This window comes from Variovorax sp. Soil_C_19 (assembly GCF_057657255.1).
This window is the reverse complement of sequence record NZ_JBDGIV010000017.1, coordinates 1-56,829: the sequence shown is the minus strand read 5'-3', so window position 1 is coordinate 56,829 and position 56,829 is coordinate 1. Positions and strand designations below refer to the sequence as shown.

Here is a 56,829-nt window from a genome sequence, read left to right as displayed (position 1 = left end):
AGGCCGCGCGCTCCGCGTCCTGGCGAACCGTCTGCAGCGTGCGGCCGAAGCGGCTGTGCAGCAGCCACCAGAGAAAGGCGGTGATCAGCACCGTGGCCACCAACAGGAACCAGTAGTAGGCGTTCGAGCTCGACAGATCGATGCGCCACAGGCCGAAGTCGAGGGCCGGGCGCGGAATATCGGTGATGCCGTCCTCGCGCCCGAGGAAGGTAGAGAAGCCGATCACCAGCCGCAACGCCTCGGCCAGCGCCACGGTCAGCACCGCCAGGAACACGCCGCTCATGCGTCGCAGCGCCAGCACACCGATGACCCAGGCGGCCACCGCACCGAGCAGCGCCGCGCCCAGCAGCACGCCGAGGAACGGCACGCCCGCGATGTGGCGCAGCGCCAGCGCGGCCAGGTAGGCGCCGAGCGCGAAGAAGCCCGCATGGCCGAACGACACCAGCCCCGTGTAGCCGAAGAGGATGTTCCACGACAGCGCGAACACCACCTGCACCAGCACCGTGCCCACCACGTAGAGCGGGCCGGCGTTCACCCACAGCGGCAGCGTGGCAAGCACGCCGACCACCGCGACGCCCAGCACCTGCCACACGGCACGCGGAATGCGCGGGCGGTGCAGCCCGCCCGATCCGTGCGCGCCCGCGTGGCTTTCTTCCTGCGCGCCGGCGGCCGGGAACAGGCCGCTCGGCTTCCACAGCAGGAAGCCCGCGAGCACCACGTAGATCGCGAGGCCCGGCACCGAAGGCAGCAGCACCGTGTTGAGGCTCTGCACCAGCCCCAGCACCAGCGAGCCGATGAACGCGCCGCGGATGTTGCCCAGCCCGCCGATGATCACCGCGAAGAACGCGAACATCAGGTACGAGTCGCCGAGCCCCGTCGACAGGCTCTGGTTCGGCAGCAGCAGCCCGCCCGCGAGGCCGGCGAGGAAGAAGCTCGCCATCACGCTCAGCGCGATGCCGAACGACACGTTGAGCCCGAGCACGCCCGACATCCACGGGTCGGCCGCGAGCGCCTGCATCAGCTTGCCGAACCACATGCGGTGGATCGCCACCTCGAGCACGATGTAGACCACCACGCCCGCCGCGATCACGAACAGCTGGTAGGCCGAGAAGAACATGCCGAAGGGGTTGAGCGGCTGGTCCAGGCCGGGCGGTGGATTGACCGAGAAGAAGTCGACGCCCCAGATCAGCTTGGTCACGCCAGTGCACACCATCATGAGCGCGAAGGTGGCGATCAGCACGTAATGCGGATCGACGTTGCGCAGCCGCCGCAGCACCAGCCGGTCGGTGACGAGGCCGAGCAGTGCCACCACCACGCCGCCCGCGAGTGCGGCCAGGAGGAACATCCACAGCGACTGCACGTCGCGTCCCATCACCGAATACGCGGTATAGGCACCGATCATGAAGAAGCCGCCCTGCGCCATGTTGAGCAGGCGCATCAGCCCGAAGATCAACGTGAGCCCGGCCGCGACCACGAAGATCGCCATGCCGAACGCGGCGGCATTGAACACCGCGAACATGAGTTCGTTGACCACGCTCAGCCCTCGTACTTCTTGCCGGGCGACGGCGGCTCGACGATCTCGTTCTCGTCCAGGCGGTACACCTGCTCCAGGCCGTAGCCGGGCGCCGCATCACGCGCGCCGATCTTGGCGAAGTAGAACGAGCCGATGCCCTGGTGGTCTTCCTTGCGCACGCGGTAGGGGCCGGCCGCCGTGTCGAACTGCAGGCCCTCGAGCGCTGCGATCACCGCGTCGGTCTCGGTCGACCCGGCCTTCTTCACCGCGTGGAAGATGCCCAGCGCCGAGCGGTGGGAGGCCTGCACGATGCCCGGCACCCAGGGCGTGCCCGCCACCTTCAGGATGTACTCGGAGAGTTGCCTGCTGACCGGGAACTCGCTCTTGAACGGCTCCAGTTCGGGCGCCCAGAAGGTCACGCCCCACAGGTTCTTCGGCGTCGACTTCTGCATCGCCTTGGCGATCATCAGCTCGGTGCCGGCCTCGCCGATGACCTTGAACTTGCGGTCGAGCCCCACCGCGCGGCCCTGCTGCAGCAGGCTCACGCAGGGCGCGGCCGTGAGCCCGATGAACAGGCCCTCGGCGCCCGAGTTCATCAGGTTGTTGATCTCGATCTTGTAGTCGGACTTGTTGAGGCTCGCGAACACCGGCTCGGCCACCTTGACCGGGCGCCCGGCCTTGGCTGCGGCCGCCATCGCGCCGGCCTTGAAGTAGCGCGCCACGTCGCGGCCGTTCTCGCTGTCGGGCGCGATCACGGCCCAGGTCTTCACATCGGCGAAGCGCGTGGTCATCAGGTTGCCGATGCCGCCGTAGAGCATCAGCGCATTCGACGACAGCCGGAAGAAGTTGCGGCTGAAGTTCTCGTGCGTGACCGACATCACCGTGGGCGCCGGCGCCACCACCATGCTCTTGAGCTCGGCCAGGATCGGCGCGATCGCCAGCGCCATCGGCGACTGACCCGCACCGATCGACAGGTTGACACCCTCGCCCGCGAGCTCGCGCGCGGCGTTGACCGCGCCCGCGCTCGTGAACTTGTCGTCGCGCACCACGATCTCGATCTGGCGGCCGAGCAGCCCGCCGCTCTCGTTCCATTGCATCTGCGCCGCCTTGATGCCGTGCAGCCAGGCGGTGCCGGCCTCGGCGCCGATGCCGCTCATCGGCAGCATCGCACCGACGCGGATGGGCGCGCCCTGTGCGCGCAGCGGCCGCGCGCCGGCGGCGCCCAGCACGGCGGCCGCGCTCGCGGCCTGGAGAAGGGTTCTGCGTGGAATGGTCATGGTGATGCTCGGGTCCTCACAGCGCAATGGCTTTGCCCGGCGTCGGCGGCTCCGCCACGTCGGCCTCGTTGTAGGCCATGGCATCGACGATGCCGTAGCCCGGATCGGCGTCGCGCGCGCCCACCTTGGCGATGTAGGCCGTTCCCAGGCCCTGGTGGTCTTCCTTGCGCACGTGGTAGCTGCCCACCGCGGTGTCGAAGGTCAGGCCTTCGAGCGCGGCAATGACCGCATCGGTCTCTGTGTTGCCCGCTTTCTGCACCGCGTTGAACAGCGCGAGCGCGCAGCGGTGGCTCGACTGCACGATGCTTGGCGGGTTCCTGTCGCCGGTGAGCTTCACGTAGCCGTCGTAGAGCGGCGTGCTCAGCGGGTTGCGCTTGCCGGCCTCGGTGCCCGGCACCCAGTAGCTGATGCTCCAGAGGTTGGCCGGCGTCGACTTCTGCATCGCCTTGGCGATCATCAGTTCGGTGCCTGCATCGCCGATCACCTTGAACTTCTTGTCCATGCCCACCGAGCGCCCCTGCTGCAGCAGGCTGATGCAGGGCGCGGCCGTGAGGCCGACGAACAGGCCTTGCGACGGCGCGTTCATGAGGCTGTTGATCTCGACCTTGTAGTCGGCCTTGTTGAGGCTCGCGAACACCGGCTCGAGCACTTTCACCTGGCGCCCTGCCTTGGCGGCCGCGCGCTGCACGCCGAGCGTGAAGAAGCGCGCCATGTCCCGGCCGTTCTCGCTGTCGGGCACGATGCACGACCAGGTCTTCACTTCCGCGAAGCGCTCGGTCAGCATGTTGCCGATGCCGGCGAACGCGATGTAGGCGTTCCACGAGAGGCGGAAGAAGTTGCGCTGGAAGCTCTCGTGCGTGAGCGACATCACCGTGGGGCACGGCGCGACCATCATCGCCTTGAGCTCGGGCAGGATCGGCGCGGTGGCCAGCGCCATTGGCGACTGCGAGCCGCCGATCAGCAGGTTGACGCCGCTGCCGGCCAGCTCGCGCGCCGCGGCCACGGCGCCGGCGCTGGTGAACTTGTCGTCGCGCACCACCAGCTCCACCGGCCGCTTGAGCACGCCGCCCGTCGCGTTCCACTGCTCGGCCGCTACCTTGGCCCCGGCGAGCCAGGCCGCGCCGGCCTCGGCGCCGATGCCGCTCATCGGCAGCATCACGCCGATGCGCACCGGCCCGGCCTGCGCACGCGCCAGCCGCGAAACAGGCCCGCCGAGCACAGCCGCTGCGGCGGCCGTGGCCTGGATGAATCGACGCCTTTGCATAGTCATCTTCGTCTCCTGAGTCACGCGCCGGGCCGATCGGTTGGGATCGGCTCAAGGCGGTATTTGTTATAACAGATGACAGATTACGACTGAGCGAAGGAAGATGCACTGGCGTAAACCCGGATGAGCCGCAGGAGGTACCGAACAGCGCTGCGGTTGCCAGAACCCGAAACCATTTGTATCCTCCCGGCCGAGGAACAAGGGTCCGGCTCGCGCTTCGCGGTTTCGAAGAGGTCGACGCAGGCGCGACGCGCCCTTCGTCCGCAACACGTCAATGCCGCAATCCACGCACCAGAAAATCGTCCTGGCCGATCGCTACTTCCGAGCTGGACAGATCCGGCTTTGCGAGGATCTGCTGCGTCAGGTCATCAGGCGGAGCAAGGCGGTCTCGAAGGCCTACGAGCTGCTGGCCTACATCTGCGGCAACCGCGGCCAACTGGAGGAATGCGAAGAACTCCTGCTCGAGGCATCGCGCTTGCCGGGATGTTCGCCAGAGGCGCTCTTCTATCTCGGAAAGGTGCAGTTGCAGCGCGGCCAGGTGCGTGGTGCCTTGAAGTCGTTCCGGCGTGCCATTGCGTGGGGCGACTTCTTCGAGGCATGGCACGAAACGGGCGTCGCCTACGGCGCGCTCGGCGACCATGAGCGGGCGCTGGCTGCCTTCGGCCGCGCGCAGGACATCGACGGCGACTCCCCCGTGCTCCACGCCAACATCGCGCGCACGCTGGTCGAGCTGGCCCGCTTCGACGAGGCGCTTCGCCACTGCGACCGCGCACTCGCGGCGGATCCGCAACTGGTGCGCGCGTGGGCGGAGCGCGGGCTCGCACTGGCCGAACTCGGAGACGGGCCGCAGGCGCTGCAAAGCGTCGACCGGGCGCTGGCGCTGGCGCCGCGGGACGGCGGTGCGCTCATGGCCCGCGCCACCGTGCTCGCATGCCTAGGCCGGCATGCCGAAGCGCTCGCCGCGCACGCCGATATCGCGAAGCTTCCGCCCGATACCGGCTACGAGCGCGGCCACTGGCTCTACAACGCGACGTTGATGTGCCGCTGGGCGGCATGGGGCCCGATGGTGGCCGACACGCTCGAGCGCGTGCGTGCCGGCGAGAAGGCCGCCGTTCCCTTCTCGCTGCTTGCGACACCCGCGTGCCCAGCCACGCTGCTGGCGTGCGCGCGCACCTACGCGCAAGACCAGTGCCCCACGCGCGAAGGTGCCGCCCACACCGCGCCACGTGCGTCCAGCCGGAAAAAGCTGCGCGTCGGCTATTTCTCGTCCGACTTCCGCAACCACGCCACCTCGCAGCTGATGGTGCGACTGTTCGAATGCCACGACCGCGAGCGCTTCGAGTGGTTCGGCTTCAGCGTCGGGCCGACAGCGCCGGACCCGATGACGCAGCGGGTCGCGGCCGCATTCGACCGCTTCGTCGAATGCGCCGACCGAAGCGATGCGCAGATCGCGCAACTGGCGCAGACCGAGGGGATCGACATCGCGGTCGACCTCAACGGCTTCACCGAGGGCGCGCGGCCCTGCATCTTTGCGCACCGCGCAGCGCCCGTACAGGTCAACTATCTCGGTTTTCCAGCGTCGATGGGCTGCGACTTCATCGACTACATCGTTGCCGACGCGACGTTGATCCGTCCCGACGAATATGGTCACTACGCGGAGAAGGTGGTGACGCTGCCCGGCTGCTACCAGGCCAACGACCACACCAAGGCGATTGCCGACGCGGCACCGAACCGCGAGGAGATGGGCCTGCCGCCGCAGGGCCTTGTCTTCGCCTGCTTCAACAACATCTACAAGATCACGCCCGACGTCTTCGAAGTCTGGATGCGGCTGCTTCGACGCGTGCCCGGCAGCGTGCTGTGGCTGCTGAGAGGCAGCGATGCCGCAGCAGCCGGCATCGAGGCCGAGGCCGTTGCGCGCGGCGTCGAAGCCAGCCGCATCGTCTGGGCCGAGCGCCTTCCGCTCGCCAAGCATCTTGCGCGCCACGCCCACGCCGACCTGTTTCTGGACACCTTCCACTACAACGCGCACACCACCTGCAGCGATGCGCTGTGGGCCGGCCTTCCGGTGCTGACGCTTGCTGGCCGCACCTTCGCATCCCGGGTGGCGGCGAGCCTGCTGAATACCATGGGCCTTCCTGAACTCGTGACGCGCAGCGTGAGCGCCTACGAGGCGGCAGCGCTGTCCCTCGCAAGCTCACCGGAGACGCTCGCCGGGCTGCGCCGGCGTCTCTCTTGCGGCCGCACCGAGACGCCGCTGTTCGATACGCCGCTGTTCGCAAGGCGAATCGAAGCCGCCTTCGCGGCGATGGGCGAACGCCATCGGCTCGGCTTGCCACCGGACCACATCCAGCTTGCAGCCGGATCACATGCTGATCCGGCCAGCGAAAAGCCCTGTTCTCACGGCCCTGTGCGCGCCTGCGCTACTCGGCCCTGATCTGCCCCTTGGCAACGACCGCACCGAACTTGGCCTGTTCTTGCTGCAGAAAGCGCGCGAACTCTGCTGGGCCCGACCCGATCACCGCCACGCCGCCCTCCGCGAAGTTCTTGCGCACGCCGGGCTCCTGCAGCACGGCGCGCAATGCATCGTCCAGGCGGTCGACGATGCCGGCGGGCGTTCCCTTCGGCACGAAGATTCCCTGCCACACGGTGACGTTCGCGCCGCGCAGGGCGGCTTCGCTGTCGCCCAGCATCCGCGCTTCGGGCATCGCGGCCGAGGGCTTGTCGTCCATCAGGCCGTAGATTCGCACCTGCCCTGCGCGTGCCTGCTGCATCACCATCGACAGCGGGAGCACAGCCAGGTCGAGCTGGTTGCCGCTGAGGTCCGTGACGATCTGCGGGCCGTTCCGATAAGGCACGTGCACCATGTCCACGGCGGCCATCTGCTTGAGCATCTCGCCACCGAGATGCAACGAGGTGCCGACGCCCGAGGTGGCGTAGCTGTATTTGCCGGGATGGTCCTTCATGTCCTTGAACAGCTCGCCGGCCGTTCTGGCGGGCAATCCCGGCCGGCCGACCAGGGCCAGCGGCTGGGCGCCGAGCAGCGTGACGGGCTGAAGGTCGCGCAGGCCGTCGTAACGTACCGTGGCGGGTGTCACCATCTTTGCGATGACCACGGCACTTTCCACCGACATCAACAGGGTGTAGCCATCCGGCTTGGCGCGCACGACCTTCTCGGTGCCGATGATGCCGCCGGCACCGGTCAGGTTCTCGATGACGACCGGCTGGCCCAGGCGCCTGGACAGTTCGGGCACGATCCAGCGGGCGAGTACATCCACGTTGCCGCCCGCGGAATAGGGTACGACGATGGTCACGGGCTGCGCAGGCCATGCCGGACCCGCCGCCGTTGCACCGGTTGCTGCCAGTGCCGACAGCGTACCCAGCAGACAGGCGCCGAGCCAACCGCGGCGGGAGAGGAAGGTGAGAGTTTTCATGAAGGCTCCTGCGTGATGGGTCATTGAATGGCGGGCGCACCGTCGCCGGGCGCATCGGCGAGCGCGGCGATCTCGCGCTCGAAGCGCTGACGCAGCGTGCGCTTGGCGTCCGCATCCAGCCAGCAGGCATCCACACCTGCCAGGCTGAAGGCGCAGGCCTCGTTCCACGACCAGCCGCAGCCCTCGAGCACCGTGCCGAGGGTGTGGGCCTGGTCGGTGTGGAACATCGCGGGATCGTCGGTGTTGAGGGTCAGCCGGAGGCCGGCCTCCTGCATGGCGCGGATGCTTTGCAAGCGGCGTGCCTGGTTGCGCTTGACGCTCGTGATGCCGCACACGCAGAAGTAAACGCCGTTGTCCTTGGCCCGCTGGACGCCGTCGTCGTCGGCCAGCAGGTTGTAGCCGTGGTCCAGGCGGTCGCAGCCGAGCAGATGCAGGCAGTCGCGCACGTGGAACGGCGGGGCTTCCGCCTGCGTCTGGTTGTCTTCGCACACGTGGGCGGTGCGCCGAAGGCCGGCGCGGCCCGCACGCTGGAAGAGCGGCGCGAACCTGGCCGGTGGGCCCTCCCGCTCGGGCCCGTCGAGGCCGATGCCCACGACCAGCTCGTGCGGCTGGGCAACGATGTCCGAGATGGCTTGCTCGGCACTGTCCATCGGCAGGCCGCGGTCCAGCGACGCGATCAGCAAAGCCGAGCAGCCGAAATCCTGCTCGGCCGCCCGCACCCCCGCCGCGAGGCCGTCGAGCTGCACCCGGTAGGGGACCTGCGTGGGCATGTAGTACTGCGGATTGAAGGACATCTCCACATGCCGCGTGCCCGCGGCAGCGGCGTCCTCGATCGCCTCGTAGGCCATGCGCTCGAAGTCGGCGGCGCTGCGCACGGCGCGCGCGCCCAGCCGCAGCACGTCGATGAAGTCGTAGAAGTCGCGGTAGACGTACAGGCTGTCCACCGGACGCGGAAGGGGCAGCCCGTGGCGTTGCGCCAGCGCGGCCAGGGTGGCGGGCCGCAGGGTCCCTGCGATGTGCAGGTGCAGGTCCACCTTGGGCAGCCGCCCCAGCAACTGCGGCGGGAGGACACTGGACGCGAATGGGTCTGGAGAGGGTTCTTGCATGCAGCGGACCTTATCGGCCGCCATGCACCCGGCCCATGGCTGCTGCGTGGCTTGGGTTATGACAGCCTTGTCATGACCCGGGCCGCTGGGCCAGCACGCGCGCGGCCGACGTCAGCTCGTCGCGCAGCCAGCGCAAGGCGTGGTCCGTGTGGGTGCGCTCGTGCCAGACGAGCCGGTAGCGCATCGGCTTGATGCTGGCGGGAAACGGCACGATGACGAGGCCGCGTTCGCGCGCGAAGTCCTCGGCGAGCAGGCGCCCCGTGGTGAAGACGAGGTCGGTGCGCGCCAGGATGCTCGGTGCGAGGCTCAGGAACTGCGTGTGCACCACGGTGCGCAGCGTCACGCCCAGCTCGGCCATCTGGGCATCGATGATGGTGCCCCGCCCCGGTACGTGCTCGAGCGAGGTCAGGTGGCTGGCGTGCTGGAAGCTCTCCAGCGTCAGGGCACCGGCCTCGGCCATCGGATGGCCCGGGCGCAGCACGCAGACCAGCGGCTCGTCGAGCAGGCTGGTCGCGCGCAGATGTTCCGGCAGTTCCGGCCAGACCGTGATCACCAGGTCCACGTCGCCGTCCGCGAGTTGCCGGTAGTGCTCGAAGCGTGAGCCCAGGCCGCGGATGACCAGGTCGCAATCGGGCGCTTCCCTGCCGATGCGTTCGGCCAGGTGGGCGAAGAAGGCTTTGGGCATGAAGTCGTAGGTCGCGATCCGGAAGCTGCGGCGGAGAGTGCGCAGGGGCCGCGCCACCGCATGGGCGACCAGCAGCGACATGTCCGCCAGGATCCGTTGGGTGGGCGCGACCAGTTCCTGCGCCCGTTCGGTCAGCACCATGCGATTGCCGACCCTGATCAGGAGCGGGTCGCCGATCAGCCGGCGCAGAACGGCAAGGTGGCGGCTCATCGCGGACTGGTCGATGCCGAGCCGGGCCGCCGCCTGGGATACGCCGGACTCGCTGAGCAGCGCATGCAGGGAGCGCAGCAGCGGCTCGTCCAGGCGCCGTGCGCTCTCGCCTTCTGGCTCGGGAGGAAGTGACATCGCGCCAGTGTGCCGCAGACGTGCGCCCGCACTCAGCGCGCGATGCAGCGCAGCATCACCGCGCGCAGCCAGCGGTTGGCCGCATCGTTGTCGGTGCTCGCATGCCAGTACATGTAGGCGTCCATCGACGACAGCGGCACCGGGAAGGCCATCACCTGGTTGCCGAACTGGCGGTTCGCCACGTGCGCATAGCTCTCCGGCATGGTCAGCAGCAGGTCGGTTTCCGACACCGTGCGACAGGCCGCGAAGTAGAACTGACAGCGCAGCGCCACCTGGCGCTGCACGCCCATGCGACGCAGCTCGATGTCCTCGAAACCCGGGCCCTGGCGGCGCGAGGTGACGAGGATGTGGCGCTCGGCCAGGTAGCTGTCGAGCGTGATCGCGCCGTCGGCGATGGCCGGATGCCCCTGGCGCGCCACCACCGCCATGCCGTCGACGGTGATGCGCTTGACCTTCACCGCGTCGGACAGCGGCAGCAGCACATCGACCGCCACGTCGAGCGTGCCGGCCGCGAGCTCGCTTTCCAGGCTGCGGCGGTTGGCGCGCACGCTCGACACGTCCACGCCCGGCGCCTCGATGGCCAGCGCCTTCATGAGCGGCGGCATCACGGTCGACTCCATGAAGTCGCGCAGCCCGACCACGAAGCGCTTCTTCGCCGTGGCGGGCTCGAAGCTCTGCGTGTCGTTGAGCAGCGATCCGATCGACTGCAGCGAGCCGCGCAGCGGGTCGATCAGCCGCTTGGTCAGCGGCGTCGGCACCATGCGGTGGCCCTGGCGCTCGAACAACGGGTCGTTGAACAGGTCGCGCAGGCGCGCCAGCGCATGGCTGATGGCCGGCTGCGTCAGGTGCAGCTTCTCGGCCGCCTTGGTGATGCCGCCTTCGGTGTAGATGGTGTCGAGCACCACGAGCAGGTTGAGGTCGACGCGGGAGATATGCATTTGCCGTATCCAGGTCCATTCGAAGCATTCATTGGCCGCCGCGGCACCCCTGCCCTTAGGCTGTCGCCTGGACGAACGCGCACCATCATGCCGCGAGTCGCCGCGCGCGCGCATTCACCGAGGAGACAGGCACCCCATGACGACGACCAGCGAGCCGTTCGCAGGCACCACCGAAGTGCGTGCCCAGCACCGCTTCGACGAGACCGCGCTGCGGCACTGGTTCGCCGCGCGCGTCGACCCCGGCGCCAATGTGCAGTTGCGCATCTCGCAGTTCAAGGGCGGCCAGTCGAACCCGACCTTCCTGCTCGAAACGCCGAGCCGGCGCTACGTGCTGCGGCGCAAGCCCCCGGGCGTGCTGCTGCCCTCAGCGCATGCGGTGGAGCGCGAGTTCCGCGTGATGCGCGCGCTGGCCGACACGCCGGTGCCCGTGCCGCGCGTGCATGCGCTGTGCGAGGACCCGGCCGTCATCGGCACCGCCTTCTACGTGATGGACCACGTCGACGGCCGCATCCTCTGGGACCCGAAGCTGCCCGAGCTCGCGCCCGCCGAGCGCGCGGCGATCTGCGACGAGATGAACCGGGTGCAGGCCGCGCTGCACGACGTCGACGTGGCGGCGGTCGGCCTGGCCGACTACGGACGTCCCGGCAACTACATCGAGCGCCAGGTCGTGCGCTGGACCAAGCAGTACCGCGCGAGCGAGACCGAGCGCATCGACGCGATGGAGGCGCTGATCGAATGGCTGCCGCGCCACCTGCCGCCCGAGCATCCTGCGCGCATCGTGCATGGCGACTTCCGACTCGACAACCTGGTGTTCGCGCACGATGCGCCGCGCGTCGTCGCGGTGCTCGACTGGGAACTCTCGACGCTCGGCGACCCCATGGCCGACTTCGCCTACCACTGCATGGCCTGGCAGCTGCCGCCGCCGTTCCGCGGCCTCGGTGACCTCGACGCGCAGCAGCTCGCCGCGCGCGGCCTGCCGAGCGAAGACGCCCACGTGGCGCGCTATTGCGAGCGCCGCGGCCTCGCGCCCGTGGCGCCGCAGACCTGGCGCTTCTACACCGCCTTCAACCTGTTCCGCGCCGCCGCCATCGCGCAGGGCATCATGGGCCGCGCACTCGCGGGCAACGCATCGAACGCCCATGCGCTCGACGCCGGACGGCAGGCGCGGCAGCTGGCCGAGCTTGGCTGGCAGCGCGTGGCAACGGGCTGAGCACCCCACCGAACGCGATGATGGCCGCCCTGCCGCTGTTCACGCCCCGCCTGCGCGGCCTGCGCCTGGCTTTCGCCGACAGGGCCGACAGCGCTGCGGCGCTCGCGCTCTTCGAACGCGTGTTCGCACTGTCGCCGGACCACGGCGACGGCACACACGGGCCGCGGCTGCCGTTGGGCGGGCCCTGGCTCGAACTGCGCGATGCGCCCGGCGACGCGCTCGCCCTGCAATGCAGCGATCTCGCCCGCCAGCGCACGCACCTGCAGCGCCTTGGCATCGAGCCGCTCGACGGCGCGGCGCTGGGTGGCACACCGTGCCTGCGGCTCGAAGCCGTGGACACGGGCGCCTGCGGGGTCGACCTTCAGGAAGCACCGCAGCCGATCAAAGACACCGCCCGCGGCCCTGCCCGGCTGTGCGGCCTGACGCTCTCGGTGCGCTCGCCCGAGCGTGTCGCGCTGCATTGGGCGCAGCTGTTCCATGCGCAACCAGCCCGCAACCCGCAGGGGCTGCCCGCCGTCGCGCTCGACGGGATCGAACTGCGCTTCGCGCTCGCGGCCGATGGCCGCACCACGGTGGCCGGCATCGACCTCGGCGTGGACGATCTGGACGGGCTGCTGCGCGAAGCGCCGTCACACGGCGTCGCGCTGCAGCGAGAGGGGCCGCGCGGCGCCGCGTTCGACGCGCTGGGCATCCGGTTCGTGCTGCGGCCTGGGGCGTAGGCGAACGGGCGCATCGACGCCCCGCCGTATAATTCATCGAACTATTCACGATCTTATTCGATGAACTCTCCAATGAAAGCAAGGAGCCGCGGCGATGGCGAAAGGGAAGCGCTCGTCCGCACCGTGCTTTCACAGGGGCCGCGACCTGTCGATGAATTGCTGACGCTCCTGCAGGTCAGTCAGGCAACTCTCTCACGAACTATTCAGAATTTTGGCAAGGAAGTCCTCCGTTTTCGAGAACCGGGCGTGCGCACACCGCGCTACGCGCTCGTGCGCAACGAACCCGTGGCTTCCCCCCAGCCTGTCTTCCGTGTCGGCGAGGACGGCCGGGTCAGCGAGATCGGCGCTGTCAGCTTTCTCCGCGGCGGCACCTGGGTCGATCTCGGCGGGCCGGACAGCCGCTTCCACGAAGGACTCCCTCCGGCGATGGCCTTCGCCGCGCCGTCGGGCTACCTCGGTGCGCGCATCGCGAAGGTCGTGTCCGCGGAAATCGGTGTTCCGTCGTCGCTGCGCGACTGGTCCGACGATCACCGGGTGAAGTTCCTGTGCGCAGTCGGCTCGGACGTAGCCGGCTCTCTCATGTGGGGCGCCAGCTCGTTCGCCGCCCATATGGCGTCGCGGCAGACCGCGCCGATCGCCAACGTCGACATTCCGAGGGCCTATCTCGACCTGGCGAACGCCACGAGCCAGACGGACGCGGGCAGCAGCGCGGGCGGCGAGCAGCCCAAGTTCACCTGCGAGGCAGAGGGCCGCGGCCATCTCATCGTGAAGTTCGCACGCGTCGGCACGCGGTCCTCGGAAATGCTCGTCCTCGAGGAACTGGCGTTGCGCGCGCTCGCGGCGGCGGGCGTGGATGCAGCGGCGGCGCGCTACTTCGAAAACGACGCCTACGGCTACCTCGAGGTCGAGCGCTTCGACCGCGTGGGACGGTTCGGCCGACGGGGCATGATCTCGGCCGGAGCGATCGACGACGCGTTGTTCGGCATGCGCGACGACTGGCCCTCGTTCGCGCAGCGCTGCGAGGAAGCGGGAATGATCGGGCCCGGCTCGGTGCGGCAAGTCCTCGTGTTGACCGCTTTTTCCGAACTCATCGGGAACGTCGACCGGCACTTCGAGAATCTCTCGCTCATGACCGACGAGCGAGGACGGCCGGTCGACGTGTCTCCGGCCTACGACATGCTCCCCACGATCTACGCGCCCGTGGGCGGTGGCATCGAGCCGCCGTTGCGGCCTGTCGCGCCTTCGTTCCGTTCGCTGGGTGCCAGGCCCGACGTCTGGGCACAGGCCTTCGAGGCAGCACATGCCTTCTGGCTGGCCGCTGCGGGTGACGAAAGACTGTCCAGGCCGATGCGCAGGATCAGTGCGGGCAATGCCAGGCTGGTTGCCGAGGTTGTCGCGCCTTTGCTTCCGGCGCGCGGGGCAGAGAATGGCCAGTCCGTGGGTTAGCCTCGGCCCGTGGACTCCCTTTCTCAATTTGTCTTGGGCGCATCGGTTGGCTTGGCCACCATGGGCCGTCGCACGGCCGCCTGGAAGGCCGCTCTGTGGGGCGGGTTGGCCGGCACCTTGCCGGACCTGGATGTATTGATCGATCAGGGCGATGCCTTGCGCAACATGGTGCTTCACCGTGCCGAGTCGCATTCCCTGTTCTGGTTGACGCTTGCGTCGCCCGTTCTTGCCGCATTGCCGACATGGCTGCACGGCGAGCGAGCCGAAGTCCGGCGTTGGTGGCTCGCGATGTGGCTGGCCCTGGTGACGCATCCCCTGCTGGACGCGATGACCGTTTACGGCACGCAGTTGCTGCTGCCGTTCACCAATCACCCTTTCGGCGTGGGCAGCATTTTCATCATCGACCCGCTCTACACACTGCCTTTGCTCACAGGCGTCGTCATCGGTGTGACGCGCCGCCAAAGGCGGGGCCTGCCGTCGGTGCACGCGGGCCTTGTGCTGTCGACTGCCTACCTGGCGTGGAGTGCGGCTGCGCAATGGCACGTGCGCACCACGGCGCAGGCGTCGCTCGCGGGGGCGGTCCCGCCAGCGGCAATACTGGTGACGCCAACACCCTTCAATACCTTGCTGTGGCGCATCGTGGCCATGCGGCCGGACGGGAACTACGACGAGGGCTTCCGCTCGCTATTGGACGGCGACCGCCCGATTCAATGGACGCGTTTCGCTGCGCCACCGGTGTCGGGGTCCGTGAGCACGCTGCCGCCTGTGCAGCGGCTTGCGGCGTTCTCGCACGGCTTCTACAAGGTGCATGCACGCGGCGGGCGGGCATGGGTCACGGACTTGCGCATGGGTCAGGAGCCGAACTACAGCTTTTCATTCGTCGTCGCAGAGGCGCAAGGCGGGGCGTGGCGTCCCGTGGTCCCGCGCAACGAGGGTTCGCGTGGGGACGTGCGGCGGGGGCTGGCGTGGGTCTGGGAGCGAATCTGGAGTTCGAACGTCGCAGCGCCAAGGTGACGCGCTGAAGATGGCGGCCCCACGCAGCGCGAATCAGCCCACCGCCAGCGCGCACCACCCGGCCAGCGATCCGACATACATCGGCCCTCCGCGCCAACGCGGAAACCTTTGCGTGGAAAGGAACAGATGGTCGATGTGGCTCGCGTGTGCGGCCGCGCCCTCGTCGATCAGGCGCACGCCCTCCTCCACCATCGCGCGCATCAGCCGCTGCACGATCGCGTCGTCGTCGATGGGGCGTGCAACCGCGGGCGCTGCAGGCACCTCCGTCGCCAGTTCGGGCGCAAAGCCGAAGCCGCGCATCGCCCGGTCGATCGCGCGTGCGTCCACGCCGCCGGCCATCAACTGCCGCGCCGCATCGCGGTAGCGTGCCAGCATGCGCTCGGCGATGGCTGCATCGCCGGGACCCGCCGCCTTCTTCGCCGCACGCTCCGAGAAGAAGGCATGCCGCAGGGCCGCGCTCTCGGGTGTCCACACCAGGTCGGTGACGGCCTCGCGTTCGTACGCGACCGCGGCATCGAACGGCAGCCGCACCGACTGCGCCACGCAGTCGAGGCAGCGCAGCGGCGCGGGACAGTGCTGTGAACCGGCCGCGACTGCGTTGCGCGCGAAGTGCAGAAAGCCCTCGGCATCGGGATGCACGACGTGCAGTTCGCGCGAGCGCGGCAGCGGGCGCAGTTCTGCCTTCTCGCGCGCAAAGTCCACGGCCTGCGCGACCACATCCGCAGCGACGAGCGCGTCGAACAAGCGTTGGCCCGGCAGCGCGAAAAGCGCCTCGGCCAGCGCGGTGTCGCCGGTCACGATCATGTTGAGCGCGGGTTCGAGCCCGATCAGGCGCGGCAGCCGCTGCGTGCCGGTCGCGCCCGGCAGGATGCCGATGCGCACCTCGGGCAGCGCCACCTGCGTGCCGGCCTCGACGATGCGGTAGTGGCAGCCCATCGCAAGCTCGAGCCCGCCGCCCATCACCACGCCGTGGATCGCGGCGACGACCGGCTTCTCGCAAGCCTCCACCTGCGTGATGACATCGACCAGGTCGGGCGCCGCAGTCGCCTCGGGGCGGTTGAACTCGCGGATGTCCGCGCCGCCGCAGAAGGCCCGGCCGCTGCCCGTGAGCACGATCGCGCGCACGGCGGCATCGCCCTCGGCGCGGCGCACCGCGTCGGCGATGAAGCGCCGGTTGCCCAGCCCCAGGCTGTTGACGGGCGGGTTGTCCATGGTCAGAACGGCAATGCCGTCGCGCACTTCGTAGCTGGCAGTCACGGTGTCCTTTCGGGGCAGACGCACAAAAGATCCGACGGCCGATGTTCATGCACGCGCGCGGCCACGGCATCAACAAGCCGCATGCGCCCGATGAAAAGCCTTCATGCAGGCGCCGCCCTGTGGCGCACGGCAAGCGGCACCATTGGCGCATCCCATTTCAGGTGCATCGCCATGCCCTCACTCACCAAAGACAACCTGCTCGACCATGTCGGCCAGCCGATCGGCACCTCGTCCTGGATCGAGGTGCCGCAGTCGCGCATCGACGCGTTCGCGGAATGCACCGAAGACCGCCAGTGGATCCACATCGACGTGGAACGCGCCCGGCGCGAAAGCCCGTTCGGCGCGCCGGTCGCACACGGCTTCCTCACGCTGTCGCTGCTGCCCATTGCCACCTACGAACTGCTCGGCGGGCTGAACGCCACCAAGTCGGTCAACTACGGCATGGACAAGCTGCGCTTCATGTCGCCGGTGCCCGCGGGCTCGCGCGTGCGCAACCACATGAAGCTGCTCGCGGCCGAGCCGCGCGACGACGGCTGGACGCTGCTGCGCACCGAGAACACGATCGAGATCGAAGGCCAGGCCAAGCCGGCGCTCGTGGCCGTGTCGCTGGGCCTGTTCTCCTGGTCCTGAAATCCCTCTTTCAACACCCATCTCAACCGGAACACGCCATGGAATTCGCCTACAGCCCCAAGGTCCAGGACCTGCGCCAACGCCTGCTCGCCTTCATGGACGAGCACATCTACCCGAACGAGCAGCGCCGCGAAGAAGAGGCTCACCGCTCGTACCTCAACGCACAGAACGGCGGCAGCTACACCACGCTGCCGCTGATGGAAGAGCTCAAACCCAAGGCGCGCGCCGCCGGCCTGTGGAACCTGTTCCTGCCCGAGGCCGAACATGGCGCGGGGCTCACCAACCTCGAGTACGCGCCGCTGTGCGAGATCATGGGACGGCGCTACTGGAGCGCCGAAGCGTTCAACTGCAGCGCCCCCGACACCGGCAACACCGAGGTCATCGCGCGCTACGGCTCGCCCGAGCAGCAGGCGCAATGGCTCAAGCCGCTGCTCGAAGGCGAGATCCGCTCGTCGTTCGCGATGACCGAGCCGGCCGTGGCCTCGTCGGACGCCACCAACATCGAATGCAGCATCCGCCGCGACGGCAGCGACTACGTGATCAACGGGCGCAAGTGGTACATCACGGGCGCGATGAACGAGCGCTGCAAGCTCTTCATCCTGATGGGCAAGACCGACCCCGACAACCCCGACCGGCATCGCCAGCAGTCGATGATCATCGTGCCGCGCAACACCCCGGGCGTGACCGTGCTGCGCGACATGGCGCTCATGGGCCACTACGACGCGCCCTTCGGCCATCCCGAGGTGCTGTTCGAGAACGTACGCGTGCCGGCGTCGAACCTGCTGCTCGGCGAGGGCCGCGGCTTCGAGATCGCGCAGGGCCGGCTCGGCCCGGGCCGCATCCACCACTGCATGCGCATGATCGGCATGGCCGAGTCGGCGCTTGAGATGATGTGCGAGCGCGTGGTCTCGCGCGTGGCCTTCGGCAAGCCGCTGGCCGAGCAGGGCGTGTGGCGCGAGCGCATTGCCAAGGCGCGCATGCTGATCGACCAGACGCGCTGGATGGTGCTGCATGCGGCCTGGCGCATGGACACCGTGGGCAACAAGGTGGCGGCCAAGGAGATCGCGATGATCAAGGTGCTCGCGCCCAACAACTGCGTGCAGGTGATCGACGACGCGATGCAGGCCTTCGGCGCCGCGGGCCTGAGCCAGGACACGCTGCTGACCTCGTTCTATGCCTACGCGCGCCACCTGCGCGTGGCCGACGGCCCCGACGAGGTGCACCGCAATGCGATCGCCAAGCAGGAGCTCATGAACTACCGCGTGCCGGCCGCGGCGCGCTGAAGCGCACCGCGCGGCGGGTCATCAGTTCAGCGCCATCGGCGATGGACCGCCCGCCTCCCGCAGCATGCGCCGCAGCACCTTGCCGTTTTCGGACGACGGCAGGCCGCTGCGGAAGATCACGCTGCGCGGCACCTTGTAGTGCGACATGTGCTGCAGGCACCATTCGATGATCTTCTGGTCGGCGCGGTCCTTGGTCTGGCCGGCACGCACGCGCGCGGCGGCCTCGTCCTTCAGCACCACGTAGGCCTGCACCGCCTCGCCGCGATCGGGGTCGGGCAGCCCGACCACCGCGGCCTGGCGCACGTCGGGGTGCATGCCGAGGATCGCCTCGACCTCCTCCGGGAACACGCTGTAGCTCCAGACCTTGATCATCTCCTTGGTGCGCCCGAGGAAGGTGAGGTAGCCCTCCTCGTCGACCACGCCCACGTCGCCGGTGCGCAGCCAGCCGTCCTTCAGCATCGCCTCGGTGGCCTCGCGCTGCAGCCAGTAGCCCTTGTAGCGGATCGGCCCGCGCAGCAGGATCTCTCCGCGTTGGCCCGGCGGCAGGTCGCGCCCGGTCTCGAGGTCGACGATGCGCAGTTCGACGCCCGGCGCAGGCTTGCCGTTGGTGCCCCACTTGATGGCGTCGGACGGCATCAGCGTGTCGCAGGTGTGGGTTTCGCTCAGGCCGTAGCCGGCCTCGTACACCAGGCAGCCGTTGGCGAAGCGGCTCCAGCGCGCGGCCAGCGCCTGCGACAGCGGCACGCCGAAGCTCGTGCCCACGGTGGTGCGCAGGGTCGACAGGTCGTAGCTCGCCGCATCGTCGCAGGCCATGACCGAAGGCAGCGACGGCGCCATCGTGTACCACCAGGTCACCTTGCAGGCTTCGATAGCCTGCAGCACCGCGGTGGCGTCGAAGCGGTTGAGCAGCACCACGGTGGCACCGGCGTACACGGGCAGCGCGAGGCCCGTCATCATTCCCGAGATGTGGTGCAGCGCCACCTCGGCCAGCATCACGTCGCCGGCGCCGACGCCGAAGCTGTCGGCGCTCACGGCCGTCTTGTAGAGCGCGCATTCGTAGCTGATCATCGCGCCCTTGGGCAGCCCGGTGCTGCCCGAGGTGTAGGCCATCAGCGCCACGTCGTCCATCGCGATGGTGTCGGGCGGCTCGAACGGGCCGGCCGCGGCGAGCGCATCTGCGAAGTCGATGGTGCAGGCCGGCAGCGGCGGTGCGCCCTCGTGCGGCAGGCGCAGGCAGGGCGGCACGTCCATGGCCAGCGTAGCGGGCAGCATGGCGCCGCTGCGCACCGCGTAGACGTGCGCCACGGTGCGCATCGCATGCGAGCCGAGCACCACCTTGAGCAGCTCCTCGCCCGCGACGATGGCGCTCGCGTCGAGTTCGCTGAGCTGGTGCTCGAGCTCGTAGGCCTGCGCGTCGGGGTTGCAGGGGCTGACGATGGCGCCGAGCTTCTGCACGCCGAAGTGCGCGATCAGGTACTGCGGGCAGTTGTGCAGGAACAGCGCCACCACGTCGCCCTGCCCGATGCCCCGGTCGCGCAGGCTTTGCGCAAAGCGGTCGCTCAGGTCGTCGAGTTCGGCCCACGAGATCTTGCGGCCGTACCAGATCACGGCGGCCTTGTCGGGCGTGCGGCGCGCGTGCAGCCGCAGGTACTCGTGCAGCGGCCGGTGGCCGTGGCGGTAGGCGATCATGCTGGGTTGTCTCCGAGTCGGTCTGCTCGTCCGGGTGGCACCTGCGCGAGGGCCCCGGTTTGTGCACCATCATGCGGCGACGCGCCCGCCGCGGCAAGGCATGCCGATGAATATTCGGCATGCACATCCATCCGCGCGCTGCATGGAGCGCGCTGCGGATTGTTCAGGCCGCCTGGCCCGCTGCCGCCTTTTGTTTTGCAGGCACGCGGGGCGCCTCTTCTTCGGCGCTGCGCTCGCGCAGGTAGGCCAGGATCGGCGCCGTGGTGCGGTCGATCTCGTCGTGGATGCCGCGCCGCGCCACGTCGCCGTCGCGCTTGCGCAGGCCGCGCAATACCATCAACTGCGGATGCTGCTTGCGCGGCTGGCCGAGCGCATGGGTCTGCAGCGCCTTCATGAGAGGGCCGCACTGCAGCCACAGGCCCTCGACCATGCGCTGCAGCACGGGCATGCGCGCGAGCGCATACACCTCCATGTGGAAGCGCTCGGCCTCGAGCAGCTCGCCCGCGGTGTCGCCGGCCTCGCGCAGCGCGGCCATGCGCTCGTGGATGGCTTCGAGCCGCTTCACGTCTTCGGTGCCGGTGCGCGGCGCGGCGCGCGCGGCGGCCTCGCCCTCGAGCATCAGCCGCAGCGTGCGCACCTCGGCAAAGCGCTCCTCGCTCATCACGGGCACGCGCACCGAATGGTGGCCGACCTGTTCGAGCGCCTGTTCGGAAATCAGCCGGGCCAGGGCCTCGCGCACCGGCGTCGGGCTGATGCCCATCTCGGCCGCGAGGTCGCGCAGCTTGAGCTTCTCGCCCGGCGCAAAGCGGCCCGCCTTGAGGTCGCGGCAGAGGCGGTTGTAGGCCTGCGCGTTGAGGCTGTCGCGCGTGAGGGGGGTGTCTTCCATGGCGTATGGGTCGGCACGCAGCACGCGCGCCTTTCAGAAAATAGCGTATATGTTATGTCGTCTCGGGTGCGGTCAGCGGCCGGTGAAGGCCGGCGGGCGCTTCTCGAGGAAATGCGCCACGCCTTCGCGGAAATCTTCGCTCAAGAACGAAGCCTGCATCTCCTCGTCGGCGCGGCGCCATGCGGTGTCGAGGTCCTGGAACAGGCTGTCGTACACTTGGCGCTTGATCACGCCGATCGAGCGCGGCGATGCGTTCTGCGTCATCTCGCGCGCCATCGCCTGCACCTGGGCAAGGAAGCCTTGCGCGGGCAGCGGCTTCACGAGCCCCAGCGCCGCGGCCTCGGCCGTCACGACGGTGCGGCCCGACAGCAGCAGGTCGAGCGCGTTCGTCGGCCCGACCAGCCTCGGCAGCATCCACGAGATACCGTGCTCCGCGATCAGGCCGCGCTTGGCGAAGGCGGTGGTGAGCTTCTGGCCTTCGGCCATGTAGCGGAAGTCGCAGAACACCGCCATGCACAGCCCGATGCCCGCGATCGGCCCATTGATGGCCGCGAAGATCGGCTTGCGCACGCGCAGCAGGTAGCTGAAGCGCCAGGCGTAGTTGGCCTCTATGCCGCCTTCGGGCGGCGCCGCGGGCGCGGTGGCTGCATCGCCGACGTCGGCCCCCGCCGCCCCCGCCTCGAGGATGTCCATGTCGGCGCCCGCGCAGAAGCCGCGCCCCGCGCCCGTGACCACGATCGCGCGCACCGCATCGTCGACCTCGGCCGTCGCCACCGCCTGGCGGAACTCGCTTTCCATGCGGTGCGTCCATGCGTTGAGCTTGTCGGGGCGGTTCAGCGTGAGCGTGAGCACGTGGTCTTCGGTGGCGATGCGGATGTCCTGGTAGGTCATGTCTTTAACTCCCTGCGTCAAGCCTCGCCGCCGATGGTGGCGCCGCCGTCGATCACGATCGTGGTGCCGGTGATGAAGCGCCCTGCGTCGGAGCCCAGCAGCAGCGCCGCGCCCGCAATGTCCTCCGGGTCGCCGATGGCATTGAGCGGGCTCGACGCGAGCGCGGCGGCCAGCGTCTTCGGGTTGTCCCAGAGCGCCTTCGCGAAGTCGGTCTTGATCAGCCCGGGCGCGATGCAGTTGGTGCGCACGCCCTGCTTGCCCCATTCGAGCGCCAGGTTGCGCGCCAGCTGCATGTCGGCCGCCTTCGAGATCGCATAGGCGCCGAGCACGCGTGAGCCCGTGAGCCCCGCGATCGAGCTGATAATGACGATCGAGCCGCCGCCGCGCTCGGCCATGCCTGGCGCCACGCGGTTCACCAGCCACAGGTTGGAGCGGATGTTGACGTCCATCACCTTAGAGAAAGCCTCGTCGCTGATGCCCGACATCGGGCCGTAGTACGGATTGACCGCCGCGTTGCACACCAGCACGTCGACCGGCCCGAAGGCCGCCTCGGTGCGGTCGACCAGCGCGGCCACCTGCTCCTTGCTCGAGATGTTGCAGGGGATCGCCGTGGCCTCGAGCCCCTCGCCGCGCAGCTCGGCCACCAGGGCCTCGCAGGCGTCGGCCTTGCGGCTGGTCACGACGACGCGGGCGCCCGCGCGGGCATAGGCGATGGCGATTGCGCGGCCGATGCCGCGCGACGAGCCGGTGACGATGGCAGTCTTGCCCTTGAGCGAAAAGCGGTCCATGCGGGTGTCTCCTTCAGCGGTTGACGAACTTCGGTGCGCGCTTCTCGACGAAGGCGTGCGCCGCTTCCTGGTGGTCTTCGGTCATGCCGCAGCGGATGTGGCGGATGGCCTCGTGGTCGAGCGCCTGCGCCAGCGTGGCGCCCTGCTCGGCCGCGTTCAGGTTGGCCTTGATGTGGCCGAGCGTGATCGACGGACCGTCGGCCAGCTGCTGCGCGAGCGCGCGGCCCGCGGCGTCGAGCTCGGCGTCGGGCACCACGCGCGTGACCAGCCCCATCTGCAGCGCCTCGTCGGCCTTCACCACCGGCGACAGCAACGCGAAGGCGCGCGCACGCGGGCCCAGCAGCTTGGTCAGGAAGTAGGTGCTGCCGAAGTCGCCCGACAGCCCCACCTTGGCGAACGCCGAGGTGAGCTTGGCGGTGTCGCTCGCCAGCAGCAGGTCGCAGGCGAGCGCGAGCGACAGGCCCGCCCCCGCGGCCGCGCCGCGCACCACGGCGACGGTGGGCTTGGGCATCTCGTGCAGCAGCCGCGCGCATTCCATGTGCTCGCGCAGCTGCAAGGTGCGCGATTCGAGCGTGTGGCGCGTGGCGTCGTCCTCGGCCATCGCCTTCACGTCGCCACCGGCGCAGAACGCGCGGCCCGCGCCGGTCAGCACGACGGCGCGCACCGCCGTGTCGACCGCCGCGCGGCGCAGCGCCGCGAGCAGCGCCTCGGTCATCGGCACGGTCAGCGCATTGAGGCGCTCGGGCCGGTTCATCGTGAGCGTGAGCACGCCGTGCTCGAAATGTTCGACGAGCTCCTGGGTGGTGGCCATAAGGGTTTGTCTCCTGTCTGAAGTGTGGTTTGCAGTGATGAATTTCAGAGCGCCGCCGGCATGCAGCGCGCGCACGCGCTCTTCGCCCCAGCCGAGCCATTCGCGCAGCACCTCGTCGCCATGCGCGCCCACCGCGGGCATCGCGCTGCGGATCGCGAGCGGCGTGTCCGAGAGGTGGATGGTCACGCCCTGCACCGGCACCGAGGTGGCGCCGAACGGAATGTCGGCGATCGCGCCGCGATGGCGCAGCTGCGGGTTGTCGACCACCTCGTCGATGGTCGCGACCTTGGCGCAGGGCACGCCTTCGGCCTCGAGCCGCGCCACGATCTCGTCGGCCTCGTGCTGCAGCATCCATTCGGCGACCAGGCCTTCGGCCGCATCGCGGTGCGCGAGGCGCGAGGCCATCGAGGCAAAGCGCGAATCGTCCAGCAGCGCCGGCGCCTTCATCGCGCGCACCACGCGCGGGAACATGTTGTCGTCGCCGCCGACCATCAGGACGTAGCGGCCGTCGCGCGTGGCGAAGGTGTTCGACGGCGCCACGAAGCGGTCGCGGTTGCCCACGCGCGTCATCGTGGTGCCGAAGAGCTTCTGCTGCGGAATGGCCGTCATGAGCATCGAGGCGGCGCTCTCGAGCAGCGACACGTCGACCAGCTGGCCCTTGCCCGAGGCATGCCGCGCGTTGAGCGCCGCGAGGATGCCGAGCGCGGCGTACATGCCCGTGGTGTAGTCGCACATGAACGAGCCGAGCATGGTGGGCGGCCCGTCGGCGGCGCCCGTCAGGTCCATGAGGCCGCTCATCGCCTGCGCCACGCCGTCGAAGCACTGCTTGTTCGCAAGCGGCCCGTCCTGCCCGAAGCCCGAGATCCGCGCCATCACGAGCCCCGGGTTGAGCGCGTGCACCGTCTCCCAGCCCAGGCCCATGCGCTCCATCGTGCCGGGTCGAAAGTTCTCGACCAGCACGTCGGCCTGCGTGACCAGCTCGCGCAGCACGCACTGCCCGTCGGCGTGGCGCAGGTCGATCGCGAGGCTCTTCTTGTTGCGATTGACCACGAAGCTGTAGAGGCTCTGCCCTTCCACCGCCGGCAGCGCGCGGCGCGCGTATTCGCCTTCGCCGGGCGGCTCGATCTTGACCACCTCGGCACCCATGTCGCCGAGCATCATGGCGCAGTAGGGTCCCGCGATGAAGCGCGAGAGGTCGAGCACGCGCAGTCCGGCAAGCGATGTCATGGGTGGCCTTGTCTCCGTAGATTTTGTATTTGTTATATCATATTCAAAACCATGGCATTCCGGGCATCCGGAGCAATAAGGAGACAGGCCTCGATGACGAACACCCCGCCCGCACCGCCAACCGAACGCTACCTGCGCCTGCGCCAGCTCTGCCTGGTCGCGCGTGAACTGGCCCCGGTCGAACAAGACCTTTGCGCGGTGTTCGACGTGCGCGTGTGCCACCGTGACCCGGAGGTCGGCCAGTTCGGCTTGCACAACGCGCTCATGCCCTTCGGTAGCAGCTTCGTCGAGGTGGTGGCGCCGCTCGCCGAAGGCACCGCCGCCGGGCGCTACCTGGAGCGTCGCCGCGGCGACGGCGGCTACATGGTCATTCTCGACAGCGACGCCCTGCCGCGTTGGCGTGCGCACGTGGCCGAGGTCGGCGTGCGCATCGCCGCGCCGCTCGCGCTCGGCGACTACGAAGGCATGCAGCTGCATCCGCGCGACACCGGCGGTGCGCTGCTCGAGATCAACACCACGTTGAACGGCGCCGACCTGCAGGGCGCGTACTGGCCGGCGGGCCCGCACTGGCGCGAGGAGGTGCAGCGCACGCGCGTCGTCGGCATCTCGGGTGCGGTGCTCCAGTCCGACGATGCGGCCGCGCTCGCCGAACGCTGGGGGCGCATCCTCGCACGGCCCGTCACGCGCAGCGCCGACGACGCGGCCGGCTGGGAGGTCGGCGTGGACAACGCCACGCTGCACTTCGTGCGCGCGGACGACGGCCGCGGCGAAGGCCTGCGCGGCATCGTGGTCGATGCGCGCGACCCCGACGCGATCCGCGCCGCGGCCCGCGCACGCGGACTGCGCGCCGACGTGCACGGCGTGCATGTCGGCGGCGTGCACTTCATCCTGCGCCCGATCACCACCGACTGAGAGGAGACACCCGATGGACCTGGCCTTCACCCCCGCGGAACGCGCCTTTGCCGACGAGGTGCGTGCCTTCATCCAGAGCAACCTGCCGCCCGACATCGCGCGCCGCGTGGCGCACGACCTGCACCTGCAGCGCGAGGACTTCATGCGCTGGCAGCAGATCCTCGGGCGCCGCGACTGGCATGCCTACACCTGGCCCGTGTCGCAGGGCGGCCCCGGCTGGAGCGCGACGCAGCGCTACATCTTCGAGACCATCAGCGCCGAACTCGACTGCCCGACGATCCAGCCCTTCGGCCCGCGCATGGTCGGCCCGGTGATCTTCAATTTCGGCAGCGAGGCGCAGAAGGCGCAGCACCTGCCGGGCATCCGTGACTCCACCGTGTGGTGGTGCCAGGGCTATTCGGAACCGGCCTCGGGCTCGGACCTCGCCTCGCTCGCCGCCCGCGCCGAGGACCGTGGCGACCACTACCTCGTCAACGGCCAGAAGATCTGGACCTCGTACGCGCACTATGCCGACTGGATGTTCTGCCTGGTGCGCACCCGCCGCGAGGCGAAGGCGCAGCACGGCATCTCGTTCCTGCTGATCGACATGAAGACGCCGGGCATCGTGGTGCAGCCGATCCCCATGCTCGAAGGGACGCATTCGTTCAACGCCGTATTCCTCACCGACGTGAAGGTGCCCAAGGCCAACCTCGTCGGCGAGGAGGGCCAGGGCTGGACGTACGCCAAGTTCCTGCTCGAGCACGAGCGCGTCGAAAACTCCAACATCGGCTTCTCCACCTTCGCGATGCGCCGGCTGCACCGCATCGCTTCGGCCACCCTGCACCGCGGCCGGCCGCTCATCGAAGACCCGGTGTTCCGCGCCAAGGTGTCGGCCACCGAGGCACAGCTGAAGGCGCTCGAGATGACCACGCTGCGTGCGCTGTCGAGCATGGGCAGCGGCAGCTCGCCCGGGGCGGGTCTGGCATCGGCGCTCAAGATCCGTGGCACCGAAATCGGCCAGCGCATCACCGAGCTGGTCTTCGAGGCGGCCGGCCCCGAGAGCCAGGTGCTCGATGCGGCCGAGGCCCGCGGCGACGGCGATCTCGACGGCCTCGGTGCGAGCCTGCATGGCGCGGCGCCCAACTACTTCTGGCGCCGTGCGATGTCGATCTACGGCGGCAGCAACGAGATCCAGCGCAACATCATCGCCAAACGGGAGCTGGGGTTGTAAGCTGGCGCCATGGCATCGGGCACCTGGGACCTCGAACGCTTCGTGGCGGCGCAGGCGCCCGTCTGGGCGCAGGTTTGCGCCGAGCTCGCCGCGGGGCGCAAACAGAGCCATTGGATGTGGTTCGTCTTTCCGCAACTGCGCGCCCTCGGCCGCAGCGCCACCGCCAGGTTCTTCGGGCTCGAAGATGCGGACGAGGCCGCCGCCTACTGGGCGCACCCGCTGCTCTCGCAGAGCCTGCGGCAGTGCGCGCAGATGGTGCTCGCCATCGAGGGCCGGAGCGCGCACGCGGTCTTCGGTTCGCCCGACGATCTGAAGCTGCGTTCGTGCATGACGCTGTTCGAGGCGGTCGCACCCGGCGAGCCGGTGTTCCGCGATGTGCTCTCGCGCTTCTACGAGGACGTGCGGGACCCGGCCACGCTAGAACTTCTCGGGCGAGACGATGCGGCGCGGCTTCAGCCGCCCGCGGCGTAGCCCTTCGCCCTTGTCCGACCCGCACTCGGGCGGCCGGCGTGCAAGCGGCCGCCGGCGCAGCGCCGAGCATGCCGGATCAGGCCGGCGTCGAGCCTTGCCGGCCATTGTAGGAGACCTCGCCCATGTCAGCCGATAACCCCACGTCTGCCGAACCCACCCGCCATCCCGCCGCGCCGCTGCGCGGCAAGACCATCGTCCTTACCGGTGCCTCCAGCGGGATCGGCCATGCGGCCGCGCTCGCGTTCGCCGCCCAGGGCGCCTCGCTGGTGCTCGCGGCGCGCGCATCGGGCGCGCTGCAGTCCGTGGCCGATGCCTGCGTGGCGCTCGGCGCGCCCGCGGTGGCGGTGCCCACCGACGTAACCGATGCCACGGCCGTGGCGGAACTCGCGCGCACCGCGATCCTGCGCTTCGGCCGCGTCGACGTGTGGATCAACAACGTAGGCGTCGGCGCGGTGGGCCGGTTCGAGGACACGCCGATGGACGCCCATCGGCGCGTGATCGAGACCAACCTGCTCGGCCACATCCACGGCGCGCACGCGATCGTGCCGCACTTCCGGGCGCGCCGCAGCGGCACGCTCATCAACATGATCTCGATCGGCGGCTGGGTGTCGGCGCCGTTCGCCACCGCGTACAGCGCCAGCAAGTTCGGGCTGCGCGGGTTCTCGGAAGCGCTGCGCGCCGAGCTGCGCGACATGCCGCAGGTGCATGTCTGCGAGGTGTTCCCCACCTTCGTCGACAGCCCCGGCATGGCGCATGGCGCCAACTACACCGGCCGCAGTGTGGGGCCGCCGCCGCCGATGGTCGATCCTCGCCGCGTGGCCGACGCGCTGGTCGAACTGGCCGGCGCCACGCGGCCGCGTCGGCGCACCTACATCGGCGCGCCGGCGCGCCTGGGCATCCTGGCGCACGCGCTCGCGCCCGACCTGCTGGCGCGCTCGATGCGCTGGCTCACGCAAACGCTGCAGCGGCGCGCGCAGCCCGTGGCGCCGAGCGACGGCAACCTGCTCGATGCCTCGCGCGGGCATGCGATCGACGGCGGCTTCCGCGCCGCATCGAAGCCGGCGACCAAGGCGACGACACTCGGCCTCGCCGGCGCAACACTGGTGCTGCTGGCCGTCGCGGTCCGCTCGGGGCGCCGCCGGCGCAACGCGCGGCGGCCCTCAGCTCTTTGAGGCGGTGCGCTCGGCGTTGGTGGTGCTGCGCGAGCCCTTGAGGTGCAGCTCGATGTCGGAGGCCTTGGTGCCGACGACGCCGATCGCCTCTTGCACCTGCTCGGGCGTGGCGTCGAGCTTCTTCGCCAACGCCTCGATGGCCGCGCTGTCATCGGCGTTGACGGTCTGGGGAGTGGTCGTGTCTTGCGGGTTCATGGCTCCAGGCTAAGGGCGCCACAGGCACGCCGCGTCGGCCTGCGGCGTGGTGCGCCGTAGGAATAGCGGAGACCTGCGCGACGCGGCCCGTTTCAGATGAACGGCACCCCGCCCGTGACCGGGATCGTCGCGCCCGAGATGTAGCTGCCCTCATCGGACGCCAGCAGCACATAGACGGCCTGCAGCTCGCGCGGCTGGCCGGGCCGCTTCATCGGCGTCTGCGAACCGAATTCCTTCACCTTCTCGGGCGGCATCGTCGAGGGGATCAGCGGCGTCCAGAACGGACCGGGCGCGACGCAGTTCACCCGGATGCCCTTGTCTGCCAGCAGTTGGGCCATGCCGCCCGACATGTTCTGGATCGCGCCCTTGGTCGCCGCGTAGGCCACGAGGGTCGCGTTCGGCTTGTCGGCGTTGACCGAGGCGGTGCTGATGATCGCGCTGCCGGGTTTCATGTGCGGCACCGCGGCCTTGCAAAGGAAAAAGTTCGCATAGACGTTGGTGCGGAAGGTGCGCTCGAACTCCTCGGCCGATATCTCGTCGAGGGATGCGTGCGACATCTGGAAGGCCGCGTTGTTGACCAGCACGTCGAGCCCGCCAAGGCGTTCGACCGTCTGCTGCACCAGGTGCCGGCAGTGCGCCTCGTCGCGGATGTCGCCCGGCAGGGCCAGGCAGCGCCGGCCGGCGGCCTCCACGACGCGCACAGTGACCTGCGCATCCGACTCTTCCTCGGGCAGGTAGGAGATCGCCACGTCGGCGCCTTCGCGGGCGAAGGCCAGCGCGACCGCTCGGCCGATGCCGCTGTCGCCGCCGGTCACGAGTGCCGCCTTACCCGCGAGCTTGCCCGAACCGACGTACGAGTCCTCGCCGAAATCCGGCGCCGGCGTCATGGCGGATTCGAGGCCCGGCGGCTGCTGCGCGGGCGTGGGAAGGGGTGGCTTCGGACTTGCGTCCTTGGGATGGGTCATCGGTGAGGCTCCTGGGCAAGAGAGAGAAAGAGGCACGGCATGGCGCCGGCCGGTCCCTCAGGTTGGCGCCGCGCTTCGACCGGTGCGTAGGCGCCGAGCGCATGGCCGCGTCGTCTGGCGCTGAACCCCGCGCCCGCGATGCCCGGAAACCGCCCCCTTCAAGGCCCCGTGCGGCATGCCGCGCGCACGAGGCGCGCCGTCGGATTCGGCGACATTTCGGCGAAACGCATGGGCCGCGGCGAATCGGTGTAGTCGGCTTCGTGATGGGAAGCACCACGCCACAGCGGCTCGGCGTAGTAGCGCGCCTGCACGTAGGCCGCGCTCTTCCCACTGCAGTCGAACACCACGCGCGATTCGTAGGAGCGATAGGGAATGCCGTCCCAGTTGTAGCGCGGAGCCGAGCGGTTCACCCGCACGGCGAGCTCGATGTCGCCCTCGGAGCGTGCGGCGCCCTGCTTCACACCGCTCAGGTCGACCTGCACCGTGTCGGCGGACCGGTCGAGCGGATCGCCCGCAACGGTGAACCACGCCGGCTCGGCCGCGGCCAGGCCGCAACCCATCGCCAGGCTCGCCAGACTTCCCGCCAGACGCCATTGCCTCACGCTGCTCTCCTCGTCTTCGGGCAGGTCCGCGGACGACATGTCTGCGATATCCCCACCGTCCCGGGTGGCGACTTTACCGAACATTGGCGACGCAGGCCGCCGGGCGATGCGCTTCAGGGCTCGATGCGCACGGCGCCCTGGAAGCTGTAGCCCTCCCCCCGCACCGCGACGATCGGCACCCGCTGCCCGCACGCCTGTTCGGCCTTGCGGCGCAGCCGGGACACGGTGACGTCGAGATTTCGCTCGTAGGCTTCCAGATCCGGGCGCCCCATGGCGGCGAGCAATGCAGTCCGGTCGACCACTTCGCCGGGCCGTTCGACCAGGCTCTGCACGAGCCGCGCTTCGGAGCTCGACAGCTGCACGCGCTGGCCGTCCGGGGCCAGCAGGCCCCAGCTGCCACCCTGATAGCGCCATGGCGCGAGCGTGCCCGCGTCCAGCGCCGGATCGCCCTCGCGCGCGCCCCGGCTTTCCTGGCTGCGCTGGCGCAGGTTCTGCAGCACCATCTCCAACTCCCGCAGATTCACCGGCTTGACGAGGTAGTAGTCGGCGCCCAGGCCCAGCCCTCGCAGGCGGTCATGCGCCATGCCGCGGGCGGTGAGCATCACGATGCGCATGGCGCTGACTGCGCGCAGCCGTGCGAGCACCGTGAACCCGTCTGCCCCGGGCAGGTTGACGTCGCACACCGCCGTGTCGAAGTCGTGGCGCGCCAGCTCGGCCTCGACCTCCTCGGCGCTCGCCAGCCCGCGCGCGAACATCCCCACGCCGCCGAGATAGCGCACGAGCGTGTCGCGCAGGTCGTCGTCGTCCTCAATGACGAGCACGCGGGTGGCCGGTGCAGGCTGCTGCTTCATGCCATCGCCCATTGCTTCTCGATCTGATGTTCGTTGTCCGCCGTGCAAAGCGGCAGCGAGAAGGTCAGAACAGCGCCGCCACCGGGCCGGTTGGCGGCGACCGCATCCCCGGCATGCAGCTTCGCGATGCGGTGCACCATGTGCAGGCCGAGGCCGATGCCCGGCACGCGCCGAACGCTTGCCGCGCGGTAGAAGCGCTCGAAGACGTGCGGCAGGTCCTGCGGCATGAAGCCCGGCCCCTCGTCACAGACCCGGATGCACATGCCGGGCGCGGCCAGGCCCGCTGCTGCCTGCCCCGGGGCTTCGGTTTCCGGCCCGGCCCACACCAACACCGGCGCATCGGCGGGGCCGTACTTGATCGCGTTGGCCAGCAGGTTGTCCAGCGCGATGTGCAGCAGCGTTTCGTCGGCCAGCACGCGCATACGGGGCTGCCACAGTTCCAGCGCAATGCGTCCGCCGCCTGCACCGGCGTTGTGCTCCTCGACCTTCTCGCGCAGCAGCCCGGCCACGTCGACGGGTGCGAGGCACATGTTCTCGGTGCTCGCCTCGAGCCACTCGTCGGCCAGCAGCGTGTCCACCAGGTCGCCCATGCGCAGCACGGTGCGCGAGATCTTGGCCGCCTCGCTCTTCACGTCGCCGCGCGGCAGCGCGAGCCGGTCGTCGGAGAGGATCTGCGCGGCGCCGCCGATGGTGCCCAGCGGCGTGCGGAATTCATGGGACACCATGGCCAGCAACCCGCGCTGCTCGCGCAGCGCCTGGGCCAGCTGGCCGTGGGTCTGCCGGTGCTGGGCGACTTCCTCGCGAAGGTCGTGCGTGCGCTCGAGCACGCTCTGCTCCAGCCGCTCGCCGTGCCGCCGCGACAGCGCGAGCGCCCGGCGCTCCCGATGGCGCACGCGCCAGCCCAGCGCGAAGAACAGCGCGAGGATGTGAACGATGGCGCCGACCGCGTAGCTGTACTGCGTGGCCAGCGTGAAGGGAAGCCATTGCAGGTTCTTGGCGAAATGAAGCATGCCCACCGCCAGGTAGACCGCGTACCCGATCATGCCGGGCCAGGCCGCGGTGTTGCGGCGCAGCAGCACGGCGCACAGTGCGACGGCAAAGACCGCGAACGCCACCCACGCGAGGTTGAGGCCCGGCGCGATGAGCCCGTACCAGCCGGCCGCGGCCATCACGCAGGCCACGCCACCGGCGGCGATCAGCACCTTGAACACGCGGTCCAGGCGCGGAAACTGATGCGCCATGTCGAGCAGGCTGCGGGAAAAGGCGACGGCGGCCATGGTATGCAGGCACAACGACACGCTGTGCAGGCGCACCGCGATCAATGGATGGTTCGGAAACCACCGTGTGGACTGCAGGTTCTCCGAGGTCCAGAACAGCAGCGCGAGCGTGAGGAGATAGCCCGCATAGCCGATGAAGCGGCGCTCCGGCAGCGCGACACCCATCATCAGGCTGACCAGCGCCATCAGGAAGACCATGCCGATCGCCGCGCCCGACGCAAACGTGATCTCCCGCTGCACCGCTGCCACTTCGGGCAGCGGCGAGACGCCACCGATCAGGCTCAGCGCCCGGTCGCCGGCCAGACGCACCCAGGCCCAGTGCGGCTCGGCATCCGGCAGCGCAGGCAGGCGCACCACGCCCAGCGTCCAAGGCAGTTCGCGCAGCGCACCGGCACGCATGCCGCCGAGCTCGCGGTGCACGAGGCCGCTGTTGCCGCCGTCCTCTTGCGCCGCCGGCAGCCACACGTCGACGTAGTCCGCATACGGTGCGCCCAGCCGCAGCCACCAGCCGCCCTGCAGCGGCTCGGCCAGTTCATCGGGACTGGCCTGGACCTGGAAGCGCACCCACCATGCACCGCTCGAATAGCCGCCGTTCAGGCCGCCCGGCAGTTGCTCGAACTGCTGCGCATAAGGCGGCGATGCCAGCTGCTGCTGCGTCAGGCGCCCGGTTCGGTCGTGATAGGCCTCGAGCCGTCCTTCGAAGTTGCGCTCGGCCGCGTGCAGCGTCGCGTCCAGCCTCAGGGGCCGGATGTCGGCCCGGCTCGGGACGGCAAACAAGACCAGCACAAGCCATGCGAGCACGGCCATCGAACGAACAACGATCGGGCTCATCAGGGCGATACGGTAATGCGGCGAAGGGGCGGACACGGAGGCGATGCGCCCGGATACTACAGACCCGCCGCGCGACGGCCGCCGGCCGGTCCTTCATCGGAACGACCGATTATGTGAGGCGCCGGCGCACAGCGCACCTTACGGAATCTTGCATTCGAGGTCGGGGCGCGCGGCTTCGGACGCAGGCAGCGCCGTCCCCAGCCGCCACAGCCGCAGCGCCATGTGGATCTCGAGCGCACGGCTTGCGCTGCCCCAGTGCCCCAACAGCTCCTCGATCGTCGCAAGCCGCTGGCGCACGGTGTTGACGTGGATGGCCATGCGCGCCGCAGTGGACTTGGCATTCTGGTTGCAGTCGAAGTAGGCCAGCAGCGTCGCGGTCAGCTCCGAGCCGCGCTTTCGGTCGTGCGTCATCACCGCCCCGATGGTCGCGTCGAGAAAGGCATTGAGGCTCGCCTGGTCGTGCGTCTCGAACAGCACCGAGTAGAGCGCCATCTCGTTCTGCCCGACGATGCTGCCGCGCATGCCAAGGCGCCCGAGCACCGTTAAAGCGCGCCGCAGCGCCGCATAGAGCGCAGGCAGTTCGGCCGGCGACTGCACGGGCCGCGAGAGCACGCCACGGTAGGCGTCGCCGAGCTCGCTGCGCGCGAACGCCGTGACCTCGGCGAGCACATCCTGCGCGCGCGTTGCGCCGCACACCAGCGCCAGCACGCCGTCGACCTCGTCGAGCACATGCGCGAAGCGTGGCGAGGTGCCCGCACGCAGGCGGCGAGCCCAGAAGCCCGGCCGCGGTTCGGCCATTTCCACCAGCAGCAGCGACACGGGCTGCGACAGGTCGAGGCCGAAGCGCTCGGCCCGGTCGCGCGTCACCGCCGGCTCGTCCTGCCGCGGCGAAACCAGCGTGCGCAGCAGCGCCGAGACCTCGCGGCTCTTGCCGGCCTCGACGCGCTCCTGCGACAGCAGCACGATGCCGATGACGCTCGAGCTGCGCTCGAAGGTCCGCAGCGACACCTCGCGCAGGTCCTCGTGGCGGAACAGCAGCACGGCGCCCAGCACGTCGTCGCCGCCGAGCACCGCGATCACGCGGCACAGCTCGCCGCCTGCTGAAAATGCCACAGCCGAGCGGCCGGCGCGGCGGCTCTCTCGCAGCGCCTTCGCCAGCGCCGCGCTGTTTCCATCGTGCGGCGCGTAGTCGTCGGCTGCGCTGCCCGCATAGCCCGCCGCACGCCCGCGGCCGATGACCTGGAAGGCCTCGTCGAGCACCAGCACGCTGCCGTCGAGCAACTGCGCGACCGACTGGCACAGCGCGCCGAGCGAAGCACCCTGCGCCAGCAGCGAGGTCAGCTGCTCGTGCGCCTCGGCGGCGCCCTGCACGTCGCGCACGTGCCGCTCCAGCTCGCTGCGCGCGAGGTCGGCTTTTTCGAGCGCTTCCTTCGACGCGGCGAAGGCCTTGGCGTTGTTGATCGCCACCGCCGCATGGGTGGCGAGCGTGCAGAGGATCGAAACGTTGAGCGCGGTGTGCGTGCGGTGGTAGCGGTCGGCCACGAAGAGCAGCCCGATCACGTTGTCGTCGCAGATCAGCGGCGCGCCCACCAGCGCGGCCACGCCCTCGTCGCGGAAGGTGTCGTCGAGCTTCGGGTCGTGCACGAAGCGGTTGTCGTGCAGGTAGTCGGGCGTGAAGAACGGCAGCCGCGTGGACATCACCACGCCCGCGACGCCGAGGTTCCGGCCCGCGGTCATCTGGCCGGTGCGCTGCGAGATCGCGCCGTCGGCCACCACCACCTGGAACTCGCCGCTGTCTTTGTCGTAGATGGTGAGCCAGCACAGGTGCGAACCCATGAGGTTGCGCGCGCGCACGACGATCGCCTTTAGCAGGCCGGTGAGGTCGAGGCGGCTCGACAGGTCCTGCGCCGATTCGATCACCGCGAGCATGCCGCGCTCGCGGTGCTCGTGCACCTCGAGCCGGTTGCGCAGCGCCATCGCCATGCGCACCAGCTCGACGAGCCCGGTCTTGCGCTGCAGCGCGTCCGGCAGCGCCTCGACGCGTGCGAGCCGCGCCGCGAACTCCTCGGCCGGCGCATTCCGGTGCAACAGGCCGACGAGCTCGGCGGCGATCTCGTCGGTGGCGGCGGCAGGGGTCGGCGCCACGCTGCGCGGCCGTTCGGAAGGGGGGAGTGACATAGGGCCGCGAAGGCTAGCAGAAGCGCGGGGCGATGCCCATGGGTCCGAGCCCCAGGCCGGCGATCACATCGCGACGCGGCCGCCAGTGTGCGCGACGCACATAGGCGCGCGCGCTGCGTTTTCCGACACTGCACGGCATCGCACAGACACCACAAAAACCATGAGCATCATCGATTCACTGCGTCCTCCGCCCGGCCTGCGCGTGCTGGTCAGCGCAGGCGCATCGGGCCTCGGCGCGGCCGTGGCCCTGGCCTTTCGCGAGACGGGGGCGCGCGTGCATGTCTGCGACATCGACCGCTCGGCGCTCGACCGGCTCGCGCGCGAGGCGCCCGAAATCACCGCGAGCGTGGCCGATGCCTCGGTGGCCGGGGACGTCGACCGCGTCTTCGACGACGTGCAGGGCGCGCTCGGCGGGCTCGACGTGCTGGTCAACAACGTCGGCATCGCGGGGCCCACCGGGCCCATCCACGAGCTGCGGCGCGGCGACTGGGAGCGCACCGTCGCGGTCAACCTGAACAGCCAGTTCTACTTCTCCAACCGGGCCGTGCCGCTGCTCAAGCGCTCCACGATGAACCCGAGCCTGATCGCGATGAGTTCGGTCGCGGGCCGGCTCGGCTATGCATTCCGCACGCCCTATGCGGCCACCAAGTGGGCCATCGTCGGGCTCATGAAGTCGCTCGCGATCGAGCTCGGGCCGCACGGGGTGCGGGTCAACGCGATCCTTCCGGGCACCGTCGAGGGCGACCGCATGAACAGCGTGATCGGCGCGCGCGCCGCCAACGCCGGCGTCTCGGTGGAGGCGATGCGCTCGGAGTACCTGCAGAAGATCTCGCTGCGCCGCATGGTCACTGCCGACGACGTGGCAGCGATGGCGCTCTTCCTCTGCTCGCCCGCGGCACGCAACCTGAGCGGCCAAGCCATCAGCGTCGACGGGAACATGGAATACCTCTGAGCCCCGCCTTCCTTCACTTACCAACAAGCATGGAGACATCAATGCACAAACTCAAAGCAACCCTCACGTCCGGCCTCGCCTGCGCGCTCGGCTTCTTCGCCTCCGGCGCCGCATCGGCCGCGCCCGTCAAGGTCGGCGTGCTCGAAACGCTGTCGGGCCCGCAGGCCTCGTCGGGCCAGGCTTACCGCACAGCCGTGCGCTTCGCCGTCGACCAGATCAATGCGGCCGGTGGCTGGAACGGCGAGCCGGTGCAGTTGCTCGAGTACGACAACCAGGGCGGCCCCGCGGGCGCCGCCGACAAGCTCAAGGCCGCGGCCGCCGACGGCGTGCACCTGATCGTGCAGGGCGCCTCTTCGGCCATCGGCGGGCAGATCACCGAGGACGTGCGCAAGCACAACCTGCGCAATCCGGGCGAGGAGATGATCTACATCAACGTCGGTGCCGAAGCGCTCGAGCTCACCGGCGAGAAGTGCAACTTCCACCACTTCCGCTTCAGCGGCGACGCGCAGATCCGCACCAAGGCGCTGGTCGCAGCGATGAAGCAGGCCGACGCGCTCGGCACCCGCGTGTACTCGATCAACCAGAACTACTCCTGGGGCCAGGACATGGAGCGCGCGATTGCCGACAACGCGGCGGCCGGCGGCTACCAGGTGGTCGAGAAGACGCTGCACGACGTCAACAAGGTGCAGGACTTCGCGCCCTACGTCGCGAAGATCAGCGGCGCGAAGGCCGACTCGGTCATCACCGGCAACTGGTCCAACGACCTGCTGCTGCTGATGAAGGCCTCGAAGTCGGCGGGCCTGAAGGTGCGCTTCGGCACCGTCTTCCTCGACCAGCCGGGCAACATCGCGAACGCGGGCGAGCTCGCGGCGGGACATTTCGTGGCGCACACCTTCAATGCCGAGGCCGCCGGCCCGGAGGGCGAGCGTTTCGTCGCCGACTACAAGGCCAAGACCGGCCATGCGCCCGCCTTCGTCGAGCCGCAGACCGTGTTCGGCATGGCCATGGTGGCCGATGCACTCAAACGCACTGCGCCCGTGAACGGCAGGCTCAACGTGAACGCGCTGGCGCGCGCGATCGAGACCGCGAAGGTCATGACCCCGATGGGCGAGATGCGCATGCGCGCCGCCGACCACCAGGCGCTGCTGCCGATCGTGGTGTCGACCGTGGCCAAGGACGCGCGCTACAAGGTCGACGGCACCGACATGGGCTTCAAGCCGGTCAAGCGCTTCACGGCCGAGGAAGCCTCGACGCCCGCACAGTCCAGCTGCGCGATGAAGCATCCCGCCTTAGGCCCATGGACCAGCTCATCGTCTCCCTCATGAACGGCGTGGTCTACGGGCTGCTGCTGTTCATGGTGTCGGCCGGCCTCACGCTCATCTTCGGGATGATGGGCGTGCTGAACTTCGCGCATGCATCGTTCTACATGCTCGGCGCCTATTTCGCGTACACGCTGCAGGGCACCATCGGCTTCTGGGGCGCGGTGGTTGCCGCACCGATTCTCGTCGGCCTGATCGGCGTGGTGGTCGAGCGCTTCCTCCTGCGGCGCGTCCACCACCATGGCCATGCGCACGAGCTGCTGCTGACCTTCGGTCTGTCGTTCATCATTGCCGAGACGATCAAGCTGTTCTTCGGCAACTTTCCGGTCGACTACCGCATCCCGGCCGCGCTCGACGTGCCGGCCTTCAGCATCGGCGGCGCGCAGTACCCGGCCTACCGGCTGCTGATGGGCGGCGTGGCCATCGCGATGTTCGCCGCGATCTACCTGCTGCTCACGCGCACGCGCGTCGGCATCGTGGTGCGCTCGGCGATCCACAGGCCGCGCATGGCCGAGGCGCTGGGCCACAACGTGCCACTCGTCTTCATGGGCGTGTTCGGCGTGGGCGCCGGACTCGCCGGCCTGGCGGGCGCGGTGGCCGGCGCGTTCTACACCACCAACCCCAACATGGCGCTCGAACTCGGCGTGATGGTGTTCGTGGTGGTGGTGGTCGGCGGCCTCGGCTCGCTCGGCGGCGCGATGCTGGCGTCGCTGCTGATCGGCGTGGTCACTTCCCTGGCCGTGGGCGTCGACTACAGCCTGGCCGACCTGTTCGCGCTATCGGGTTCGGGCGACTGGGCGCGCGGCGTCGGCGGCCTGATGACGCTCAAGCTCTCGAGCCTGTCGGCCACGATCCCGTTCGCCTTGATGCTGCTGATCCTTCTGGTGCGGCCGAGCGGGCTCATGGGCGAGAAGGGCTGATGCGATGAAGACCGCCTTCGCCCTCGTCGCGGCCGGTGTCGCGCTGCTGGCCGCCCTGCCCTTCCTGCTTTCGCAGGGCCTGCTCAACGCGGCCGTGCAGATGCTGATCGCCGCGCTGTTCGCGAGCGCCTACAACCTGCTGTGCGGACAGGCCGGCATGCTGTCGTTCGGCCACGCGGCCTACTTCGGCGTCGGCGCGTTCGGCACGGTGCACGCGATGAACGCGCTCGGCGGCGCCGGGTTGCTGCCGACGCCACTGATGCCGCTGGCCGGCGCGGTCTGCGGCCTCGCCTTCGGCACCGTGGCCGGCTGGTTCGCCACCCAGCGCAGCGGCACCTACTTCGCGATGATCACGCTCGCCATCGCCGAGCTGGTGCATTCGCTCGCACCGCACCTCAAGGGGCTGTTCGGCGGCGAGGCCGGCATGTCGACCATGCGCATGCCGGCCTGGGGCCTGGACTTCGGATCGACCACGCAGGTCTACTACCTGGCGCTCGGCTGGGTGCTGCTGTCGCTCGCGCTGCTCTACCTCTACACGCGCACGCCGCTCGGCCGGCTCACCTACGGGCTGCGCGAGAACAGCCACCGGCTGCGCTTCCTCGGCTACAACGTGCACGGCCTCGGCACCGGGGTGTTCGCGATCTCGGCGATGTTCTCTGGCATCGCGGGCGGCCTGCAGGTGCTGTCCAACGAATCGGCGAACTACGTGGTGTTCGACCCCGCGCTGTCGGCCGCGGTGGTGCTCAACACCTACATCGGCGGGGTCAAGGTGTTCCTGGGTCCGGCCTTCGGCGCGGCGCTCATGACCTTCTTCGGCTATGCGGTGTCGGACCTCACGCGCTCGTGGCTGCTCTACCAGGGCATCCTGTTCGTGGGGGTGATGCTGTTCATGCCTTCGGGTTTGGCGGGCTTGGTCGGCAGCAGTGCGCGCCTGCGCCAGCGCTTCGGCTGGGGCCGGCTGCTGCCGCTCGCGCTGCTGTCGCTCGGCGCGGCGCTGCTGGTGGCCGCGGGCGCCACCTTCGCGATCGAGATGCTGCAGCGCGCGTTCTCGCAGGACTACCGTGCGCTCGCCAACCTGCAGCCCGGCCAGGCATGGCCGCCCATCGCGTACCTGGGCCGCGCCTGGGCACCGGCATCGGCCGCGACCTGGGCCGTGCCGCTCGGGCTGGCCGCTGTCGGCGCGCTGCTGGCGCAGATGGCGCGGCTGCGCTTCAGGGCGCTTGCGCAGGCGGAATCCGCCGCGCCACCCTCCGAAACCCTGGCCGCACGCACCGGAGGTCTCGCATGAGTGCCGACGCGATCCTGTGCATCCGCAACCTGCGCAAGTCCTTCGGCCCGACCGAAATCATGCGCGGCGTCGACCTTGATTTGCGGCCCGCCGAGCGGCATGCGCTGATCGGCCCCAACGGCGCGGGCAAGTCCACGCTGTTCCACCTGGTCTCGGGGCATCTCGCGCCGAGCGCGGGCGAGATCGTCTTCGACGGCCAGCAGATCGGCGGGCGCACGCCGCAGGCGATCAACCGGCTCGGCATTGCGCGCTCGTTCCAGATCACCAACATCTTTCCGAAGCTCAGCGTGTACGAGAACATCCGCCTCGCCGTCATGCGCCGCCACGGGCTGCAGTACGTATTCTGGCAGTTCATCGACGGCCACCGCGCGATCCGCACCGAGACCGAGCGCCTGCTCGAACTGGTGCGACTCACTGCCCGCGCCGCGACGACCGCGGGCGAGATGGCCTATTCCGAACAGCGCTCGCTCGAGATCGCGATGACGCTGGCTTCCGACCCGAAGGTGGTGCTGCTCGACGAGCCGATGGCCGGCATGTCGGGCGAAGAGACGCACTACACGGCCGAGCTGATCCGCGAGGTGACGAAGGGCCGCGCGCTGATGATCGTGGAGCACGACATGGACGTGGTGTTCGCGCTCAGCGACCGTATCAGCGTGCTGGTGTACGGCCAGGTGATCGCCACCGGCACGCCGGCCGAGATCCGCGCCGACGCGCGCGTGAGGGAAGCGTATCTCGGCGAGGAGGTCGCAGCATGAGCACGCCTTCCGCGCCTGCCGCCGACACGCTGCTCGCGGTGCGCGACCTGCACGTCCACTACGGCAAGAGCCACGTGCTGCACGGTGTCGACCTGCATGTCGCGCGCAACGAGGTGATCAGCCTGCTGGGGCGCAACGGGACCGGGCGCTCCACCACGCTGAAAGCGATCATGGGCCTGGTCCCGCCCTCGTCCGGCAGCGTCCGGCTCGCAGGCCGCGAGCTGGCCGGCGCGCGGCCCTATGCGGTCTGCCGCGCAGGCATCGGCTACGTGCCCGAGGAGCGCGAGGTGTTCGCCAACCTCACGGTCGACGAGAACCTGCGCATGGGCGAGCAGCCGCCCACGGCCGGCGCGCACCGCTGGAGCGTCGCGCAGATGTTCGACTACTTCCCGCGGCTCAAGGAACGGCGCAACACCATGGCCGGCAGCATGTCGGGCGGCGAGCAGCAGATGCTCACCATTTGCCGCTCGCTGCTCAGCAATCCGCAGCTGATGCTGATCGACGAGCCCACCGAGGGCCTCGCGCCCAAGATCGTGGCGCAGGTCGGCGAGTGCATCGCCGACATGCACCGCAAGGGGCTGTCGGTGGTGCTGGTGGAGCAGAAGCTCGCCATCGCACTCAAGGTCTCGACGCGCGTGTGCGTCATGGGCCACGGCCGCATCGTCTTCGAGGGCACGCCCGAGGCGCTGACCTCGGACCGGCAGCTCGTGGCCGACTGGCTCGCGGTTTGACGCCGCGGCCTCTTTCTCCGCACTCCCCATCCAACGACAACATCCATGGCAAGAACCCAAGACAAGGTCATCATCTCCTGTGCCGTCACGGGCTCGGTCCACACGCCGACCATGTCCGAGCACCTCGCGCTCACGCCCGACCAGATCGCCGAGCAGTCGATCGAGGCCGCCGAAGCGGGCGCTGCGATCCTGCACCTGCATGCGCGCGACCCGCGCGACGGGCGCCCGTCGGCCGACCCGAAGGTGTTCGACCAGTTCGTGCCGCGCATCAAGGCCGCGACCGACGCGGTGATCAACATCACCACCGGCGGCAGCACCCGCATGACACTCGAGGAGCGCCTGGCCTACCCGCTGCAGGCCAAGCCCGAGATGTGCTCGCTCAACATGGGGTCGATGAACTTCTCGATCCATCCGGCGGCGCGACGCGTCGCGGCCTGGAAGCACGACTGGGAGCAGCCCTACGTCGAGGGCATGGAAGACCTGATCTTCCGCAACACCTTCCGTGACATCAAGCACATCCTGCGCGTGCTCGGCGACGAGTGCGGCACCCGCTTCGAGTTCGAGTGCTACGACGTGGGCCATCTCTACAACCTCGCGCACTTCGTCGACGAAGGCCTGGTCAAGGGGCCGCTCTTCATCCAGAGCATCTACGGCATCCTCGGCGGGCTCGGCCCCGACCCCGAGAACCTGGTGACGATGCGCAGCACCGCCGACCGGCTGTTCGGCCGCGACGGCTACCGCTTCTCGATCCTCGGCGCGGGCCGCCACCAGATGCCGCTTTTGACGATGGGCGCGGTGATGGGCGGCAACGTGCGCGTCGGCCTCGAGGACAGCCTCTACATCGCCAAGGGCCAGTTGGCGCGCTCGTGCGCGGAGCAGGTGCGCAAGATCCGCCGCATCCTCGAGGAACTCTCGCTCGAGATCGCGACGCCCGACGAGGCGCGCGCCATGCTCGGCCTCAAGGGGCGCGACGCGGTCGCGTTCTGACCTCTCATCCCCATTCTCTCGATCAGGAGAATCCATGAAGAAGCTATTGGATGGCCGCGTGGCCATCGTCACCGGGGCCGGCAGCGGCCTGGGCCGCGCGCATGCCCTCGCACTCGCACAGCACGGCGCGCGCGTCGTGGTCAACGACGTCGCGGGCAGCCACCCGGGCTCACCCGCGCAGGCCGTGGTCGAAGAGATCGCACGCGCCGGCGGCACGGCCTTGGCCGACGGCGGGGACGTGACCGACTTCGCCGCCATGCAGGCCATGGCCGCGCGCACCGTCGAGGCATGGGGTCGCATCGACATCCTCGTCAACAACGCGGGCGTGCTGCGCGATCGCAGCTTCTCGAAGATGTCGCTCGACGATTTCCGACTGGTGATGGACGTGCACTTGATGGGGAGCGTGCACTGCACCAAGGCGGTGTGGGAAACCATGCGCGCGCAGCGCCATGGCCGCATCGTGATGACCACCTCTTCCTCGGGCCTCTACGGCAACTTCGGCCAGTCGAACTACAGCGCGGCCAAGATGGCGCTCGTAGGGCTCATGCAGACGCTCGCGCTCGAAGGCGCACGCCACGGCGTGCGCGTGAACTGCCTCGCCCCCACCGCCGCCACGGCCATGACCGAAGGCGTGCTTCTGCCCGAGGCGCTGGCGCGGCTGCAGCCGGCCTGGGTGAGCCCCGCGCTGGTGGCGCTGGTGGGCGACGACGCGCCCACGCGCACCATCCTGCTCGCGGGCGCCGGCAGCTTCGAGAGCGCCCACGTCACGATGACCGAAGGCATCTTCGTCGACGGATCGAACGGCGTGGCCGAGCAGGTCATCGCGCGCATGGACGAGGTCTGCGAGCGCCGCGGCGAGCGCGTGCCCGGCACCGGCTTCGAACAGTACCAGCACGAGCTCGCCAAGGCCGGCTTCGACGTGCCGCTGCCGCACTGATCAGGGTTTACGCGGCATCCTGCGCGCACACATGGCGGCCCGATGCAATGTCGGGTCCGCACATTGGCAGGCGCCGGGCGGCGCGGGAGACTGCGGCAGTCCCTTGGGGGACGCACGCATCCACAACGAACGACATCGGAGACCTATGACATCCAGCCATCGAGACTTCGCCCTGACCGTCGCCGCCTGCCTCGCCGTGAGCGCCACGCTCGTTGCTTGCGGCGGCGGGGGTGGCGGCGGCAGCGGCTACCCGTTTCTGCCCCCGCCATCGGCCGGCGAGCCGCCCGCACCGCCGCCTCCCCCACCACCGCCCGCGCCCCCACCACCCAGCGCTGCGCTCACCTGCGAACAATTGGTCGGCATGGCCGTTCCCGCATCTACCATCGGCCTGCCAACCATGGGCGCCACCGTCACGGCCGCGAAGACCGTCGCCGCCAGCGGTACCGGGGCAGCAGCCCTGCCCGAACACTGCGAGGTCGCGGGCAAGATCGCCCCGGTCGATGCCACCGCACCCGACATCCGCTTTGCGGTCGCGCTGCCCACGGCCTGGAACCAGAAGGTCGTGATGCTCGGCGGCGGCGGCTTCAACGGCAGCATTCCCAACGTCAAGGGCAATGTGTCCAACGGCCCGGTCGACCGGCCCACGCCACTCGGCCGCGGCTATGCCACCTTCGCGAGCGACTCGGGTCACCAGGCCAATGCGCTCGGCTCACAGGACGGCCGCTTCGGCCTCAACGACGAGGCCGTGCGCAACTTCGGCGGCGATGCGCTCAAGAAGACGCACGACGCCGCGCTCGCGATCGTCGAGGCGCGCTACGCCGAGCGCCCGCGCAAGGCCTACTTCGCGGGCGGCTCGACGGGCGGGCGCGAGGCGGTCACCGCGATCCAGCGCTGGCCCGCAGACTGGGACGGCGCCATCGCCTGGTACCCGGCCTGGAACGATGCCGCCGCGCTGCTCGGCGGCCACCGCATGAGCCGCGCGCTCGCGCAGCCCGGCGCCTATCCGAATTCGGCCAAGCGTGAGCTGCTCTACAACGCCGCGATGGAGGCCTGCGACGCGCTCGACGGCGTGGCCGACGGGCTCATCAGCCAGCAGACGCTGTGCAACGCGCGCTTCGATCCTGTCACCGCCATGGTCAAGGGCGCGCCGCTGCGCTGCGCGGGCGGCGTCGAGCTCGGCGACAGCTGCCTGTCGGATGCGCAAATCGCCGCGATGAAGACCATCGACACCGCGACCCAGTTCCGCTTTCCGCTCGCGAGCGGCGAGACCCAGTACCCGGGCTACAACATCTGGGGCGCCGATCCCGGCATCACCACCTGGACTTCGCCGCTCGAGCCGGTCGTGACCTTCCTGGCCTTCGGCACCACGCAGCCCGCGGATCCGATGCCTGCGACCGCGCCGTACATCAGCGTGCTGACCGACCAGTGGATCAAGTATTCGGTCACGCGCGATGCGGGCTTCGATTCGCTCTCGCTCGATCCGGAAGACCCGGGGCCGTGGGCCAGCCGCATCAGCGCGCTGAGCACGCAGCTCGACGCGAGCACCGACATCTGGGCATTCAAGGCGCGCGGCGGCAAGCTGCTGCTCGCGCACGGCCTCGCGGACGTGCTGGTCAGCGCCCGCGCCACCGAGCAGTACTACCAGCGGCTGCAGTCGCAGATGGGGCCGGCCGAGGTCGACACCTTCGTGCGCTACTACGAAGTGGCCGGCCTGGGCCATGCGGTCAGCAGCGTGTTCAACGCGACCTGGGACTCGCTGACTGCGCTCGATGCCTGGGCCGAGCAGGGCACCGCACCCACCGCGCAGGTCACGACCGACACCGCGGGCGTGCCCGGGCGCACCCGGCCGCTGTGCGACTACCCGAAGTGGCCGCAGTACAGGGGCACGGGCGACGTCAACCTGGCGGCTTCGTTCCAGTGCGTCTATTGAGCCCGGCTACCACTTCACGCGCACACCGACCGAGCCGTTCACCGAACTCTTGACCTTCGCATTCCCGCCCGAAGCCCAGAGCTTGCCGACTTCGCCGTAGAGGCTGGTCGTCTGGCCGAGGGCCAGCGTGAAGCCGCCGGCCAGTTCGGTGCTCGTACCGCCCGTCGGTGCCGCGATGTCGGTCCGCGTCGGACCGTTCATGAAGCGTGCGATGTCGGTGCCGCTCGAGGTCTTGTAGATGTTGAGACGGCCGTACGGCTGCAGCGCGCCCATGCCGGTGTCGATTTCGCCCTTCACCCGAACGCCTGCACGCGCGATCCAGCCGCTGTCGGCCTGCGGCTGGACCACGGCGCCGAGGATCGCGGCGTCGCCGAGGTCCAGGTGCTGGTGGATCAGCTGCAGCTGCGGCTCGATCTGCCAGCCGCCCGCACCGAGTGCGAAGGCCTGGCCCACCTCGATAGAACCCAGCAGGCTGTTGCCCTTGCCTTCGGTACCGGTGCCGACGTTCGACTGCACCGTGTAGCGATGGCGGCCCGACTGCACCACGGCGTCGGCATAGAACCCGTTGTCGCCGGCGTAGGTGCCGTAGATGCCGACGTACTGGTTGCGCAGGTCGTTGCGGCCGGTCCGCAGGTTGTTCACGCCACTGGCAAAACCGTTCACCTTGGCGTCGCCATCGAGCTGGCCGACGTAGAGGCCGGCGCGCCAGTTCGGCGTCGCGAGCAGGTCGGTGCCCGCCTGGAAGCCCGTCAGGCGCCCTTTGCTGTCGGGCGAGACCGCGCCGCCTTGCTCGACGTCGATGTCGGTGGAGAGCACGCGCGCCCAGGCGCGGCGCCCGGTCGCGCCCCAAGCGACAGCCGAACCCTTCAGGTCGGCATCGCCCACGCGCTTGTGCATGTCGCCCAGCATCGCGAGGTTGACCTGGCGCAGCTGACTCGGCAACGCAGCATAGAGCGAGGCCTCCGCACGGTAGGTGGTGACGGGGGCCGGAGCCGGGGCTGGTGTCGTCGGCGGCGGTGTGACCGCGAGCGTGCTCGAGCGCAGGTACCAGTTCTCGCCCGCGCCTGCAGCATCGCCCGCGTTGAGCCGGTATTCGTAGGCACCGGCATCCACGTGGCCGCCGGCGAGCGCGAAGGCGTCCTTCGTCGTCTGCGCGGTGGTGGTCGCGCCGTTCCGCGCGCTGATCACCTCGATGCCGTTGCCCGTGGTGAGCGCACCCAGGCCGCCCAGGTTGGTGACCTGCACAGCGGTCCTGCCGCTGGCCGCGCCGCCATCGATCACCAGGCGGTCCGACGGGCCTGTCGCGCCGAGCGCTGTGCCGAGTCGAAGCACGCCGTTGTGGCCGACGTAGTTGCCGTTGACCGTGAGCGTCGTCCCGGGCGCGCTGCCGGCCAGCGACACGGTGCCGCTGTTGGCGAGCGAGGCCACCGTCTGGCTGAAGCCCGCGAGGTCGAGCGTGGCGCCCGCCGCCACGCTGTGCGCCGACGGCGCGCTCAGGGTGTTGGCCGCACCGGCGCGCAGCGTGCCGTTTGCCACGTTCGTCGCGCCCGTGTAGGTGTTCGCACCCGAGATCGTGAGCGTGCCGGTGCCTTCCTTGGTAATGAAGCCGCCGCCGCTGATGGCGCCAGAAAGCGTGCCATCGAACGCGCCGGTGTCGATGACCGGATCGTTCCGGCCCGTGAGCGCGATGGCGTTCGCGATGTCCAGGCCATCGGCGGCAAAGCCCAGCGTGGTGCCGTCGTCCATCGCGAGCGTGCCGGTGCCCAGTGCCTGGCTGTGGCCCACGTCCAGGCGGCCCTGCTTGAGTGCGGTGCCGCCCGTGTAGGTGTTGGCGCCCGAGAGCGTGAGCGTGCCGCTGCCGACCTTGACGATCGAGCCGCCCGTGCCGCTGCCCGGCGCGGCGAACTGGCTGCCTGCGTCGGTGACCACGCCGGACAGCGTGTCGCTGGTGCCGAGCGCACCGAGCGTGACCTCCGATGCGCCGAGCACCAGCGCGCCCGCGCCGGAGAGCGAACCGATCGCCACACCCGAGGGTGATGTGGATCCCGACACGTCGACCGTGCCACCCGCGGCATTGGCGATGCCGGCCTGCGCGCCCGAGGCGGTGCCACCGAAGTACACCGTGCCGCCGCCCTGGTTGGCGATCTGCGCGGTGCCGGCCGACGAGGCGCCGAGAAAGCTCAGCAGCCCCTTGTCGCCGTTGAGGATCGCGGCACTGCTGGCCGTGGCATCCTGAAGGAAATACACCGCGCCGCCCCGGTTCGCGATCGTCGACGTGGCCGCGGTGCTCGCGTCGCCGAACTGCAGCGAATTGGGACCGGGCGCCTGCCAGCCCGCGCCGTTGACGAAGAGCTTCGAGGACGCCGCGCTCGTATCCTGCGCAAACGACAGTCGGTTGTCGCCGTCGGCGGAACCGGAGCGCCCGACCGTGTAGCTGTTGCTGCCGGCATTGGCCCCGGCCGTGAAGATGAGGTTCGTGCCGCTGCCTCGCTGCTGGACCGCGCCAGCGCCGAACGTGCCCGGGCCCGCGACAGTGACGGTCGCGCCGCCGGTCAGCGTGGTCGGGCCAGCGTAAGTGCTGCGTGTAGCGATCGCCAGCGTGCCCCCGGCGCCTGTCACCTCGAGGGCACCCGTGCCGCCGATCCCGCCAGCGACTGCGAGCAGGTTCGCGCCCAGGTCCAGCGTGCCGCCGCCCGCACCCAGTGTGACCGCGCGGCCCGAGACCATCCGCACCGCGACCCCGGCGATGCGCAATGTGCCCGCGTCGAGCGTGAGCCCTTCGCCGGCCGCGCCCAGGTTGCCATCCTCCGAGATCTGCAGTGCACCGCCGCGCACCGACGTGCCGCCGGTGTAGGTGTTCAGGCCGGTGAGAGCGAGCGTGCCGTTGCCGGTCTTCACGATGCCGTCGGTGCCCGAGACGACGTTGCCGATGGTCGCGGTCCAGCCGCTGCCCGCGGCGCTGCCGTCGCCCACGCGGACCTCGACCGGTCCGGCCGAGGACGCATCGGCCACCAGCGCGAGCGTGTCGCCCGTCAGCCGGTAGCCGTCGCTCGCGAACTGCATGCCGGTGGCGGCCACCGCGCCCTGGCTGTTGTCGACCACCACGTCGCCTGCCGCGCCGCCGAAGACCGCGAACCCCGGCCGCGGCTGCATGGCGGCGGTGACCGTTCCGTTCGCATCGGTCCAGTTGGGCTGCGTCGCGTTCCAGGTGCCGTCGCCGCCGCCCATGCGCGTCGCGTCCGCCAGGCCGTTGCCGTTCCAGATGTTGAGGACATGGCCGGGGTCGACGTTGACCAGGTTGATCTTCTTGTCGCCCGTGAGGTACTGGACATGGAAGTTGCTGGCGGGCGCGCTGCCCAGTGCGATGCCGCCGTTGTTCCGCGCGAGCGTGCCGCCATAGCTGAACAGGTTGTAGATCCCGGGGCCCATGGCGCCGGTGTCGGTAATGTTCAGCATGGCGCCGTCGAGCTGCAGGTTGCCGCCCACCGCCACGCTGTCGCCCAAGCCCATCACGGCGTAGCTGCTGCCCGGTGCGCCGAACTCGAAGTCGAGCACGCTGTCCTTGGCGAGGTGCAGGTTGCCTTCGATGGCGAGCGTTCCGATCGAGCTGCCCGGCGCCAGATGGGCCCCGGCGGCCACCGCCACGTCGCCGCCGATGCGGCCGTGCCCGCCCAGCGTGGCACCTGCCGCCACGTCGACGGCACCTGCCACGCGCGCATCCGCATGGGCGAGGCTGCTGCCGATCAGCAGCGTTCCGGCATTGACTGTGGTGCGTCCGCTGTAGGTGTTGATGCCATCGAGCGCCAGTGTGCCGCTGCCCTGCTTCACGAGCGAGGCCCCCTTGCCGTCGATGACACCGGCAAAGCGGGTGCTGTTCGCAGTGCCCAGCGTGAGCGCCTTGTCGCCGAGTGCGATCGTGCCGCCGCCGGCGAGGTCGCCGAGCCGGAGCGTCGCGGCGCTGGTCTGGCTGGCTTCAAGAAGCGCATCCGTGCCCATGGTGAGCGCGCTGCCCGCGGCGAGCGAACCGGCGCCCGTGAGGTGCAAGGCACCTCTGTCGAGCGTCGTGCCACCGGTGTAGGCCTGCGCTTTCGTCAGCGTCCAGTGGCCGGCGTCGAGGATGTGCACCGCGCCGCCCGTTCCGCCGGCGATGCCGCCGTCCTGGATCACGCCGTCGAACTGCGTCGTGCTCGAGCCGTTGTTGGTTGTGAGCGTCGTGCCGCCGAGGGCGACCGTGCCCGCGCCGCTGATGTAGTTCGCCTGAGCGCCCCCCTGGCTCTGCGAGATGTCGAAGGTTGCGCCGCCCGCGATCTGAAGCGCATGGAGGCCGATGTTGGCCGTGTCCTTCAGCGCGAGCGTGCCGCCGTTGAGGCGCACGCCGGAGACGTCGGTCTCGCCGCTTTCGAGCGTCAGGGTGCCGGCGCCCTCCTTGAAGAAGATGCCGTACCCGTCCGTTTGGCGCAGTGCGCCGGTGAGCGTGACGTCGAAGCCGTTGGTGTCGATCCGAGAGTAGTTGGCGACACCCACGTCGCGGTCCAGTGCGAACGCGCCGGTCGCCTGCAGCGTGGCTTCGTCGAGGCCGAACCGTCCGCCCGCGGCGCCGAGACTGGCGTCGCTGCCGGCGCGCAGCGTCGATTGTTCGACCGACAGCCCGCCTTCGAACGTGTTGTTGCCGGACAGCCGGAGATCGGCATCACGCAAGACAAGCCCGCCGGTGCCCGAGATCGTGCCTGAGAAAGTGGTGCCCGCATGGTCGCCGCCGGTGGACAGCGTGCCCGTTCCCAGCACCACGTTGCCGGCACCGGCCAGCGAGCCGATGCGCTGGTCGAAGTTGTTCAGGTCGAGCGTTCCCCCGCCTGCGACGGTGACGTCCGTGCCCGCGGGGACTGCGCCCGCGGTTCCGACCCGCAGTGTCCCGGCATCCACCTGGGTGGCGCCTTCGAAGGCAGCATTGCTGCCGCCGAGCATCACGGTCCCCGTGCCCCGCTTGATCAGCGCCGCCGTGCGCGTGCCCGTGATGTTGCTCGCGAGGACAGTGTCGGCGGTGGCACCGAAAGCGAGCGCGTTGCCGCCGAGGTTCACGGCGCTGCCGGCCACGCCGCGGAGGTCCCCCACGGCCTGCATGCCACCCTCGCTGATGTCGAAGGTGGCCCCCGCGGCCGTGAGCCCGACGGCGGTGCCTCCACCCAGGCTCCCGCCAGCGCCGAGCGCCAGGGTGCCGGCGTCGATGCTGGCAGCAGTGGGCGTGAGCCCGCGGTCGAGCACCCAGGTGCCATCGCCCGTCTTGATCAACGCCGCGCCGAAGATGGTCGCGCCCGTGACGGCGTTCGAATAGACCTGGCGGCCGCTGCCGGCGAGCGTCAGCGAGGAGCCGACGGCAACACCGAGCCGGAGCGTGCCATCGATCTGCCCGCCGCTGAGCAGGGTCACGCGGTTGATGCCGCCCCACAATGCGACGTTGCCGTTGATCTGGCCAGCATTGCGCACCTGTGCGTTGCCGCTCGCCGCGTAGATGGCGCCATCCCCGCTGATGGTCGAGCCCGCGTCATTCGCGATGTCCGCGTCTCCGATGACTTCGACCGCAACGCTGTTGGTGGAGACGATGCTGCTGCCGCCCGTGTTCAGGATCGTGCCGCCCCGGTTGAAGCGGATTGCATTTCCGGCCGTGCTCCGCACCGTGCCACCGCCGGTGTTGTTCAGGACACCGGGCAAGCCGTTGACCGCCATCGCAACCGAGTCGCCGATGATGCTGCCGCCGACGTTGTTGACCGTTCCGCCCGCGCCGAGGAAAACCGCCGACTCGCCCTGCAAGGTGCCGCTGTTGTTGATGGTTGTGCCGCCGCTGGTCGCCCGGATGGCCCCTCCGAAGCCGGCCGTGCCGATGGTGCCGCTGTTGTTGATCACCATTCCGTCGGCCGTGATCGGGCCTGGGTTGTCCGGCCCCTCGCAAGTGATGACGTCGAGCACGGTCGTGCAATCGGCCCAGGCGGGCGCCCCGGCGCCGAACAAGGCCACTGCCAGCAACGCAGCGGTTGCGCCGCCTGCACGCACATGCGAACCCCCGCGCTTTCCGCGCGCGCGGGTGGTCTCCGAAACCGCGACCCAGCTCTGCGTCGCGGCGTTCCAAAGTGTTCTGTAGGCTGTGTTCATCCTGGTCCCCTCCTCGGGATGGCAGCGCCCGTTCGTGCGGCGCAACCGGTCATTGGTTCTTGTCGAGGAGAGGCGGCAGCCGCGGCGACTGCGCGGCCTCCCGCGTGGTTCGCAGGATTCTGCGGCGCACATCCGCCATGTGCACCTTACGTTTTCTTGCATTCACTCCCAAGCCCGCAGGCGGATCGACGCGACAGCGGAAACACGTTGATCTCGCCGCGGGTGCAGCGAAGCCCGCTCAGTGCACGCCGCGCTTGCGGAACGGAATGCTGATGCAGTAGAGCCCCGCGAGGCCCACGAGCACATAGACGATGCGGCTCGCCATCGTCATCTCGCCGAGCAAGGCGGCGACCAGGTCGAAACCGAACGCGCCCACCAAGCCCCAGTTGAGCGCGCCGATGACGACGAGCGCCCATGCGATCCAGTCGAGCGCATTGAAGCCCGTGGCTTGCGCGTGCGAGGTGGAAGTGTTCGAGGTGAGTGTGGCCATGCCGGGCTCCTGAAGGTTGAAGAAGAGCCCGAGTCTCGGGAGCACCCGGGTGCGCGGACCCGGGCGAATTCGCATAGGGCTGTAGGCAATGCCCGACGCTGGTGCCGCCGCGCCTTGCTAGCCGTGGCATCCGTGCGCCAGCAAGGTGACGCGGTAGATCCGGTCTTCCAGAAAGCTGTAGAGCACATGGACGTCGCACAGCGCGGTACGCCACAGCTGATAACCATCGTCGCTGTCCAGCGCCTCCTTCAACGGGCGCGATGCGGCCTTCGCCATTGCGACGTCCATCGTGTCGCTCATGCGCAGGCCCCACGGCAGCGGCCCTGTGTAGCCGCTGCTCTGGAAATCGAGGTCGGCGCGGTAGCGCACGCCGCTCAGGGAAGGGGTGGCGCCGGGCTTGAAGTAGAGCTCGATGCCGAGTTCGCGTGAACAGTCGGCCTCGCCGTATGCGGCGATCTCGCGCGCCTTGCTGCCCAAGGCAAAGGGCGCGAAGGCGGCGTCCGCGGCCAACTGGTCCAGCGAGCGGCCGAATTGGCTGGCGAGCTGTTCGGGCGATGGCACGGCGACGGCGGACACCGGTGCCACCGCGGGCCGTGCCATCGTCACCAGCCTGAGCCGGCCCGTGCCGCGCTCGAAGCTCACGTCGACCTCGGCCTCGGGCGACGACCAGCGCGCCTTCGAGACCTCCGCGCCCGCACGCCACAGGTCCGCGGGCGGCCCGAGGCGCCGCAACACGTCGCCGGCCCGGTCGTCCGCGCGCAGCCCGAGCGGCAGCGCTCCGGCATACGGCGTCCATGGCGAACCGACGTGCAGCAGCAGCGAAACCCGGCTCAGCACCAGGTTGCCTTTGCTGCAGGGCTTGCCGTAGCGCGCCTCGTAACTGTCCACATCGGTGAAGAACAGGTAGATCCCCTGCGCGCGGTCGACGAGCGACAGGCGGTGGTCCGCACGCGCCTGCTTCAGTGCCTCAGGGTCGATCCATTCGCGTTGCGCCCAGCCGTCGACCAGCGCCTGCACCCGCGCACTCTCCCAGGCGTGGCCCAGCAGATGGCTGCCGATGTCGAAGGCGTGCGCCGGGGTGTCGATCATCACGTCGCGCAGGCAGTCACTTGAAGGGCACCGAGTACGAGAGGTTCCACAGCGAACCATCGTCGTTGTAGGTGGCGCGGACTTGCATCCCGTCGCGGGTCCACTGGTCCCACTCGACCACGTCGTCGTCCTCTTCGGTGGTGTCCGGCGGGCCGAATGCGGCCAGCGCCTCCTGGCGCCCCGCGATCGGGCCGTTGCCGAAGGGAATCGGCCCCGTGTAGGGCTTGAAGCGCTTGCCGGCCGGGCCGTAGGCGAACACCGCCGCGAGGATCGCCTTGCCTGCGTCCTTTGGTGCGCCCATCTTCTGTTCGTAGCCTTCGCGCTCCCAGAAGGCCAGTTCGAGCCCCAGCGGCTTGAGCTCGAGGGCGTCGGAGCCTTCGGCGCGCAGCGTCTTGGCCGACAGCGACTGCATGCTGGCGCCCGCGGATTTCAGGAGCTGCTCGAAGTTCGTGTCGAGTTCGGAATGTCCCAGGAAGGGCAAGAGGTCGTTCAGTGTCATGCGTGTGCTCCTGTGCTTTCTTTCAGTCACTTCTTTCTAGCCGATTTCATGGCCTGCTTCAGCCACTTGGTCCATTCGTCGTGAGTCATCCGGGTGATCTCCTCGGCGGCCTCGCGGTACTTTCCCTTGCAGCCGGGGTCGTACTTGTCGATGTGCGCGAGGATCTTCTCGGTGTTCTCCTTCGCCGCGCGCTGCAGGTCCTTCGCATCCCGCGTCGGTCGGCGGACGCCGTCGATCGTCTGGTGCTGCCGCCCGCCGAAGGATTCGCTGTGATCGCGGTGCAGCGCGGTCGGCGTCGCGATGGTCGGCGCGCTGTCGACGATGGCGCCCTTCTCGGCCTTGGTGAGCGGCGCGCCCTTGATCTCGGCGGCCCGCTCGAGCAGCGCCTTCTGCGACGGGATGTGGTCCCAGTTCATCCCTTCGTTGTCGTGTTGCGAGCGGTCCTTGTAGGGTCCCTTCTGGCCGCACTTGGGTTTGGGCTTGACCTTCTTCTTGACCTGCGAGTCGTTCTTCTTCGAACCGCCGCCGCCGGGTTCGGCCTTGCGGGCGGCGTCCTTTTCGAGCTTCTCCCTGGCCAGCCTTTCCGCGGCCTCCTTCTCGAGGCGCTCCTTCAGCAGCTTTTCGGCCACTTCCTTCTCGGCCGCCTCGAGCGCCATCTTGCCGCCGCGGTAGGCCAGCTTGCCGGCCTTGGTGGCGGCGCCGCCGCCGGGGATCAGGTTGGCGGCGGCCGACGCGCCCGATATCGCGGCATTGGTCATGTCGCCTTCGGCCGCGTAGATGCCCGCGTTGAGGCCGTCCGAGAAGATGCCCACCACCGGGATGACGCCGCCGACGTCGAGCACGGTGTGCACCACGGCACTGCCCCAGCTGCTCCACCAGCCCTCTTCCTTGGGCGTCTCGGGCTGGACCTCGGGATTGGCCTGCTTCGCGCTGGCGGCGGCCGAGGGCGTCTCGCCGACCACGGCACCGAGCGTGTTGCCGTTGGCGTTCGTGCCCGGCTTGCGCGGCTTGAGCTCGGGCAGTTCGAGCGTCGGCTGGGCGGCCCGGAGTTCGTCGTACTGTTCGTGCGACATGTGCCATGTCTTCTCGGCCGACCCGAGGTCGGACGCAAAGTAGTGCATCGACACGGCGTCGGCATGGTTGTAGCCGACCAGCCGCCCGCCCCCGCCGACCTGCCGGGTGAAGGCCGGTGTGATGTCGATGGTGACCGCCATCTACGCCCTACTTCCCGTTCATCCAGAACAGATCGTCATGGCGCACGAGCAGCTTGCCCTCGGCGCGCACGGTGCCGCTGTGGTCCTTGGGGTAGCACTTGCCCTGCACGGTGCCGCTCTTCACGCCCTTGGCCACGCCTGCCGCATCGCCGAGCGTGGTGGGCACCACGCTCATGTCGTAGACCACCACCGGATGTCCGTTGGCGCGCACGCTGTTCGCCACCGAGGTGGTGGTCTGCAGCTGCGCAGTGACCGGGTACGGCACGGGCGGCACCGCGCTTCCCATCGGCGTCTTGCACACGTCGGGCGCGAGGCTCACCACGCGCCAGCTGCCTTCCTTGCGGGCCGCGACGTTCGCGCTCATCAATGCACCCCTGATGCCGCACGCACGGGCCGCACCAGCGGCGCCTGCGGATCGGTCTCGAAGCGCGCCTCGACGACGCGCACCGGCGCGTCCGACGGGATCCAGATGCGGTGCACCAGCGACAGCGTGAGGGCCTCGGCGTCGACGAGCAGCGTGTCGGTGACCATCGGCAGCGGCAGCAGCGCGCCGTTGTCGAGCCGGGCGAGCACCAGCGCACGATGCCCCGGCAGCGTGACCGACAGATGCCCGTCGGGCGTCGATGCGGGATCGCTCAGGTTCCAGAGCGCGATGCGCGCATCGGGCGGCAGGTAGGGGATCTGCTGATCCGCGGGCGCGGCATTCCAGTAGCCGAAGTCGAAATCGATCGGCAGCCAGGGATGGCGCTGCGCCAGCCAGGCATCGTCGTAGGTGCCGGCCAGCGCCAGCCGCGGCGCCCAGGCGCGGCCGACCACGCCCAGCCCGGCGGGCGTCGCGCCGTAGCTGCGGGCCGTCTCGGCCATGGCGCGCGCATCGAGGCCGGTGCGCGCGTGCCGCGCGACCACCGGCTGCGCCATGCGGGTTCCGGCCGCTTCGATCTGCGGCGCTGCGATGCGTTCGATCGCGGGCCGGCCTGCACCGCGCGCCTGTTCGAGTTCGCGCTGCTCGATCCAGCCGCGGCCCAACGGGTTGGAGAAGCAGACCTCGTCGAGCCATGGCGGCGCATCTGCCGGTGCATCCGGCCGGCGCACGATGCTGCGCCCGCCGAGCGCATGTTCCCAGCGCACCGGCAGGCTCGCGATGGGCTGCGACGCCGTGCGCACCCATTCGCGCCCGTTGCGCAGATGGAGCACCGAAGGGCCGCTGATGCACAGCCGCTTGTCGAGCACCGTACGCGGTGCAGCCAGGGCCTCGGCGCGCTGCTGCTCGGCATGCCACGCGGCCTGCTGCTGCGGCGTCAGCCGCGCACCCGGATGCAGCGGCCTGGGCGGCTCGGGCGGCTGCAGCCACTGCCGGCCGGCCGTCACCTTCACGCGCACCTCCCATTCGGCCGCGGGCGCACCGCCGGGCGCATGGGCCGTGGCATTCACGATCACGTCGCAGCGCGGCTTGAAGGGTGCGAGGTCGCTCTCCTCGCGCGGGCTCGACGCGCCCTCATCGCCCCAGTACGCGTCGGCCAGCGTCAACGGCACAGGGTTATGGTCGTTCACCTCGGCCTGCCACTCGCCGCCGTGCCCGCGCACAAGCCGGTAGCCGACCTTCATGGCCACCACGCGGTACTCGCGGTCGTTCGGCGTCGCCGCGCGAAAGCACATCGCGTCGAAAGGCGTGAGGTTGCGAAACTCCACGACTTTTCAGTTCAGGTCGATGTCGGTGCCGCTGATCTGCACGGGGCCGCTGGCCGTGAAGTCGAACGACGCGCCCTGGATGCTGACCGCGCCATCCGAGGTCATGACCAGCGAACTCCTGCCGCACACCAGTTCGATGCGGTCGCCGGCCTGCAGGGTCAGCGTCCGGCCCACGTCCACGCGCTTGGACTGCCCCACCTGCTCGGTCTGCATCAGCGCCACGCTGGTGTTCATGGCCGCACCCACGCTGACCTGGTAGCCGAGGCCGATGGTCAGCGCCTTGGCCAGGCCGATGGTCTCGGCCTTGGCCAGCGCCACGGTCTCCATCTTCGCGCCGCCGATGGTCACGGTGCGGTGCTTGCCGATGTCGATGGTCTCGTCGAGCCCCACCTGCTCGCTGCGGTTCATGCCGATGCGGATGGTCTCGTCGAGATCGACCGTCTCGCTGCGGTTCTGGTGCACCGTGATGGTCTCGTCGAGGTCCACGGTCTCGGTGCGGTTCTTGTGGATGGTGATCGTCTCGTTGCCATCGACCGTCTCGGTGCGGTCGTTGTGCACCGTGATGGTTTCGTCATGGTCGACGGTCTCGGTGCGGTCGTGCTTCACATGCACGGTCTCGTCGTGGTCGATGGTCTTGCTGCGGTCGTTCCCCACCCAGTGCGTCTCGTCGCGCTCGACCTCGATGTCCTGGTTGCGCTCGGCATGCAGCCACACCTGCTCCTGGCCCCTCTTGTCCTCGAAGCGCAGCGCGTTGGCGTTCTCGCCGCTGCCGCCTTCGGAACTGCGCGTGAGCATGCCGCTCTGCGTG

The 56,829-nt window shown here is 69.5% G+C and carries 47 protein-coding genes (1 of these 47 only partly in view); 20 read left to right on the top strand and 27 right to left on the bottom strand.

The genetic code is table 11. From position 1 onward, the window contains the following. The 3 genes in view from AC3A6R_RS23885 to AC3A6R_RS23875 are tightly spaced (at most 16 nt apart) and all read right to left on the bottom strand, a layout consistent with a single transcriptional unit that may run on beyond the window. Window positions 1-1,534, bottom strand: partial view of an ABC transporter permease gene (locus AC3A6R_RS23885; RefSeq protein ID WP_487865802.1) — the 5' portion only. The gene continues 425 nt to the left of window position 1, outside the view; 1,534 of the gene's 1,959 nt are visible here — the first part of the coding sequence; the start codon lies at window positions 1,532-1,534; its stop codon lies beyond the left edge, outside the window. Between the two features lie 2 nt (window positions 1,535-1,536). After that, window positions 1,537-2,790 carry an ABC transporter substrate-binding protein gene (locus AC3A6R_RS23880; protein ID WP_487862937.1) on the bottom strand — a complete coding sequence of 418 codons (1,254 nt, stop codon included), beginning with the start codon at window positions 2,788-2,790 and terminating at the stop codon, window positions 1,537-1,539. Window positions 2,791-2,806: 16 nt separating this feature from the next. Next, window positions 2,807-4,060: an ABC transporter substrate-binding protein gene (locus tag AC3A6R_RS23875; protein WP_487865801.1), complete on the bottom strand. Its 1,254-nt coding sequence runs from the start codon at window positions 4,058-4,060 to the stop codon at window positions 2,807-2,809. Between the two features lie 268 nt (window positions 4,061-4,328). On the opposite strand from AC3A6R_RS23875, the gene AC3A6R_RS23870 reads away from it, so the two are divergent. Then, window positions 4,329-6,488, top strand: a complete 2,160-nt coding sequence (locus tag AC3A6R_RS23870) for a tetratricopeptide repeat protein (RefSeq protein WP_487865800.1) — start codon at window positions 4,329-4,331, stop codon at window positions 6,486-6,488. Here the strand turns inward: AC3A6R_RS23870 and AC3A6R_RS23865 are convergent. From AC3A6R_RS23865 to AC3A6R_RS23850, 4 genes are all read right to left on the bottom strand, one after another. Then, on the bottom strand, window positions 6,475-7,485 hold the full coding sequence (locus AC3A6R_RS23865; protein WP_487865799.1) for a Bug family tripartite tricarboxylate transporter substrate binding protein: 1,011 nt from the start codon (window positions 7,483-7,485) through the stop codon (window positions 6,475-6,477). The two genes, AC3A6R_RS23870 and AC3A6R_RS23865, sit on opposite strands and share 14 nt — an antisense overlap. A 20-nt stretch (window positions 7,486-7,505) precedes the next feature. Continuing rightward, window positions 7,506-8,591, bottom strand: coding sequence for an adenosine deaminase family protein (locus AC3A6R_RS23860; protein WP_487862941.1), 1,086 nt, complete (start codon window positions 8,589-8,591; stop codon window positions 7,506-7,508). Window positions 8,592-8,661: 70 nt separating this feature from the next. Then, window positions 8,662-9,621, bottom strand: coding sequence for a LysR family transcriptional regulator (locus AC3A6R_RS23855; protein WP_487862942.1), 960 nt, complete (start codon window positions 9,619-9,621; stop codon window positions 8,662-8,664). 32 nt (window positions 9,622-9,653) lie between these two features. Then, a complete protein-coding gene (locus AC3A6R_RS23850; RefSeq protein ID WP_487862943.1) occupies window positions 9,654-10,559 on the bottom strand; it encodes a LysR family transcriptional regulator in 906 nt (301 codons plus the stop codon). A gap of 136 nt (window positions 10,560-10,695) precedes the next feature. Here AC3A6R_RS23850 and AC3A6R_RS23845 point away from each other — a divergent pair, with 136 nt between their 5' ends. The 4 genes from AC3A6R_RS23845 to AC3A6R_RS23830 all read left to right on the top strand — a co-directional run bounded on the left by AC3A6R_RS23845 (window position 10,696) and on the right by AC3A6R_RS23830 (window position 14,948). Next, on the top strand, window positions 10,696-11,769 hold the full coding sequence (locus AC3A6R_RS23845; protein ID WP_487862944.1) for a phosphotransferase: 1,074 nt from the start codon (window positions 10,696-10,698) through the stop codon (window positions 11,767-11,769). 17 nt (window positions 11,770-11,786) lie between these two features. After that, window positions 11,787-12,488: a hypothetical protein gene (locus AC3A6R_RS23840; protein ID WP_487865798.1), complete on the top strand. Its 702-nt coding sequence runs from the start codon at window positions 11,787-11,789 to the stop codon at window positions 12,486-12,488. Between the two features lie 72 nt (window positions 12,489-12,560). Next, the gene (locus tag AC3A6R_RS23835; RefSeq protein ID WP_487862946.1) at window positions 12,561-13,934 is read left to right on the top strand and encodes a HipA domain-containing protein; all 1,374 of its coding nucleotides are present in this window, start codon (window positions 12,561-12,563) and stop codon (window positions 13,932-13,934) included. A gap of 9 nt (window positions 13,935-13,943) precedes the next feature. Then, window positions 13,944-14,948, top strand: a complete 1,005-nt coding sequence (locus AC3A6R_RS23830) for a metal-dependent hydrolase (RefSeq protein WP_487862947.1) — start codon at window positions 13,944-13,946, stop codon at window positions 14,946-14,948. 33 nt (window positions 14,949-14,981) lie between these two features. On the opposite strand, the gene AC3A6R_RS23825 is transcribed toward AC3A6R_RS23830, so the two are convergent. Beyond that, complete coding sequence (locus tag AC3A6R_RS23825) at window positions 14,982-16,205, bottom strand: enoyl-CoA hydratase-related protein (RefSeq protein WP_487862948.1); 1,224 nt, start codon at window positions 16,203-16,205, stop codon at window positions 14,982-14,984. A gap of 171 nt (window positions 16,206-16,376) precedes the next feature. Between AC3A6R_RS23825 and AC3A6R_RS23820 the strand changes: the two genes are divergently transcribed. Further along, window positions 16,377-16,835 carry a MaoC family dehydratase gene (locus tag AC3A6R_RS23820; RefSeq protein WP_487862949.1) on the top strand — a complete coding sequence of 153 codons (459 nt, stop codon included), beginning with the start codon at window positions 16,377-16,379 and terminating at the stop codon, window positions 16,833-16,835. Window positions 16,836-16,873: 38 nt separating this feature from the next. Next, window positions 16,874-18,118: an acyl-CoA dehydrogenase family protein gene (locus AC3A6R_RS23815; RefSeq protein ID WP_487862950.1), complete on the top strand. Its 1,245-nt coding sequence runs from the start codon at window positions 16,874-16,876 to the stop codon at window positions 18,116-18,118. A gap of 21 nt (window positions 18,119-18,139) precedes the next feature. Here the strand turns inward: AC3A6R_RS23815 and AC3A6R_RS23810 are convergent, their stop codons facing one another. From AC3A6R_RS23810 to AC3A6R_RS23790, 5 genes are all read right to left on the bottom strand, one after another. After that, window positions 18,140-19,807 carry an AMP-binding protein gene (locus AC3A6R_RS23810; protein WP_487862951.1) on the bottom strand — a complete coding sequence of 556 codons (1,668 nt, stop codon included), beginning with the start codon at window positions 19,805-19,807 and terminating at the stop codon, window positions 18,140-18,142. A 163-nt stretch (window positions 19,808-19,970) separates the two neighbouring features. Further along, window positions 19,971-20,693, bottom strand: a complete 723-nt coding sequence (locus AC3A6R_RS23805; protein WP_487862952.1) for a GntR family transcriptional regulator — start codon at window positions 20,691-20,693, stop codon at window positions 19,971-19,973. Between the two features lie 72 nt (window positions 20,694-20,765). Next, window positions 20,766-21,584 carry an enoyl-CoA hydratase gene (locus tag AC3A6R_RS23800; RefSeq protein ID WP_487862953.1) on the bottom strand — a complete coding sequence of 273 codons (819 nt, stop codon included), beginning with the start codon at window positions 21,582-21,584 and terminating at the stop codon, window positions 20,766-20,768. 17 nt (window positions 21,585-21,601) lie between these two features. Beyond that, window positions 21,602-22,372, bottom strand: coding sequence for an SDR family NAD(P)-dependent oxidoreductase (locus tag AC3A6R_RS23795; RefSeq protein ID WP_487862954.1), 771 nt, complete (start codon window positions 22,370-22,372; stop codon window positions 21,602-21,604). Window positions 22,373-22,385: 13 nt separating this feature from the next. Beyond that, entirely contained in the window at window positions 22,386-24,410 is a 2,025-nt protein-coding gene (locus tag AC3A6R_RS23790) for a CoA transferase (protein ID WP_487865797.1), read from the bottom strand. A 93-nt stretch (window positions 24,411-24,503) separates the two neighbouring features. Here AC3A6R_RS23790 and AC3A6R_RS23785 point away from each other — a divergent pair, with 93 nt between their 5' ends. The 4 genes from AC3A6R_RS23785 to AC3A6R_RS23770 all read left to right on the top strand — a co-directional run bounded on the left by AC3A6R_RS23785 (window position 24,504) and on the right by AC3A6R_RS23770 (window position 28,175). Beyond that, on the top strand, window positions 24,504-25,322 hold the full coding sequence (locus tag AC3A6R_RS23785; RefSeq protein ID WP_487865796.1) for a VOC family protein: 819 nt from the start codon (window positions 24,504-24,506) through the stop codon (window positions 25,320-25,322). 13 nt (window positions 25,323-25,335) lie between these two features. Next, complete coding sequence (locus AC3A6R_RS23780; protein ID WP_487865795.1) at window positions 25,336-26,532, top strand: acyl-CoA dehydrogenase family protein; 1,197 nt, start codon at window positions 25,336-25,338, stop codon at window positions 26,530-26,532. 9 nt (window positions 26,533-26,541) lie between these two features. Continuing rightward, window positions 26,542-27,003 (top strand): DUF1810 domain-containing protein, encoded by a 462-nt coding sequence (locus AC3A6R_RS23775; protein ID WP_487862959.1) that lies wholly within the window; start codon window positions 26,542-26,544, stop codon window positions 27,001-27,003. 122 nt (window positions 27,004-27,125) lie between these two features. After that, a complete protein-coding gene (locus AC3A6R_RS23770; RefSeq protein WP_487865794.1) occupies window positions 27,126-28,175 on the top strand; it encodes an SDR family oxidoreductase in 1,050 nt (349 codons plus the stop codon). Here AC3A6R_RS23770 and AC3A6R_RS23765 read toward each other — a convergent pair. From AC3A6R_RS23765 to AC3A6R_RS23740, 6 genes are all read right to left on the bottom strand, one after another. Further along, entirely contained in the window at window positions 28,164-28,370 is a 207-nt protein-coding gene (locus AC3A6R_RS23765) for a DUF3606 domain-containing protein (protein WP_487862961.1), read from the bottom strand. The genes AC3A6R_RS23770 and AC3A6R_RS23765 overlap by 12 nt on opposite strands. Window positions 28,371-28,462: 92 nt before the next feature. Next, the gene (locus tag AC3A6R_RS23760) at window positions 28,463-29,335 is read right to left on the bottom strand and encodes an SDR family oxidoreductase (RefSeq protein WP_487865793.1); all 873 of its coding nucleotides are present in this window, start codon (window positions 29,333-29,335) and stop codon (window positions 28,463-28,465) included. 158 nt (window positions 29,336-29,493) lie between these two features. Beyond that, window positions 29,494-29,976: a surface-adhesin E family protein gene (locus tag AC3A6R_RS23755; protein ID WP_487865792.1), complete on the bottom strand. Its 483-nt coding sequence runs from the start codon at window positions 29,974-29,976 to the stop codon at window positions 29,494-29,496. A gap of 74 nt (window positions 29,977-30,050) precedes the next feature. Further along, window positions 30,051-30,788, bottom strand: a complete 738-nt coding sequence (locus AC3A6R_RS23750) for a response regulator transcription factor (protein ID WP_487865791.1) — start codon at window positions 30,786-30,788, stop codon at window positions 30,051-30,053. Further along, window positions 30,785-32,896: a sensor histidine kinase gene (locus tag AC3A6R_RS23745; RefSeq protein ID WP_487865790.1), complete on the bottom strand. Its 2,112-nt coding sequence runs from the start codon at window positions 32,894-32,896 to the stop codon at window positions 30,785-30,787. Before AC3A6R_RS23745 ends, AC3A6R_RS23750 begins: the two co-directional genes overlap by 4 nt. A gap of 138 nt (window positions 32,897-33,034) precedes the next feature. After that, complete coding sequence (locus AC3A6R_RS23740; protein ID WP_487865789.1) at window positions 33,035-35,074, bottom strand: helix-turn-helix domain-containing protein; 2,040 nt, start codon at window positions 35,072-35,074, stop codon at window positions 33,035-33,037. 160 nt (window positions 35,075-35,234) lie between these two features. On the opposite strand from AC3A6R_RS23740, the gene AC3A6R_RS23735 reads away from it, so the two are divergent. From AC3A6R_RS23735 to AC3A6R_RS23695, 9 genes are all read left to right on the top strand, one after another. Beyond that, window positions 35,235-36,026, top strand: a complete 792-nt coding sequence (locus tag AC3A6R_RS23735; RefSeq protein WP_487865788.1) for an SDR family oxidoreductase — start codon at window positions 35,235-35,237, stop codon at window positions 36,024-36,026. A 41-nt stretch (window positions 36,027-36,067) separates the two neighbouring features. After that, window positions 36,068-37,351, top strand: a complete 1,284-nt coding sequence (locus AC3A6R_RS23730; protein ID WP_487865787.1) for a branched-chain amino acid ABC transporter substrate-binding protein — start codon at window positions 36,068-36,070, stop codon at window positions 37,349-37,351. Next, window positions 37,324-38,265 carry a branched-chain amino acid ABC transporter permease gene (locus AC3A6R_RS23725; protein ID WP_487865786.1) on the top strand — a complete coding sequence of 314 codons (942 nt, stop codon included), beginning with the start codon at window positions 37,324-37,326 and terminating at the stop codon, window positions 38,263-38,265. The genes AC3A6R_RS23730 and AC3A6R_RS23725 overlap by 28 nt, the downstream gene beginning before the upstream one ends. 4 nt (window positions 38,266-38,269) lie before the next feature. Continuing rightward, window positions 38,270-39,553, top strand: coding sequence for a branched-chain amino acid ABC transporter permease (locus AC3A6R_RS23720; protein ID WP_487865785.1), 1,284 nt, complete (start codon window positions 38,270-38,272; stop codon window positions 39,551-39,553). Further along, on the top strand, window positions 39,550-40,308 hold the full coding sequence (locus AC3A6R_RS23715; RefSeq protein ID WP_487865784.1) for an ABC transporter ATP-binding protein: 759 nt from the start codon (window positions 39,550-39,552) through the stop codon (window positions 40,306-40,308). The genes AC3A6R_RS23720 and AC3A6R_RS23715 overlap by 4 nt, the downstream gene beginning before the upstream one ends. Then, window positions 40,305-41,039 carry an ABC transporter ATP-binding protein gene (locus AC3A6R_RS23710; RefSeq protein ID WP_487865783.1) on the top strand — a complete coding sequence of 245 codons (735 nt, stop codon included), beginning with the start codon at window positions 40,305-40,307 and terminating at the stop codon, window positions 41,037-41,039. The genes AC3A6R_RS23715 and AC3A6R_RS23710 overlap by 4 nt, the downstream gene beginning before the upstream one ends. Window positions 41,040-41,084: 45 nt before the next feature. After that, entirely contained in the window at window positions 41,085-42,026 is a 942-nt protein-coding gene (kce, locus tag AC3A6R_RS23705) for a 3,5-dioxohexanoate:acetyl-CoA acetone transferase (protein ID WP_487865782.1), read from the top strand. 34 nt (window positions 42,027-42,060) lie between these two features. After that, window positions 42,061-42,963 carry an SDR family NAD(P)-dependent oxidoreductase gene (locus AC3A6R_RS23700; protein ID WP_487865781.1) on the top strand — a complete coding sequence of 301 codons (903 nt, stop codon included), beginning with the start codon at window positions 42,061-42,063 and terminating at the stop codon, window positions 42,961-42,963. A gap of 145 nt (window positions 42,964-43,108) precedes the next feature. Next, complete coding sequence (locus AC3A6R_RS23695; RefSeq protein ID WP_487865780.1) at window positions 43,109-44,893, top strand: tannase/feruloyl esterase family alpha/beta hydrolase; 1,785 nt, start codon at window positions 43,109-43,111, stop codon at window positions 44,891-44,893. Between the two features lie 6 nt (window positions 44,894-44,899). On the opposite strand, the gene AC3A6R_RS23690 is transcribed toward AC3A6R_RS23695, so the two are convergent. The 8 genes from AC3A6R_RS23690 to AC3A6R_RS23655 all read right to left on the bottom strand — a co-directional run. Next, window positions 44,900-51,040 carry an autotransporter outer membrane beta-barrel domain-containing protein gene (locus AC3A6R_RS23690; RefSeq protein WP_487865779.1) on the bottom strand — a complete coding sequence of 2,047 codons (6,141 nt, stop codon included), beginning with the start codon at window positions 51,038-51,040 and terminating at the stop codon, window positions 44,900-44,902. 238 nt (window positions 51,041-51,278) lie between these two features. Further along, the gene (locus AC3A6R_RS23685) at window positions 51,279-51,530 is read right to left on the bottom strand and encodes a DUF378 domain-containing protein (RefSeq protein ID WP_487865778.1); all 252 of its coding nucleotides are present in this window, start codon (window positions 51,528-51,530) and stop codon (window positions 51,279-51,281) included. Between the two features lie 117 nt (window positions 51,531-51,647). Further along, window positions 51,648-52,622 carry a hypothetical protein gene (locus AC3A6R_RS23680; protein WP_487865777.1) on the bottom strand — a complete coding sequence of 325 codons (975 nt, stop codon included), beginning with the start codon at window positions 52,620-52,622 and terminating at the stop codon, window positions 51,648-51,650. Between the two features lie 13 nt (window positions 52,623-52,635). Then, window positions 52,636-53,118 (bottom strand): hypothetical protein, encoded by a 483-nt coding sequence (locus AC3A6R_RS23675; protein ID WP_487865776.1) that lies wholly within the window; start codon window positions 53,116-53,118, stop codon window positions 52,636-52,638. 26 nt (window positions 53,119-53,144) lie between these two features. Next, on the bottom strand, window positions 53,145-54,332 hold the full coding sequence (locus AC3A6R_RS23670) for a hypothetical protein (RefSeq protein WP_487865775.1): 1,188 nt from the start codon (window positions 54,330-54,332) through the stop codon (window positions 53,145-53,147). A gap of 7 nt (window positions 54,333-54,339) precedes the next feature. Then, complete coding sequence (locus tag AC3A6R_RS23665) at window positions 54,340-54,696, bottom strand: DUF4150 domain-containing protein (protein WP_487865774.1); 357 nt, start codon at window positions 54,694-54,696, stop codon at window positions 54,340-54,342. Next, a complete protein-coding gene (locus AC3A6R_RS23660) occupies window positions 54,696-56,021 on the bottom strand; it encodes a DUF2169 family type VI secretion system accessory protein (protein ID WP_487865773.1) in 1,326 nt (441 codons plus the stop codon). The genes AC3A6R_RS23665 and AC3A6R_RS23660 overlap by 1 nt, the downstream gene beginning before the upstream one ends. Window positions 56,022-56,027: 6 nt before the next feature. After that, window positions 56,028-56,829 (bottom strand): bacteriophage T4 gp5 trimerization domain-containing protein (locus tag AC3A6R_RS23655; protein WP_487865772.1); only part of this gene is annotated, 802 nt, incomplete at its 5' end.

Excerpts from the sequence above, each read along its gene's own strand:
- AC3A6R_RS23665 (WP_487865774.1), bottom strand. The coding sequence starts at position 54,696 with ATGAGCGCGAACGTCGCGGCCCGCAAGGAAGGCAGCTGGCGCGTGGTG.
- AC3A6R_RS23675 (WP_487865776.1), bottom strand. The coding sequence starts at position 53,118 with ATGACACTGAACGACCTCTTGCCCTTCCTGGGACATTCCGAACTCGAC.
- AC3A6R_RS23725 (WP_487865786.1), top strand. The coding sequence starts at position 37,324 with ATGGACCAGCTCATCGTCTCCCTCATGAACGGCGTGGTCTACGGGCTG.
- AC3A6R_RS23850 (WP_487862943.1), bottom strand. The coding sequence starts at position 10,559 with ATGCATATCTCCCGCGTCGACCTCAACCTGCTCGTGGTGCTCGACACC.
- AC3A6R_RS23780 (WP_487865795.1), top strand. The coding sequence starts at position 25,336 with ATGGACCTGGCCTTCACCCCCGCGGAACGCGCCTTTGCCGACGAGGTG.
- AC3A6R_RS23690 (WP_487865779.1), bottom strand. The coding sequence starts at position 51,040 with ATGAACACAGCCTACAGAACACTTTGGAACGCCGCGACGCAGAGCTGG.
- AC3A6R_RS23670 (WP_487865775.1), bottom strand. The coding sequence starts at position 54,332 with ATGGCGGTCACCATCGACATCACACCGGCCTTCACCCGGCAGGTCGGC.
- AC3A6R_RS23715 (WP_487865784.1), top strand. The coding sequence starts at position 39,550 with ATGAGTGCCGACGCGATCCTGTGCATCCGCAACCTGCGCAAGTCCTTC.
- AC3A6R_RS23745 (WP_487865790.1), bottom strand. The coding sequence starts at position 32,896 with ATGAGCCCGATCGTTGTTCGTTCGATGGCCGTGCTCGCATGGCTTGTG.
- AC3A6R_RS23795 (WP_487862954.1), bottom strand. The coding sequence starts at position 22,372 with ATGGACCGCTTTTCGCTCAAGGGCAAGACTGCCATCGTCACCGGCTCG.
- AC3A6R_RS23840 (WP_487865798.1), top strand. The coding sequence starts at position 11,787 with ATGATGGCCGCCCTGCCGCTGTTCACGCCCCGCCTGCGCGGCCTGCGC.
- AC3A6R_RS23875 (WP_487865801.1), bottom strand. The coding sequence starts at position 4,060 with ATGACTATGCAAAGGCGTCGATTCATCCAGGCCACGGCCGCCGCAGCG.
- AC3A6R_RS23740 (WP_487865789.1), bottom strand. The coding sequence starts at position 35,074 with ATGTCACTCCCCCCTTCCGAACGGCCGCGCAGCGTGGCGCCGACCCCT.
- AC3A6R_RS23750 (WP_487865791.1), bottom strand. The coding sequence starts at position 30,788 with ATGAAGCAGCAGCCTGCACCGGCCACCCGCGTGCTCGTCATTGAGGAC.
- AC3A6R_RS23805 (WP_487862952.1), bottom strand. The coding sequence starts at position 20,693 with ATGGAAGACACCCCCCTCACGCGCGACAGCCTCAACGCGCAGGCCTAC.
- AC3A6R_RS23810 (WP_487862951.1), bottom strand. The coding sequence starts at position 19,807 with ATGATCGCCTACCGCCACGGCCACCGGCCGCTGCACGAGTACCTGCGG.
- AC3A6R_RS23710 (WP_487865783.1), top strand. The coding sequence starts at position 40,305 with ATGAGCACGCCTTCCGCGCCTGCCGCCGACACGCTGCTCGCGGTGCGC.
- AC3A6R_RS23685 (WP_487865778.1), bottom strand. The coding sequence starts at position 51,530 with ATGGCCACACTCACCTCGAACACTTCCACCTCGCACGCGCAAGCCACG.
- AC3A6R_RS23860 (WP_487862941.1), bottom strand. The coding sequence starts at position 8,591 with ATGCAAGAACCCTCTCCAGACCCATTCGCGTCCAGTGTCCTCCCGCCG.
- AC3A6R_RS23770 (WP_487865794.1), top strand. The coding sequence starts at position 27,126 with ATGTCAGCCGATAACCCCACGTCTGCCGAACCCACCCGCCATCCCGCC.
- AC3A6R_RS23760 (WP_487865793.1), bottom strand. The coding sequence starts at position 29,335 with ATGACCCATCCCAAGGACGCAAGTCCGAAGCCACCCCTTCCCACGCCC.
- AC3A6R_RS23695 (WP_487865780.1), top strand. The coding sequence starts at position 43,109 with ATGACATCCAGCCATCGAGACTTCGCCCTGACCGTCGCCGCCTGCCTC.
- AC3A6R_RS23865 (WP_487865799.1), bottom strand. The coding sequence starts at position 7,485 with ATGAAAACTCTCACCTTCCTCTCCCGCCGCGGTTGGCTCGGCGCCTGT.
- AC3A6R_RS23800 (WP_487862953.1), bottom strand. The coding sequence starts at position 21,584 with ATGACCTACCAGGACATCCGCATCGCCACCGAAGACCACGTGCTCACG.
- AC3A6R_RS23855 (WP_487862942.1), bottom strand. The coding sequence starts at position 9,621 with ATGTCACTTCCTCCCGAGCCAGAAGGCGAGAGCGCACGGCGCCTGGAC.
- AC3A6R_RS23845 (WP_487862944.1), top strand. The coding sequence starts at position 10,696 with ATGACGACGACCAGCGAGCCGTTCGCAGGCACCACCGAAGTGCGTGCC.
- AC3A6R_RS23700 (WP_487865781.1), top strand. The coding sequence starts at position 42,061 with ATGAAGAAGCTATTGGATGGCCGCGTGGCCATCGTCACCGGGGCCGGC.
- AC3A6R_RS23735 (WP_487865788.1), top strand. The coding sequence starts at position 35,235 with ATGAGCATCATCGATTCACTGCGTCCTCCGCCCGGCCTGCGCGTGCTG.
- AC3A6R_RS23835 (WP_487862946.1), top strand. The coding sequence starts at position 12,561 with ATGAAAGCAAGGAGCCGCGGCGATGGCGAAAGGGAAGCGCTCGTCCGC.
- AC3A6R_RS23785 (WP_487865796.1), top strand. The coding sequence starts at position 24,504 with ATGACGAACACCCCGCCCGCACCGCCAACCGAACGCTACCTGCGCCTG.
- AC3A6R_RS23880 (WP_487862937.1), bottom strand. The coding sequence starts at position 2,790 with ATGACCATTCCACGCAGAACCCTTCTCCAGGCCGCGAGCGCGGCCGCC.
- AC3A6R_RS23815 (WP_487862950.1), top strand. The coding sequence starts at position 16,874 with ATGGAATTCGCCTACAGCCCCAAGGTCCAGGACCTGCGCCAACGCCTG.
- AC3A6R_RS23790 (WP_487865797.1), bottom strand. The coding sequence starts at position 24,410 with ATGACATCGCTTGCCGGACTGCGCGTGCTCGACCTCTCGCGCTTCATC.
- AC3A6R_RS23720 (WP_487865785.1), top strand. The coding sequence starts at position 38,270 with ATGAAGACCGCCTTCGCCCTCGTCGCGGCCGGTGTCGCGCTGCTGGCC.
- AC3A6R_RS23870 (WP_487865800.1), top strand. The coding sequence starts at position 4,329 with ATGCCGCAATCCACGCACCAGAAAATCGTCCTGGCCGATCGCTACTTC.
- kce (WP_487865782.1), top strand. The coding sequence starts at position 41,085 with ATGGCAAGAACCCAAGACAAGGTCATCATCTCCTGTGCCGTCACGGGC.
- AC3A6R_RS23820 (WP_487862949.1), top strand. The coding sequence starts at position 16,377 with ATGCCCTCACTCACCAAAGACAACCTGCTCGACCATGTCGGCCAGCCG.
- AC3A6R_RS23755 (WP_487865792.1), bottom strand. The coding sequence starts at position 29,976 with ATGTCGTCCGCGGACCTGCCCGAAGACGAGGAGAGCAGCGTGAGGCAA.
- AC3A6R_RS23765 (WP_487862961.1), bottom strand. The coding sequence starts at position 28,370 with ATGAACCCGCAAGACACGACCACTCCCCAGACCGTCAACGCCGATGAC.
- AC3A6R_RS23730 (WP_487865787.1), top strand. The coding sequence starts at position 36,068 with ATGCACAAACTCAAAGCAACCCTCACGTCCGGCCTCGCCTGCGCGCTC.
- AC3A6R_RS23775 (WP_487862959.1), top strand. The coding sequence starts at position 26,542 with ATGGCATCGGGCACCTGGGACCTCGAACGCTTCGTGGCGGCGCAGGCG.